The organism is Moraxella sp. CTOTU47915, from assembly GCF_031986685.1.
Taxonomy (GTDB): Bacteria; Pseudomonadota; Gammaproteobacteria; order Pseudomonadales; family Moraxellaceae; genus Faucicola; species Faucicola tetraodonis.
Genome location: NZ_DAMAAE010000003.1, coordinates 173,015 through 230,685, shown reverse-complemented (window position 1 = coordinate 230,685; position 57,671 = coordinate 173,015). Strand labels below are relative to the sequence as shown.

Here is a 57,671-nt window from a genome sequence, read left to right as displayed (position 1 = left end):
AACATTTGGCACATCCATCAGCGGATGCCTAACATCCCGATGAACGATTGACCACAAAAAAAGCCCAACTGTCTTGGGCTTTTCTATTTTTCTTTTTCTTTGCATCTATATATAGAAGTGCCTCTATCAATCTATCTATGAATCAACTTTTTGCTGCATGAGCGCTTCAATCGCGTCCGTTGTTTTTGGTACGTCACAGGTGAGAACTAGCGGCTCACCCTCGGTAATGACCACATCATCCTCAATCCGAATGCCAATACCCCGATATTTCTTGGGTACCAATGCATTGTCATGGGCAAAATACAAGCCTGGTTCTACAGTAATCACCATGCCTTTTTCAAGCTTTCTGGGTTTACCATCGTCGCCATTGTAGCGCCCTGCATCGTGAACATCTAAGCCAAGCCAATGCCCTGTGCCATGCATATAAAACGGCAAGTAGGCTTTATCAGCAATCAACTCATCGACATCACCTGTCAAAATCCCCAAATCAATCAAGCCTTGTGTCAGTACTTTGAGCGCAGTTTCATGATGGATTTTGCTATGCTCGCCTGCTTTTAGGCTGTTGATGGCGGCGATATTGGCATTTAGCACAATATCATACACCTGTTTTTGCACGTCGCTGAACTTGCCACTCACGGGAAAAGTACGGCTGATATCGCCTGCATAGTGTTGATATTCAGCGCCCGCATCTATCATCACCAAGTCGCCATCGTGCAGCGGTTGGTCGTTTTCGACATAATGCAAAATATTGGCATTGTCGCCGCCCGCCACGATACTATTGTAAGAGGGTACGCAGCCATATTGGGCAAAAGCATAGTTGACTTCAGCTTCCAGTCTGCTTTCATTGCCTTGATTTTTTTGCATCATGGATGCCACGCTTTGCATGGCGCGAATATGCCCGTAAGCACTGATTTGGGCGGCGACTTTCATGCGTGCAATTTCAGACTCATCTTTTATCAGCCGCATTTCATTGATAAGGCTGTCAATATTGGTGATGGTATCGATCACACCTTCGCCGCGCTGCAGCTGCTTGGCTTGATTAAGCCAGCCAATCAGCTCATTATTAAAGCGGGCAAACACGTGTTTTTTACCAAAAATCAGATTTGGCATCACCTCATCAATTCTGCCAATGGCAGTCGCTTTATCCGCGCCAAAATCTGCGGTTGCACCCTCAAGCCCTACGCGTTTGCCATCCCAAATCTCACGTAGTTTGTCTTTCTCACGTAAAAATAACGTGTAGTTGACGGTATGGTCAGTTTTTTCCAAAACCATGACGGATTCTGGCTCGGCAAAGCCAGTTAAGTAGAAAAAACTGCTGTCGGCGCGGTATTTATACTCAGCATCGTTGTTGCGGATATGCGCGGGAGCCGTCTGCAAAATCGCAATGCTATTGTTTGGCAAGGCTTCAGCAAGTTTGGCACGCCGTTTGGCAAATTGGCTTTGGGGAAGCTTTGGCAACAACTGTATGGTTAATTGATTTGACATGATATTTCCAAAAAAATTAATGGCTGTCACAGCATTGTTGAAGAATTTGCTGTAGGAAGCTTTCGCATTTTGCTAGTTGGTTTAGACTGACAAACTCATTGGCTTTATGGGCATTGCCAATATCGCCGGGTCCGCAAATCACCGTCGGAATGCCTGCATTGGTAAACTGCCCACCTTCGGTGGCATACGCCACTTTGTGACGTTGCTGTTCATCCACCAAATTTTCAATGAGCTGTTGCAAGGCCTGGCTATCTTTGTCGGTCATTGCAGGGACATTTTCGTTGCGAGTTAGCTCAATGCCCGTGTCGCTGTCAATGGCGTGCATCTTAGGCTCAAGGGTTTTGATAAAGGCGCGAATTGGCTCAATCACTTGGCTTTCATTCATATGCGGCAAATTGCGATAATCAAAGGTGAATTCGCACAGGTTGGGCACGATATTGGTTGCCGTGCCGCCGGTAATAGTGCCCACTGACAAGGTCGAAAATGGTACGTCAAACGCCATGTCTTGGTCGTTACGTTGTTGCAATTGCTCGGCAAGTGTATCAATAAAATTGATAATTTTACTAGCATAGCTGATGGCATTGACGCCTTGCGGGGTCAGCGATGAATGTACTGATTTGCCATGCACGCGGCAGCGATACACTTGGATGCCTTTATGCGCGGTGACCATTTTCATCATGGTCGGCTCACCGACGATACAGTAGTCTGGCTTAATCCCTTGCGCTTTTAAATCTGCAAGCAGTAATGGCGCACCCAAACAACCCACTTCTTCGTCATACGACAGTGCCAGATGAATCGGTTTGCCTAGCCTCTTATCGCGGCTTGCTTGCACCACAGTGGGCAACAGGGTTAAGGCGCAAGCAATAAAGCCTTTCATATCACAAGCCCCACGCCCGTATAGCTTATCTTCCACAATGGTCGCCACAAACGGATCGGTATCCCATGCCTGCCCATCAACGGGCACCACATCGGTATGCCCGGAAAACACAAAACCTCCTGTCGTTACGGTATCACCCTCACCCATCGCAGGTACGGTCACAAAGAGGTTGGCTTTGGTATTATCGGCATTAAAGGTCAAACGTGGCGACAACCCCAACTGCTCACAATAGCCCGCCACATACTCAATCAATTGCAAATTGGAGTAGCGACTGACAGTGTTAAAACCAATCAGCTTTGTTAACCAGTCTACTGCGTTGGATGGATAGCCCATAGTCGTTCCATTTTTCTCAAATTTTAAACCATTAAAACACCCTATCAGGGGTAAATCTAGTCGAAATAGGGTATTAACATCAACTCGGCTTTTTACCTGTCATGGCATCTATAACCATATGGGTAACAAAATCATCATTGGTATCTTTTTCTGCTTCCCAATCGAGTTCATCATCCCGTAGCTGCTCAATAAAATCCAAATGCTCCTCATCAATCTCTTGGGCTTTGCCCACAGGGCGATTCATGGCAAATCCTGCGATGAGCGGCAATTTGGCGACTGATTTACGCACTCGCCCTTGTGACACACTCACAGGAATCATGCGCACAAACTCAAGTAGCTCCATATATTCAACTTCGCCTTCAGCATTGTCTGTCCCTTGCAGCGCCTCATCATACGCATCAATCCGCAGCGCGCCGATTTTTGCCAAGTCATTAAATAGGCTATTTTCTTCAGGGCGCAGCGCACTATCGGTGACGCCAAAGCCTGTCAAAAAGCCATTTGACCAGTTCTTAAGTGCCATCAAACGCTCATACAGTGGATGGTCATCATCGGGCAACAACGGCATAAACTGATAGCTATCAGCATCATCGGTTAACACCGCCACCATATCCTCGCCCTCTTCGGTCACTATCTCTAACGCTTTTGGCTCAAGCTCGGTAAAGCTCAGCTCAGTCAGTAGCAGTTGCCACTCTTGCTCGGTTGGCGCATCACATACACTGAGCACCCCTGAAAGTAGCCCATGTAACTCACTAATGGTGACGTCATGCCAATCCTCAAATGCTTGTGTCCAATCCTGCCAACCCGAAATATAATCATCCATCGCTTTACCCTTTTTTCACAAAAAATTATATCAACATTGAGATAATACTAGCCTTAATGCGGTCAACTATGGCATTATTAAAGTGGTAAAATAATATAAGTATCACTCAAATTTTAAGCCTTCACACTATAGTTATACCAAAAAAAGCCTTTTGCTATTCATGTCAATGAGCGTCCATCATATCGCTCTTGATGATTTACTTGATTATTCACTCGATTACTGACTAGACATCATATCATGAGCACCCTAATTGACCAACTGACCCAGCTACAAACCGCATTGACTAAGCTTTGCGATAAATATCAATTCGCCAGTAGCGAGCTAACCCGTATTAAAGCACAGCCAACTATTACCGCAGATCAACTGCAGGCGGTACAAGCTGAGCTCGATAGCAGCAAAGAACTGCAGCAAAATTTAGAACAACAACTTGCCAGACAAGCCGAAGAGTATCAAGCACTCGAGCAGCGCTATCAGTCACTTGCCGAATCTCACAACATGCTAAGTACCGAATACGAACAAACCCAAAACCAATTACAGATTTTTACCGCACAAAATCAAAAACTGATTGAAAAAAATCGCGTTGCGGCAGAGCATACCAAGCTTGTGTTAGAGCGCTTGGCAAAAATTGACAGCGAAAACTAACCCGCCCCTATTTAAGCCAGCCTTAGTGATGTTTAAAACATTTGAATACGTTAGGAAAATCTTATGGCATCTGCCCAAAGCATTAAAAAAGTTGATATCCTGATCAATGGTCGTAGCTATACTATCAATTGCCCAGAATCTGAAGAGCCTGCGTTGCAGTGTGCGGCAAGCTATATTAACCAGTTTATGCAAGACGTACGCCGCCAAGCGCCTCAGCTACCCCAAGAAGAATTATTGGTACTGTGCGCGTTGACCTTGTTTGAAAAATCAGAAAACTTACAACGCTATCAAGAAAACGAAAACCAAGCGCAAGACCTGGTGGGTAAAATGTTAGAAGACGTTGCGCGTTTTGCCTAACGTATTTAGTGTAAAATAAAATTCGACTAATTTTGAGCGCGCTGATAGTGTTTGCCGGCATGAAAATCCGCTTGGTGTTCTTGATTACAAAAGAACTTATCCCCTTCTACAATCCCTCGCCACTCTGCTAACGTATGATGGCAAAAATCACACGCACGTGGCTCGGTACTCTCGCCCGGCTGCGGCTGTAAATAGCCTTGCGGTGGTCGTGGATACATCCATTTCATCCCAACCCAGCTAAGCCCCATAATCACCAGAACCACAAAAATTGCGGTAAACATCGCTTCACCTCATTGTCTAATGAACGAATCATCGTTGCCAATTAAGAATTATGACTGCCTGTTAATTAGCATTGTAAGGTTTGATTATACTGCAAAAAATCGCGCATTGATGGGTTATTCATGCTATGTTTAAGCTAATTTTACCAGTTGCAGCGTTTTTCGGTTGTAGCGTCTAAAGATTGCAATTGTAAACATATCATAAAGCGATATAATGTAGAATAATTTTATCTTGTAATGCCATCGCTGTTGCCACCCATAATTATAATAGCGGCATGATGCTTGCATACCGTTTTAGACGGATATGACTAAAGGGACGACCCCATAACAAATTTTTACTGAAGGACTTTTCATGTCACACCTCGATTTAACCCCCGATGATAGCGTACCAACGCAGCTACCGAGTGAGTCAATGACCGCCGAAGCTACGACGCCAAACCAACCCGCAAACCCACAGCCAGTTTCTCAAAAACCTGCTCAGCCAACTTCTCAATCAGTTTCTCAGCCAACCTCTCAGTCATCAAGCCAAGCAATTAGCCAAGCAGATTCTATGGTGGGGCTAAAAATTGCGGTGGCACAGCAGCAATTTATTGTCGGTGATGTCATCAACAATGCCAAAAAAATGGTAGAACTGGCTAAAGATGCCCGTGACAAGGGGGCTAATATCATTGTCTTTCCTGAGTTATCACTGCTGGGTTATCCGCCTGAAGATTTGTTATTACGTCCAAGTCTTGCCTCACGTGTGAAACTTGCTTTTGAATTGCTCTACACAGTCAAAGATATCGTGATGCTAGTGGGTTATCCGCACATTGACCCCAATGGCACGTTTAACTCAGTGGCTATCATTCACAATGGTCAGCAAAAAGGCTTTTATCACAAACAATGTTTGCCAAACTATGGCGTGTTTGATGAACGCCGCTATTTTAATACCGGTCACAACCAAGTGTTGTTTGACTATCAAGGGCTGACCATTGGACTACTTATCTGCGAAGATTTATGGCAAGACGCTCCCATTCGCGCACTCAAAGAAAAAGGTGCGGAAATCATCATCAGCCTCAATGCCTCACCCTTTGAGCAAAACAAGCAAGAACAACGTAAGGCTTTATTAAAAAGCCGTGCCACTGAGCACAATATCCCAATTGTGTATGCCAATAGCGTGGGCGGTCAAGATGACTTGGTGTTTGATGGCGGCTCGATGGTCGTCAACGCTCAAGGTAAAATCGTGCAAGAAGCACCAAGATTTTTGCAGCATACCCTGTATGTGGTTGCTCGTCACGATGCCCAAAGCGGTCAAGTGATATTATCAGAACAGCGCAAATCACCGCTTGCACTTAGCCAAATCGCTGAAACTTATCAAGCGCTGGTTGTCGGCTTGCGTGATTATGTCAATCATTCTGGCTTTAAAGGCGTATTGGTTGGGTTGTCAGGCGGGATAGACTCGGCGCTCACGCTATGTATCGCCGTTGATGCCTTAGGTGCGGACAAAGTTTATGCGGTTATGATGCCCTATGAGTACACCTCGCAAATCAGCCTGCAAGACGCGCAGGCGCAGGCACACCGGCTCAACGTGTCTTACACCGTGTGCCCGATTCATGCCGCCGTTGAAGGCATGCGTCATACACTAGAGCCGATGTTTAGCAACACCACCGCCGACACCACGGAAGAAAATATCCAAGCCCGTGCGCGCGGCATGATTCTGATGGCATTGTCCAACAAATTTGGTCATCTAGTCATCACCACAGGCAACAAGTCAGAGATGGCCGTGGGCTATGCGACATTGTATGGGGATATGGCAGGCGGATTTGATGTCTTAAAAGATGTGTATAAAACCCAAGTATATGCCCTCGCCAACTATCGCAACCGCCTAGAAGAAACGCCGGTGATTCCTGAGCGTGTGATTACGCGTCCGCCTTCTGCCGAGCTTCGCCCTGACCAAAAAGACCAAGACAGTCTGCCCGATTATGATACCCTCGATAAAATGCTGGAGCTGTATATCGATCGCGACTTTGGGTATGATGCGATTGTAGAAGCCGGTTATGATAAAGACGTGGTGAAAAAAGTACTCAGTATGGTAGACCGCAATGAATACAAACGTCGTCAAGCGGCGATTGGCACCAAGATTACCCACCGCGCCTTTGGGCGTGAGCGTCGCTACCCACTCGTCAACCACTGGTCGCTAGAGTTCCCAAAACTCTAATTTCCAAAGCTCTAAGGCGGGACAACATAAAAGGACTGCGATTTGGCAGTCTTTTTTTTCATCTGTTGCAAAGCATGTATCGTAAAGCTTGCACGACAGTTAGGTCATTGTCACATCCAAATGCAAGCTTTCTTTAATCTCTTCCATCACAATCAAACTGTGGGTTTCCACCGCCGCTGGCAATTGTTTTAAGATATTGCCCAGTAACTTGCGGTAAGAACTCATCTCTCTTAGCCGCGCTTTGACCAAAAAATCAAACTCACCCGAAATCAAATGACATTCCAGTATCTCTGGAATTTCTGACAGTTTTTTGCTCACTTGCTCAAAGACATCGCCCGACTTGGTAGATAGCTTTATCTCCAGAAACACCAACAAGCTTTTATTGACCAAATTTGGATTTAACCGCGCATGATAACCTAAGATGATACCCTCACGCTCCAGCCGTTTAACTCGGTCTGAGCAAGGCGTGGTTGATAGGTTAACTTTGGCGGCCAATTCGCTGATAGAAATTCGGGCTTGCTGTTGCAAGATTTCAAGGATTAAACGGTCGGTACGGTCTAAAGTACGCATAGCAAAATGAAAACCCTGTTTTTTGATGATTGACATGATAAAACCGATAATATCAGCAAAATTCTAGCATAAAAACAGCAAAATTCACTGCAAAACTTTGCTTATACTAGCAAAATTAACTGATAATTAAGCAGATATTTGGGGGTGAGTATGCGTGTATTGGTACTGGGTAGTGGCGTGATTGGGGTGACAAGTGCCTATTATTTAGCCAAGCAAGGCGTAGAAGTCACGGTGATTGACCGCCAAGCAGGTGCCGCACAAGAAACCAGTTTTGGCAATGCTGGGCAAATCTCCCCGGGCTACTCTACCCCTTGGGCAGCCCCTGGTATTCCATTGAAGGCGGTTAAATGGTTATTCCAACAACACGCCCCTTTAGCCATCAAATTAGATGGCAGTCTATGGCAGTTGCAATGGATGCTACAAATGCTCAAAAACTGCAATGCCAAGCGCTATGCCATCAACAAAGAGCGTATGGTACGAGTGGCAGAATACAGCCGCGACTGTCTGCAGCAGTTGCGTCAAGACACCGGCATTCACTACGAAAACCGCTCGCAAGGCACCTTACAAGTTTTTCGCAAACCCGCCCAACTAGATGCTGTACAGCAAGATATTAAGGTGTTGCAAGATTCAGGCGTGCCTTTTAAGCTGATTGACAACAGCAAGGCATTGGCTGAGATTGAGCCCGCGTTGGCAAATGCCACTGATAAGCTGGTTGGTGGATTGCATTTGCCGCATGATGAAACAGGCGATTGCTTTTTGTTTTGTCAAGCATTAGCGCAGCAAGCCAAAGCGCTTGGGGTGAAATTTTTATACAATCAAACCATCGAAAAGCTAGTAGTCGACGCTGGGGCGATTAAAGGGGTGATGGTAAATGGTGAGTTATTAACTGCAGACCAGTATGTATTGGCATTGGGCAGTTATTCGCGGGCGCTTTTGCAACCGCTACAGCTTAACCTGCCTGTATACCCTGTCAAAGGCTATTCGCTGACTGTGCCGATTATCAACGCTGATTTAGCGCCCCAATCAACGGTGCTTGATGAAACCTATAAAATCGCCATTACTCGCTTTGACAACCGCATTCGCGTAGGCGGTATGGCAGAATTAAGTGGTTTTGATGTAAGTCTAAACCCGCAGCGCCGTGCCACACTCGAAATGGTCACGCAGGACTTATTCGCAGGCGGTGATTTGCCAAACGCAAGTTTTTGGACAGGGCTACGTCCGATGACCCCAGATAGTACCCCTATCATTGGCGCGACTCGGTATCGCAATTTATTTTTGAACACAGGGCATGGCACATTGGGTTGGACAATGGCGTGTGGCTCTGGCAAATTAATCAGCGATTTGGTGCTCGGCAAAACGCCTGACATTCCCATTGACGGCTTATCGTTACAGCGTTATGCCTAGTATCTATTTTCTATCAGAAATAGTTGTAAAGACTATGCATAAATAACATTTATCCATTCACAAGGAAAACACCATGACCGCACAAATTCAACGATTTGATAGCAATGACTATCTAAGTGAAATTACCATTTTTAACCACGTGGTGTACCTCGCAGGACAAGTGCCAAATACCGACACTGCCGATATCCACACACAAACCAAAGAAGTGCTAGACAATATCGACGCCATGCTCGCCAAAGCCAATAGCGACAAATCACGTCTGCTAACCGCTCAGATTTTTATCAAGGATTTGGCGGATTTTGCGGTGGTGAATAGCATGTGGGGCGACTGGTTAGCCGATTGCCCAAAGCCTACCCGTGCGACAGTCAAAGCTGAGTTGGTTGATCCATTGTGGAAATTAGAAATTGTGGTAGTCGCAGCGCAAAATACCATAGACTAAACGAACCCATAACCGCTTAAAACGTTAAATAAAAAAGGTGCTTAAATCGCACCTTTTTTTATTTTGTCTAACCTCTACATTAATAGCTCACGTTTACCACTTTTTGTCATGCCACTTACCAAGCCCGCCTCTTCCATGGCATCAACGATACGTGCTGCGCGGTTATAGCCGATACTAAATTTGCGCTGGATACTTGATGCAGAGACCTTACGAGTTTCGAGCAAAAACGCCACTACATCATCATACAGTGGGTCTTCTTCGCCATTGCTAGACCCACTAGCATCGCCACCACTTGGCGCTGAGCTTAGCTCAAAGTTATCGAACATATTATCAATATAGTTAGGTGCGCCTCGCTCACGCCATGCATCACACACACGGTTGACTTCTGCATCGCTGATAAAAGCACCATGTACACGGTTAGGCTCGATTTGACCAGGTCCTAAAAACAGCATATCCCCATGCCCAAGCATATCCTCTGCGCCACCGGCATCCAAAATGGTACGCGAGTCGACTTTTGAGTTGACGCGAAGTGCGGCACGGACGGGAATATTGGCTTTAATCAAACCAGTAATCACATCCACTGAGGGGCGCTGGGTCGCCAAAATCAAATGAATCCCTGCGGCACGCGATTTTTGCGCCAAACGGGTAATCAATTCCTCCGCTTGTTTGCCCACCTGCATAATCATGTCGGCAAACTCATCCGCCACAATCACAATTTGTGGTAACGGTTTTAATTTTGGTGCTCTATCTTGGCTGACACTGTCATTGGGTCGCCAAAGCGGATCCAGTAACGGCTCACCACTTTGTTCGGCTGCCATGATTTTTTTGTTGAATTCATCAAGCTTACGCACTTTGAATAATGACATTAGCTGATAACGACGCTCCATCTCCGCTACACTCCATGCCAAAGCACTGGCTGCTTCGGTCATATCGGTGACTACGGGGGTGAGCAGATGCGGAATATCGCCATAGTTGGCAAGCTCGAGCTGTTTGGGGTCAATCAAAATCAATCGCAGCTGCGCTGGTGTGTATTTGAGCAGCATTGACAATAACAGCGAATTCACCAACACTGATTTACCCGAACCTGTGGTACCTGCGACTAGCATGTGTGGCGCTTTCGCCAAATCCGCAATAATCGGTCTACCTGCAATATCTTTGCCCATTGCCATGCTAATTAAGCCATCGGGGTCTTGATAAGCCTCTGTTTTCAGCAGTTCGATGAGTCGTACCATTTGGCGCTGCGGATTGGGCACTTCGATACCGATATAAGGTTTACCGGGAATGACTTCTACCACACGCACCGATGCCATGGATAGCGACCGAGCCAAGTCTTTAGCAATACCCGTCACCTTGCTTGCTTTAAGTCCTGGTGCCAGCGACACTTCAAAGCGTGTCACCACTGGACCCATTTGCGCATTGACCACTTCTGCTTTGATATTAAACTCTTGTAGCTTGATTTCTAACAGCGCTGATAGCTGCTGCAACTGTTCGCGGCTGTAGCTTGGCTTGCGGTCAGGGTCAGGCAAATCAAGCAGCGATAACTCAGGTAACGGGCTTAAATTAGCACGATAAGCTGCGGTTTGCATGGCACGCGATTTCTGACTAAATAGGCTATCATCATTGATATCAAGCGGCTGATTGACCTGCGTGGCTATAGGCTGTTCAATTTGGTCGAGTAGCTCAGACTCCACCGAACGGCTGTGGGTCGGTATTGAAGGGGTTATCTGATTACCATCAATCTTGGGGGCATCAATATCGGTGCCAGTAATCTGGGTGACGGCTTGCGCTGGGACTTGTCGCATACCCAATAACGATGCGACTGAGGTGGGTGGTGTTTCAATACCTTCTACTTCAATACTTTCTGCTTCAATGCTTTGTGTTTTAATGCCCTCTGTTTTAATTCCCTCGAATGATGACTCTAGCACAGGATTTTGTGACAAGTCATATCCAGCATCTACGCTATCCGCTAAATCATCCAAATCTGAAAACCCAATAGGCTCGTCCTGTGCAGCCATCTCTACACCCGTCATCGGCTCAGAAATTTGTTTATCGGCTAGCTCCCCTGTGCCTGCGGCAGACATCATAGATGCGTCATCGATAGTTGGCATAGCTGGCGATACGTCTACACTATCTACACTAGGCTGCTTTGTCTGAGTTGGCTCAGTGAGTTGCGAGTCTACCTGTATCGAATGAGGTCTGTTTAAGGTAGGCATTTTAAACGGTTTTTTAATGATTTCACTTTGCAGTTTTTCATCCAGTTTTTTGGTCAGCTTGGTGTTTGCTACATAGGTTGAGCTGACGGGTTTAAATGGATTGGTGGCATCGTTTTCTTCGAGCCATTCATAATCTTTGATTTCACTAAAACCCGTTTCATCCAAAAACGCATCGAGTGGACTACCGACAAAATCCTCATCATCCGCTAGATGACTACTGTCATAAGCCGCTTGTTCTGAGTCATGGGAGGCTAGTGGCAAAGGCAGTTGCGCAGTATCGTTTGGTTTTGCTTGGCTTGCCTCTTGAGCAGTCGCTTTGAATTCAGTATTGGTTTCTTCTTCATCTGCGGCTTCAGCGTGTAGGCGACTGCGAATGGCTTGACCTGATAAAATCTCATGCCAATGTAAATCAAAGGTAAACGTCACGGTGATGGCAATAAACACCAATAAAAACAACAAAGTCCCCCAGTAGGTTAATAAACTACTAAGCCCGTTGCCCACGATTTGCCCTATCATGCCTTGCGCCAACCAGCCAAACGACAACACGCCTGTCAGCCCTGCGGTGGCAATGATTAAAAAGATATAACCCAAAAAACGTAACAAGCCATTAGGCTCTACGTCATGGCGCCATACATTCCAAGCTTCATAACAGGCAATAACGATGAGCCACCAGCTTGCCGCGCCCAAAAACGCATACAAAATATCAGCTAGCCACGCACCACCCGTGCCTGCCAAATTACTGACTTCATTTGCCGCACTACTGATATGCGACCAACTAGGATCATTGGCAGAATAACTGATGAGGGACATGACTAACAACAATGCCACGATTAGCCAGATAATCGTAAGCACACTTTGACGAATATAATAAGACAACGCAATTTACCTTTGAATTTGAACCTGCTTTGGATAAGCCGTAAGCCAACGCTTTGCTGCGCCATGACTGACTGATAATGATGGTGAAAAAACAATGATTTTGGGAAAAACGTTGATTAAAATCACCCTTTTAATCGACTATCATATCAAATCTCAGTGGTGAGTTGCTGAGCTTTTTTTGCGAAAAATTGCTTTGTTAAATCAGCCAATTCAAGCCCTATGACAAATGCGGTTTGAGCCAACAAAGCCGGATAGTAGGGTATTTTTTGATAACAAGCTAACGCTATTTTTGAGCGTTGATTGAGCTTTGATTGCGCGATGAATCTGTTATAAAAATAACATTTACTTGCTATTTTCGATGTTAGCCCCTATCTTACTTATGAATCAAAAATTAGCCTATTTTATTATTTAGTTTATTATTCAGCGATTGTTAGGAAAGACGTATGTCAGAAATCATCCATCACCAGCTTATTATTTTGGGTTCAGGTCCAGCGGGTTATTCTGCCGCCGTGTATGCAGCGCGCGCCAATTTAAAACCGGTCATTATCACGGGTATGCAGACTGGCGGGCAGTTGACTACCACCACTGAAGTTGATAACTGGCCTGGCGATCCACAAGGCTTGACGGGACCTGACTTGATGGTACGCATGCAAGCCCATGCCGAGCGTTTTGGCACCCAATTGGTGTATGACCATATCAACCAAGTGAACCTAACTCAGCGACCCTTCACCTTAGTGGGCAATAGCGCCACTTACACGTGTGACGCACTCATTGTAGCGACAGGGGCATCAGCGCAATACTTGGGTCTCGCCTCTGAACAAAAATTTATGGGGCTTGGCGTTTCTGCCTGTGCGACCTGTGATGGGTTCTTCTATCGCGGTAAACCTGTGGTGGTGATTGGCGGTGGGAACACAGCGGTTGAAGAAGCCTTGTATCTATCAAACATCGCAAGCCACGTCACCCTAGTGCATCGACGTGATAAATTAAAATCAGAAAAAATTCTGCAAGACCAATTATTTGAAAAACAAAAAAATGGCAATGTGACCATCGAATGGAACAGCCAAGTCAAAGAAGTGGTGGGTGATGACGCAGGCGTGACGGGTGTGGTGATTGAAAACCTCCAAGACCAATCTACCAAAACCATCAACGCCCCTGGTATGTTCGTGGCGATTGGGCACAAACCCAACACCGATATTTTCCAAGATCAGCTTGAGATGAATAATGGCTATATCGTGGTCAAAAGCGGTCTAGATGGCAATGCGACAGCGACAAGTGTCGAGGGCGTGTTTGCTTGTGGGGATGTGGCAGATCATATCTATCGCCAAGCGATTACCTCGGCAGCTACGGGTTGTATGGCGGCGTTGGATGCAGAAAAATATTTAGATATCGTCAATCTAGCGAATGCCGATACCACGGTATCAGCCAACACCACTGCTGTTTAGCTAATGCCTTGAACAATGCCATTGCCAAATCACCACCCATTACAACGCCCTTTAGGTTGCCGTTATCAATTTCCCGACCCGATGGCGGCAGACCCTGACGGTGAAGGCTTGATTGCGCTAGGGGGTGATTTGGCAGCTGATACCTTAGTGTGTGCTTATCGCCAAGGCATGTTCCCGTGGTTTAATGAAGGCGAGCCCATCGCTTGGTGGTCGCCTGACCCGCGCTGTATTATTTATCCTAGCGATTTTTGCGCCAGTAAAACCCTAAAACGGCGTATCAAAAATGCAGGTTGGACGTTTTCCATTAATCTTGCCTTTGCTGAGGTCATTGCCGCCTGTGCTGATACCCGCACCTATGCCCAAGCTTCTGCATCAGCCACTTGGATCAGCCCCGCTATGATTGAAGCGTATACAGCGCTCCATGCCGAGCAAGTCGCTTACAGTGTCGAGATTTGGGATGATGATGAGCTGATTGGTGGTCTCTATGGGCTAAAGCTAGGACAAGCATTTTTTGGTGAAAGTATGTTTCATCGAGTCACAGATGCGTCTAAAGCGGCTTTTTTTGTGTTAATGCAGCTGTGTGCACATTCCCAATTTGCTTGGGTAGACTGTCAGTTACCTAACCCACATTTGATGCGTTTAGGTGCCTCCATCGTACCCAGAGCCGAATTTTTAGCTGGGCTCGCGCAACAATTAGCGCTACCTAGTATTGATTGGTCATCGATTTGCGGTCAAAAATTACCACTCAATCAACTGTTAAATGAGGATTTTATGACTTATTACCTACCTCCAACTACGCAAGCTTAGGTAAGTTCAAGGCATTTAAAAGCACCAATGACGTTAAAACCACCCCATCCTCCTACCAGTCTAGCATTGACCAGCCAATTGACGCCGCTGCATCAATGTAGTTATTTGCCCGACCGTGCAGCACGTTTAGAACTGATTGAATTAGCAAAGGATGAACGTTTAGATACGCCTATTTTTTCTCAGTTTTCACGGCTCGGGTATCGGCGTAGTGGACAACATTTATATCGCCCTGTATGCTTTCATTGTCAACGCTGTATCTCTACGCGTGTAGTAGTTAACGAGTTTGAACCCAATCGTACCCAGCGCAAACTGTGGCAAAAATCGCACGAGATGGATGTGGTAATTACGGCTTGTGATGATGCCGATGAATCGCATTTTATGCTATATGCTCGCTATATCTGCGCTCGCCATAGTGATGGCGATATGTACCCACCCAATTTACAAGGGTTTAAACAGTTTCTACAATATAGCTTTACCCAGTCATTTTTTATGGAGTTTTGGCTTCACGATGAATTAGTCATGGTGGCAGTTTGCGACCAATTAGATGACGGCATATCAGCGGTCTATACTTTCTATGATCCCGATGCAACCATAAATAGTTTGGGCACCCTTGCGATACTTACCCAAATTGACTATGTTAAACGTCTTGGATTACCTTATTTATATTTAGGTTTTTGGGTACCAGATTCGGATAAGATGGCGTATAAATCGCGTTTTTATCCCAGTGAGTTATTAATCAATCAACAGTGGCATCGCTTCGATGAGGCTGTCACAGCCGCGCAAGTTGAGCCACTGCTTCAACAGGCGATAAAAGCGCATTATCTAAACATGTGGAATACTACTTAGCGTTTAATGTAGCATTTAATTTGCGCTGCATAATTAACGCATGGGTTTTGGTCATGTCATGATTATCGTAGTAATTTTTGCGAATGGCAATCTGTTCAAACCCATATTTTTGATAAAATGCAAGGGCAGCATAATTATCTTCTCTTACCTCTAATAGCACCCGCTCGGCACCCGCTACTTTGCACATCTGCGCCATAGCCGTTAACAATTGGCTTGCAATACCTTGCTGTTGATAATCAAGACAAGTTGCGATTCTTAAAATTTCACTATCTTCAAATATGTGGCTATAAAAACAATAGCCGACCAATCGCTGATTTAGCTCGTCTGTCGCATAAATTATATGGTTAAATGGCTGCGCGAGCAGTGAATTGATTTGCGCAGCCGACCAAGCATCGTGGACAAATAGCTCGGATTCAATTTGTGCCAGCTGCGCCAATACCTGCTCCGAAGTATTATCTTGTGTACTCGTTTTATCTAAGTTATATATCGATATCACTGTCATAATTTATTTCCATAAAAAAAGAGCCACCGAAGTGACTCTTTTGTATGCTTACTAACGATTAGTCGTTAACTTTAGCAACAACACCCGCACCTACAGTACGGCCACCTTCACGGATTGCAAAGCGTAAGCCTTGGTCCATTGCGATTGGGTGGATTAGCTCTACGTTCATTTCAACGTTATCGCCAGGCATTACCATCTCTGTACCTTCTGGTAATTGGATTGCGCCAGTTACGTCAGTAGTACGGAAGTAGAATTGTGGACGGTAACCATTTAGGAATGGAGTGTGACGACCACCTTCTTCTTTTGATAGTACGTATACTTCTGCGTCAAATTTGGTGTGTGGTTTGATTGAACCTGGTTTAGCCAATACTTGACCACGTTGTACGTCTTCACGTTTGGTACCACGTAGTAGTACACCACAGTTCTCGCCTGCACGACCTTCGTCTAGCAGTTTACGGAACATTTCAACGCCAGTACAGGTGGTTTTTGCGGTTGGTTTGATACCAACGATTTCAATTTCTTCACCAACTTTGATGACGCCTGATTCTACACGACCAGTTACGACTGTACCACGGCCAGAGATTGAGAATACGTCTTCGATTGGCATCAAGAATGGTTTGTCAATCGCACGTTCTGGTTCTGGGATGTAGCTGTCTAGGGTGTCAAGTAGTTCTAGTACGGCTGGTTCACCGTATTTGCCTTCGCCGCCGTTTAGGGCTTCTAGGGCAGAACCTTTGATGATTGGGGTGTCATCACCAGGGAAGTCGTAGCTTGATAGTAGTTCACGTACTTCCATTTCTACGAGTTCTAGTAGTTCTTCGTCATCAACCATGTCACATTTGTTCATGAATACCATGATGTATGGTACACCTACTTGGCGTGATAGTAGGATGTGTTCACGTGTTTGTGGCATTGGGCCGTCAGTGGCTGATACGACTAGGATAGCGCCGTCCATCTGTGCAGCACCAGTGATCATGTTTTTAACATAGTCAGCATGGCCAGGACAGTCTACGTGTGCGTAGTGACGTGCTTGGGTGTCATATTCAATGTGTGAGGTGTTGATGGTGATACCACGGGCTTTTTCTTCAGGGGCTGAGTCAATTGACGCGTAGTCTTTAGCTTCACCACCGTTGTGTTTTGCTGCTACGGTCGCAATCGCCGCAGTTAGGGTTGTTTTACCATGGTCAACGTGTCCAATGGTGCCTACGTTAACGTGTGGTTTAGTACGTTCAAACTTGGCCTTTGCCATAATTTAATCCTCTGATCATTGTTAAACTGTTAGCAATACCCTAGCTCAAAGCTATAAACCAACTGGTGTATCTGTATTGCCAGTGCTGGTGTTGCCAATTTGAGTGTTGCTAGGTCACTAAAATAGCAAATTTAACATAAATTTCAAGTTTTTTCCATAGCCTTCATCTTTATGGTCAAACTTTTTTGTTATTGCTAAAACAAAAGGCAACACATCTGTGCTGCCTCAACTATTTTTTGGTTTATCTCAATGTATTTTCTATAAAACTGGAGCTCATACCGAGAGTTGAACTCGGGACCTCTCCCTTACCAAGGGAGTGCTCTACCTCTGAGCTATATGAGCAAAACTTTGGTTTAGAATAATGGAGCGGGTGGCGGGAATCGAACCCGCACCATCAGCTTGGAAGGCTGAGGTTCTACCACTAAACTACACCCGCAATGCGACCCGCCCAAGCATACTGGACTTACTGTTAACGTGATTAGGGAATATTCAGATAACAATAGCAGGCAAATGGTGGTGGGGGAAGGATTCGAACCTTCGAAGCTCTCGCAACGGATTTACAGTCCGTCCCCTTTGACCGCTCGGGAACCCCACCATAGTTGTCTTTCAAGGTACGCTTAACACGATGTGTTAAAGGATGGTGCCGGCTGCCGGAGTCGAACTGGCGACCTACTGATTACAAGTCAGTTGCTCTACCAACTGAGCTAAGCCGGCGTATCGCTTGAAAGTGGTGAGCATTTTAGCAAATATTTTTAATCTTGCAAGCGTTTTTTTATTTTTTTTTCATTTTTTTTGCTAAAACGTAAATTTACTGATTCAAATCCGCATTTTAAGCGCCTTGCGCCGCTTATTTGCTACCCAAACCCTAATACATTAACAACACTGATGCAATAATCAGCGCAATAATTACCACGATTATTATTGCGACTGTGGCGTTTTTCTTTGCCGCAGGTTTTGTTGGCTCACTTTTCATTGGCGTAGGCTTCATTGCATCAGTGTCTACTGTGCTAACTGGCGATGGTTGCGCTGGCTGAACGGATGGGACAACGGGCTGCAATGGTACTGCCTCAGTGACGACAGGCGGCTGAGACGGTGTATTAAGTATTGGCGATGGTGAGTTATCAACGCTTGCTACATCGACTGTTGTTGTCGGTGTAGAGGGTACGGATTGTTCGACGTGAGTGTTGCTCAGCTGCTCGCTGGGTAAAAAATCTTGCGTGGTAACGACATCTATCACAGGCGCGGCGTTGGCTGCAGCGTTCAGTGATGATGGCTCAACCGATGCAGTCGATTCAGTTTGGGTATGAATGTCAATGGTGGGTGTGAAGTTCTCAATATCTTGTAAACTATCGAGAAAACTAGCACCATTCAGTGCGTCAACTGGGGCATTTACCACCAAAAATACCAAGTCAGCAAAGGCAAGTTCATCGGTAGCTTGCAAAGCATGCGCGTCTGTACTGATGCGCTCACCATTGATAAAGGTACCATTGCTTGAGCCCAAGTCTTGCACATACAACTGCTCACCAATACGGTTAATCTTGGCGTGTTGGCGAGAGATTTGTGAGGTTGCTAACACCAAATCATTGCTATCGCTACGCCCGATGCTTAAGCTTTTATCAATATCTATGGTTAAATCCGCCAACGCTGGTGACAGTCCAATGAGTTGCCATGAAGTGCCTTGCGAGTTGTCGGTGAGGTTCATCGTATTTACTGCATTAGTTTGATGATTATCCATGCAAGTCTCCTACTCCTAAGGGGTATTTAATAGTATCATTATGCTTGGCATTATGGGACATTTTTAGGGATTTGTCACGGTGATGGTCTGCACCGCAGGCGGGGTCGCAATCACCACAGGCGTTTGAGCCATCTTTGCGCCCTGCCCTGTCTGCGCTTTAGATTGGGTAACGGTAGATTGGGTAACGGTAGATTGGGTGACGGTGTTGCTCGCTGGGCGACTCACGGTTGTGGTCGATGAACTACCTGTGCGAGACACGTTTGATGACACGGGCGTGACGATATCGACACCATTGGCATACACTCTTGGCGTGTTTGATAAACTTTGCGCGGCTGGGGTAACCAAGTCGTCTGTTGGCAATTTGATGCCATTTTGCACCGTATTGGTATTGGGGAACATGGCATTGATATTAAGTGGGATTTGTTTGAGCGTACCGTTTTTATCAATTACCAGTTGCATGGTACGAATACCGTCTAAGCTTTTTTCGGTCACGCTTGCCACCGCGCTACCATTACGCAAAATGGTCGGCTGTAAAAATACAATCAGATTGGTTTTGTCCGAGTTTTTGCTTTTTGAGCGAAATAAATTACCAAGAATCGGCGCATCACCCAATCCTGGGACTTTTTGCTGACCATAGGTGCTGTTATCACGCATCAAACCACCCAATGCCACGGTTTGTTGATTATCCGCTAAAATGGTGGTTTTGATTAAATTCTTGTTGGTGACGACACCGCTCACGTTATTGAGGGTGCCATCGACAATGGAGGACACTTCCTGCGAAATCTCAAGTCGCACTGAGCCATTATCGCCAATATGCGGAATGACATTAAGATTGATACCGACATCTTGACGGCTCACGGTTTGAAACGGCGTGGTTGATGAGTTACTTGCCGTGGTATAAGAGCCGGTCACAAATGGCACGTTCTGCCCTACCAAAATATTGGCTTTTTCGTTATCCAACGTCAAAATAGAGGGCATGGATAACAGATTGGCATTGTTGGTTTTATTGATGGCTTGCAAAATCGCACCATAAAACTCACGATTACCGTTACTATCGGTTTTACTCGTACCAATCCCCAACAGCGCGCCTGCCACGGAGGCTGCTGCCGTACCTGGGGTTTTCCTTAATATCTCAGATGCCAGTCCTACTGCGGATGCACCGATGTTATTGAAGTTAATTACCCCTACGCCGCTATTGGCATTGCCCATTGCCCATTGTACGCCAAGTTGCTGGGTATCATTGCCGGAGATTTCCATAATCGCTGCTTGAATCAACACTTGGTCACGGCGGGTATCTAGCTCATTAATAGCGTTTTCGATTTCTACCATTAACTCTGGGTTGGCATTGACGATGACGGAATTTTGGGTTTGGTCAGCGATAATACTAAAAGGTCTACCTTGATAGCCGCTGTTTTGCGTAGTCGTTGTGTTGCTAGTGGAGGACGTATTAAGCGGTGAGCCTGTGGGTGAGGCTGCGGTATTGGTGGTGGCTGCGCTGTTATTACTGGTATCGCTACTAGATTGAAACATTGAGCTTGCTTGCAAGGTGGTTTGGTCACCTGAGCTATTGATGGATTGATAGGCAAGCAGTCCGCGTAGCATTTCTGCAATATGGGTGGCACTGGCATATTTTAGACGAAACACGCGAAGCCCACTGAGACGTTGCGTCGGCACAGTGTCTAACTGCTCTACCATTCGCTGTACTTTGGCTGTCATCTCGGCACTACCTTTGACGAGCAGCCTATCAGAAATCGGGTCGGCAATGATATTGATCAGGCTGCCACCGGTTGATGCCACAGCAGGTTGCCCTGATTGACCCGCAGCAGCTGGCGCTGTACCACCGCCCGTACCTGTCAGTGAGCTTAATAAATCCATCATGCGCTTGGCATCGACATGACGCAGCGGAATAATGGTCAGCTTGTCATTCATATTGCTGTCAAGATCGCTAATCAATTTTGCGTATTGATTGAGGCTGTCGGCGCGGTCAGATAGGATAATCGCATTGACATTTGGCACCACAGCGGCATTGGCATACGGCGGCATCATCGGACGGATGACGTTTAAGATATCATTGGCATTGGTGTTGGTGAGATAATAGATGCGGGTCGCCATTTGGCTACCTGCGGTATTACCCCGCAAGTCCACATCCACCCCTGCTTGCTTGGCAACGGTATCAGGGACCAGCTCTGTGGTCAGCCCGCGATCAATCGCTACAATGCCATTGACTTTCATCACGGCTAAAAACAAGTCATACACTTCTTGACGGGATAAGGGTTTGTTTGAAATCACCGTCACATTGCCATTAATGCGTGGGTCTAGCACAAAGTTCTTTTGCGTGATGGTGGCAATTTGGTCGATAAACGCCTTGATATCAGCGTCTTGCAAATGCACTTTATAGCCAGTGGCTGCATGGGCAGCTGACAGACCACTGCTAAGCAAACTGATACTCATAGCCAGTGTCGTGCTCAAAAATAGTGGCTTTAGCATGGTTGGGTATTTCATAATTTACCTTATCAATTTTTAACGCATATCACCGACTTGTGTCTCACGTAGCGATGACGTCTGTAACTTTTTACTATCTTTTATCAAAATGACTGGCGTACTGTCACGACTTGGTCGCCGCGCTGAACTTGGATTTGCGCTTGTCCTGCTTGTTGTACTTGACGTAGTAGCTGGGCATCTTGTGTTGGGTTTTGACCCACGTTTTGTCCATTGACGGAGAGGACTTTATCCCCTGTTTGTAGCCCCAATCGGTTTTTTAGTCCTGCGGACATGGCGTCGGTCACCAAATAGCCCTGCCCTGTCGCTGCCACACCCATTTGGCTTAGATACCCTGATGCATTTTGCTGAAGCCCTTGAATCGCCCCACCAATGGCTGACGATGCACCGCTTGGCGAGGTATTGGCACCATTTGACGTCGCCATACTGGGCGCAGAATCCTCTCGATCATGGGGGTCGCCTGTAGCCACTGGCGCGCCGCCAATCGCTTGTGGCGCAGCGCCGCCTAAGCTCGGTGTGGGAGTTTGTCCCATATTTGAGCCACTACCAACGCCTGCAGCACCGTTGGCTTGCGCTTTGGCTCTGATAGCATCGCTTTGGTCAAGAAAAAACGGTTGCCCAAATGGCACCTTACTGGTTTGACCACTGGCATCTGCCACTATTACAAAATCGGCTGCGACTTTGACCAATTTATAACCACTGCCATCAATCATGTCGTTGATACGATAGCTTAAGGTTTTACCATTGGCGGTCAAAATTGCATACGATTGACTCTCCGGGGTGGCAATGGTCACGCCCACCACTTTAATATCTGGGGGTGTCGCTGCCGGTGCTTGCGGGGCAGTTGGCTGAGCAAAAAAATCCAACGCATTGCTATTGGCAGATTGTGCGACCAAGTTCGGCTGTAAGGGCACTGGGGTGAGTGCGGGTGCTTTGGGCGGTGCAACCACCAGCCAAATTGCTTGGCTTAATTGCCACACCAACCAAAAAATAGCTGCCAGTAGCAACCAAGGATACAGTTTTTCCACCACCGCCATCGGCACAAATTTACCAGTCGTTGTTTTACGGCTCAACGAGGGGCGCTGGGTGGCTTTTATCATATCTGCTATCATCGCTACGTCTCTAATTACCCATACTGGTCAAAGGTTGGCGAATGGACACCACCACACTGTCATCAGCCCCTTTGCCTTGGTACGCTGGCATATTTTTGAGCAGCCGCTGGGTCAATGACACATCTATCATATTATCTTGGTCAAGATAAAAATCTCCTAGACGCTCGGCTTGCGGTGTAGTAAGGGCTAGATGCAAGCTTTTAGCTTGCGCTGCCTTGTTGCTACTATTAATACCATTGGCGTTGGCTACTGGCTGGACACTGGCTTTATCCGCGCTTAAGTTGCCTTGCATGGTCGGGAGTTTGATGAGGTAGGTTTTGCCGCCTGTGGGATACCCCAAATCACCGCCTGCCCAGTTCATGTTGCCTTTGGCGGTTTGATAGCCTTGCTTATTTTTTTCAATCGACATTTCTTTGATGGTAATCGGTGTGTCGGGTAATTGCCAACTGACCAACTGCGCCAATGTGTCATGGCTGATTTTGCCGTTGAAATCATTGGCTTGCCAGCTGGTTTTATTGAATTTGACCACCCCTTGCAAGTCGGTTTTGCCAGAGCGGATATCGACCGCTAGACCCAGTTTGCCCATCAATAAATGCCACGGCTGCCAGCGCCAATCGACACTGCCCGCTAGCGGCGTATTGGGGCGCGCATTGATTTGCCAATTGGCTTGACCTTGCCAAAGATTGCCTGATATTTGCTGCAAGTAAGGGTTGTTTGGGGCAAATTTTTGCAGCAACCACGCTGCAGGTAGCTGAATCAACAAGCTTAAGCAAAGCAAAACTAGACCTACCAGCCACCATAGTTTTGTCGGACGTAATGAATTAACACTTGCCAAACTTGAATACCTTTTACAATGATTTTGACATCAATATTTTTGACATCAATAAAGTGACGCAATCCACAAGCAGATTAATCAACAATCAAATAATTCATGCAGGATAAAAATTGCCATTAGCGCAAAATTTTGAACCCACTCTGCGCCAACACTCGAATATTTTTCTAACTAAAATGAAACGCTTTATCATAACTGATTTTTATTGCGTTGTAATGTCAATCCATAAAAAATCAAAATTTTGTCAGGCTTGTTTTGGGCGGACTGTTTATTGCGGCTACCTGCCGCACTTACTACAATTTGCAACCGACTTTATCACCATGAGTTTGCTACAATCACCTCACTAAGCTGGTTAAAACTATAATGCAAAACACAAGGAAAATAGCATGCAATTTGATACATTGCCACAACTGGGCGATAGCGTCTCCAAAATTTGCTTAGGCACCATGACCTGGGGACAGCAAAACAGCGAGCAGGATGCCCATGAACAAATGGATTATGCCCTTGCCCAAGGTGTGAACTTTTGGGATACCGCTGAGATGTATCCGTCACCCCCTGATAAAGACAAACAGGGTGATACCGAGCGCTTTATGGGTAGCTGGTTTGCCAAGACAGGCAAACGAAACGATGTCGTATTGGCGAGTAAAATCTCTCGCAATGACTTTTTGCGCGATGGCAATACCAAGTTTGATAAAAAAACCATTCGTGCGGCATTAGATAGCAATCTACAGCGTTTGCAAACCGACCATATCGATATTTATCAGCTACACTGGCCAGAGCGTCAGACCAACTTTTTTGGTCAACGCGGCTATACAGAAAGTATGGCGCAGCAAGACACCAAAGAATTGACGCCATTTTTGGAAACCATCGAAGCCCTCAATGATGAAATCACCAAAGGTCGCATTCGTGCTTATGGGCTATCCAATGATACCCCTTGGGGCGTCATGCGCTACTTAGCAGAAGCCGATAAACATGGTCTTGCTAGACCTATCACCATACAAAATCCATATAGTCTACTCAATCGCTTGTATGAAGTGGGACTGGCAGAAATCAGTCACCGCGAGCAAATTGGGCTACTTGCCTATTCACCGCTAGCCTTTGGGGTGTTATCAGGCAAATATTTGGGAGGTAACAAGCCTGTCAATAGTCGCTTGAGCCTTTATAGCCATTTTACCCGTTATTTAAATGAGCAAGCGCAACAAGCCACCCAAGCCTATGCCGAGGTCGCCAAAAAACATCATCTAGATATGGCACAAATGGCACTGGCGTTTGTCAATAGCCGCTCGTTTGTGACTGCCAACATCATTGGGGCAACCACCATTGAGCAACTAGCCAGCAATATCGCGTCCGTAGACTTGATATTGTCCCAAGAGGTATTGGCTGATATAGAAGCCGTGCAGACCTTACACCCGAACCCTGCACCTTAAACCCTGTAACTTAAATCCTATACCTCACACCCTGCACCTTACTAGCAAACTACTATCAGAAAAAACGGCTTGACTTCCTCCCCTCCCTATCGTTCGGGGATTCCCGATATCGCTACCGAGAATTTCCTAATTCAACGAGATTTGCTTATGCAGACTAACTACACAAGACTGACATTCTCTCCAAAGGCTAACCCCGCAAGTCCTGCGGTTAAAATGTTTTTGGCGGCATTGACGTCACGGTCATGGGTAGTTTTGCATTCTGGGCAATCCCAATAGCGTGTATCAAGCGTCAAAAAATTTAAGATATATCCACAATTAGAACAGCGTTTAGAGCTTGGGAAAAATTGGTCTATCTTAGAGATAGTCCGACCCGCCCAGTCTGCTTTGTATTCCAACTGGTTAACAAAGTTACCCCAACTGGCATCGGCGATATGCTTGGCAAGTTTAGGATTTTTAATCATGTTTTTTACACGTAGCGATTCAACACAAATAACTTGGTTTTCGTTTATTAATTTGCGGGACAACTTGTGTAAGTTATCCAATCGACAATCGGAGATTTTAGCGTGAATACGAGCCACCTTAAGCTTAGCCTTAGCACGATTAGCCGAGCCGAGTTTTTTACGACTCAAGGCGCGTTGTGCTTTGGCAAGTTTAGTGACGTATTTAGCTGTCAGACGGGGATTGTCGATTTTGATACCGCTATCGGTAACAAACAGGTGCTTAATGCCAACGTCAATACCGATATTGCTATCAGACTTTGGCAAGATTTGATTTTCAAATTCACACAGGCACGACACGAAGTAACGCCCAGCGCAATCTTTGGAAATGGTAATAGTGCTTGGTTCGCTTGGCAGTTGTCTCGACCAACGCACATTAAGCGGTTCTTTGCTTTTTGCTATATAGATTTTACCGTCAGTGAATTTAAAGGCACTTTTGGTAAATTCTGCCGATTGTTTATGAGTTTTCTTTTTGAATGTTGGATATTTGGTACGACCCTCAAAGAAGTTCTTAAAAGCCGTTTGTTGATGTCTGATGCCCTGCTGCAAAGCAACACTAGAAACATCATTCAAAAAAGAAAATTCAGGCTGTTTTTTAAGCTCAGTCAATTTTGCATTGGCTTGAATGTAGCCTATTTTTGCCTTGCTTTGGTAATACTCATCAGTACGCCAGCGCAATATCGTGTTATAGACAAACCGCACACAGCCGAATGTTTGAGCAAGCAGTTTAGTTTGTTCGTCAGTCGGGTAGAAGCGGAATTTATAAGCACAATGTTTCATATCTTACATTTTATCATTGAAAATGTAAGAATACAACACTAAACAACTTCTGTGTGTAAGCATACCTACGGAGTTGCCTTATATCCACCGCCTGAAGTCGGTGGTTTTACGGCAACAGAGGATAAAAAATCCTTGCGACAGTGTGACTGTGCAAGGATTTTTTTTAAACCTAGTAAAAATTAAAGTCTAGAATGGGATATCATCATCAACTGCGCCTGGTTTTGGCATTGCCATGGCTGGATTTTGTTGGGGATTTTGGGCAGGCGGATTATTTCCTGTATTTGCCCCTTGTGGCGCTTGGTTGCCATTCATAAATGGGTTATTGCCAAATCCTGCATTTTGACCCGATTGTGGCGCAGCTTGGGTATTATTTTGGTTTGGATAGCCGCCAAAATGATTGGGCGCTTGGTTGCCACCTTGGTTGTAGCCAACTTGATTATAACCACCTTGGGGCTGGTTTTGGTAGGTTGTGCTTGCAGTATTGTTATTAGCAATACCGCCTTGAACGCCGCCTGCGGTACCAAGCATTTGCATTTGGTCGGCACGAATCTCTGTGGCATAACGCTCTACGCCATTTTGATCGGTGTATTTATTGGTGCGAAGGCTACCTTCGATATAGACTTGGCTACCTTTACGCAGGTATTGCGCTGCAATTTCACCAAGTTTATTAAACAATGAAATACGGTGCCATTCGGTTTGCTCACGGCGCTCACCTGTTTGTTTGTCGTTCCACTGCTCACTTGTTGCCACGGCGATACGCGTCACGCTACCGCCATTGGCAAATTGTTTGACTTCCGGATCTGAACCAAGGTTGCCTACAATAATTACTTTATTTACGCCGCGCATAGAATTTCCTTGATAACTTTTTTAATGGATTTTTTGATAACTTTCTTGATGCCTTTCTTAATAGTTTTCTAGTGTTTTTAGCCAAATCTTTGCAGATTTAGCGCAAGTACAATGCCATTACTTTACTAAACTTTGCATCAAATTGCTAGCGTCTGACCGGTAAGATGTGACAAATGCTGTCGCGTGTCATCGGTCAATTTTTCTTTATCCAGTTTGAGATAAGCAATGTTTTCTTTTGGCATCATCACTATCTCATCCACGCCGTCAATCGCCAAAATTTGCTGTGACCATGCAGTTGTGTCAATACCTGTTGGCAGGGTAATCGTTAGGCTGGTCAAATACGGTGGGGATGCAATCGGCAGAATAAACAATAGCGCAATAACGGTCACGATGGCGAGCACCGTCCACGACAACCACATCGGTTTGGTGAGCAAAATACCGCCCATGGCACCGCCTACAAAAGCACCCAAAAACTGTGCAGATGAGTTAATACCCATCGCCGTCGCTTTGTTGGCGACGGGCGCGCGTTTGGAAATCCAAGACGGAATAGTCGCCTCAAGGCTGTTAAAGCCAATGTAATAAACCGCAAGCCCAATAATTAAACCCACGATGGTCTGACTAGCCACCGCCAAAAATACCAATCCCGCCACCAAGGTCGCTAAAGACGCCAAAAACACGGCGCGCATTTGCCGTTTTTTTTCTGCGATGATAATCAGCGGAACCGCAATGATAAAACCCAATAATAGTAGCGGCAAATACACAAAACCTTGCTGCGCCACCGTCAAACCGAGCACATCATGAAACTGGTGCGGCAATAAGGTAAACATCGCTGTCATTGACAGATGCAGCGCAAAAATCGCCAAGTGCAACCGGTTAATATCGGCAATTTTTAATACTTCAGCAAACTGTGCTTTAACTGAGTGATTATTGAGATTGTGCTTTAGTACCCGATTTGGGGTGGGCACAATCCACAGTAAGCCAATGGCGAAAATAGCGGACGCCACTGTCACCCAAAACAAGCCTGAAATATCGAGCACATGCGTCAAAATCGGACCGAGCCCAAATGCGACCATTACCGACATGGCAATGGTCAGCCCCATGGTTGCCATCGCTTTGGTGCGATGCTCTTCACGGGTCACATCCGCGAGTAGTGCCATCACCACTGCTGAAACCGCGCCACTGCCGGCAATCAAACGCCCCAATATCACCATATAGATGTCTGTTGATAAGGCGCAAATCGCTCCCCCGAGCGCAAACACCAATAACCCTGCAATGATAATCGGTTTACGCGGATATTTGTCCGCCAAAAAACTCATGGGAATCTGAAAAATCGCCTGCCCTAAGCCATAGATACCAATCGCCAATCCAATCAAAAACGGCGTGGCGTGTGCATATTGTGTCCCATACACTGCAAACACAGGCACAATCATGAATAGTCCGAGCATGCGCAAGGCAAAGATACCGCCCAACCCGGCAATCGCTTTCTTTTCGGATGCATTCATGGAGGAGTTGTGACTCATATTTCTCGACGTTGATTTTACTGACGTTGATTTTACTGACATGGTGGCTCACAAAATTTTGCCAAAAACGGCTTATTATATGCCTAATTTTTATCACAGAGAATTTATTGGCAATAAAAATTATTTTAGCCCCATTATTTTGGCTTTATTGTTTTAGCCCCATTATTTTAGCATTGCGTAAGCGGTTACCATGATGGCTAAAATCACTGCGATAGCAATCATCAGCCACATCACATTTTTTTGATTGTCAAAAAATCCTCGCGGTGACTGCTTGATAGATGATGATTTTGGGGTAGCCACTAGCGCGCCCTCTAACGGGCTATGCTTCACTTGGGTGGCGATTTTTTGCTGTTTTTGCGCTTTTTTGGCGTCAAGTTGCTGTTGGCGTTGTTGTTTTTGTGCCAATTTTTGCTGTTTGGCTTGTTGTTGTAGTTGGCGTTGTTCTTCAAGCTTAGCCTGTTTTTGTCGCGCTTGTTCGGCAAGTTCTGCTTGTTTACGTGCTGCTTCTTCGATGGCTAACTGCTCAGCTTGCTGCTGCTCGCGGAGCTGTTTATCGCTATAGCGGGCGTGAAAATCATCCATCACGGCGTTATCAATTTCGCTTAAGGTGAAAGGCATTTCATTTATTACTTCAAGCGCATCATGCACATCAACGTCGTACACGCCCGAGGCTTTGGTAGTTTTGCCATCGGCAGTGAGTTTTCTGGGTACTTGGTAATCGGCAAGGCGCTGCTGCAAGTGGTTTTCCATTTGTCCGATGGAGTCGGTGCGACCTGTCATCGCTAATACCCAATCGTTGATTTCGGCATGATTTTCGCTATTTAATTGCGGGATGATATCGCTTGCGTTTTCAACGAGGCTGATTTTGGCAAGCAACTGACTGGGTGAGACGGCGATATACACCTCCCCTGGGGTAGCTTGGCGTTTGAGCGATGCGATGGCTTGGGGGTTGCATTGTAGGCAGTTTGCTTGTTTGTTTTTGAGGGTGTGACCTTTTGGGCAGGGCGGTACACCGTAAGCAACGAGCGCGCCATTTTCTTTCATTTTGGCTTTGTATTCTTTGCTCGATAGTCCGCTGGCGTCAAAGGTTTTGTCCATTGGGATATGGTGGCTTTTTAAGAAGTCGGTTTGTTCTTGGGTTAACGTTGCCATGTTATTGTCTCAAATTTTGCAGTCACAAATTTTCTTTTTTCTTGATTCAATCCAGTATAGCAAGGTTTAAGGGTTTTATAAAAAATAAAAAATCGCTCATGTGAGTGATGATTTTATTTAAGATATTTCCAACGCTTGTGTTAATAGTATCATCAGCTTCATTGTCCGCACGTTTGCAACCGCTTGCAATAAACGCTATGTTTTATCTAGTTATGTTAATTTTACGAGTATAAAACAAGGATGACAGTGAGCCAAAAGCAATTTATGATTAACAGAATTGATAACTTAATCAGTTGATAGTTTCTCGTAATATTTGGTCAAATTTGTTGAAATAGGTTTCAAAATTAAACTTGAAACCCCCATCCAATTCCCCCATTAAAACCCCATCTTTTTACCCAAATTTCCCACTCAAAAACACACAATAAGAAGCTCAATATGGCACAGCACGACGCAATCAAAATTCGTGGCGCACGCACCCACAATCTCAAAAACATCGACATCGACATCCCCCGCGACAAACTCGTCGTCATCACAGGATTATCAGGCTCGGGCAAGTCTAGCCTAGCCTTTGATACCTTATACGCCGAAGGACAACGCCGCTACGTCGAGAGCTTATCGGCTTACGCTCGCCAGTTTTTATCACAAATGGAAAAGCCCGAAGTCGATAGCATCGAAGGGCTGTCACCTGCCATCGCCATCGAGCAAAAATCCACCAACCATAATCCCCGCTCCACGGTAGGTACCATTACCGAGATTTATGACTATTTGCGTCTGCTGTACGCCCGTGTCGGTACGCCCATGTGCCCAGAACACCACCTGCCGATGGTCGCGCAAACCGTCACCGAAATGGTCGATACCGTCATGGCATTGCCCGAAGATACCAAGTTGATGATTCTCGCGCGCGTCGTCGATGACCGCAAAGGCGAGCATATCCAGTTGATGGAACAGCTAAAAGGGCAAGGCTTTGTGCGGCTGCGGGTCGATGGTGAGATTTATGACATTGACGATGTGCCACCGCTTGCCAAAACTTTTAAACACACCATTGATGTGGTGGTTGACCGCTTCAAAGTGCGGGATGACTTGGGTAATCGGGTTGCCGAAAGCTTGGAGACCGCCTTACGACTCGGTAGCGACATTGCCATCTTGCATGACATGGACGCTGAGTTTGAAGATAAAATTTTGTCCGCCAAACATAGCTGCCCTGTCTGTGATCGCTCGGTTGCTGAGCTTGAACCAAAATTGTTTAGTTTTAATAACCCCTATGGCGCGTGCCCCGTGTGTGATGGCTTGGGCAAACGCCAATATTTCGCTGCTGAAAAAATCATCGGGCATCCTGAAAAATCGCTCAACCAAGGGGCGATTCAAGGCTGGGATAAACGCCACGCCTATTATTTTGGCTTGCTGACTACCGTTGCCGAGCATTACGGTATTGATATGGAAGCGCCGTGGCAACAACTGGATAAAAAGCACAAAGATGTCATTTTACATGGCTCTGGTAAAGACAAAATGACTTTTAACTTTGTCGATGAACGCGGGCGCAAGTCCACCAAAACCGTGCCATTTGAAGGGGTGTTGCCGTATATGGAGCGTCGTTACCGCACCACGCAAAGCAACATCGTGCGAGACGAGCTTGCCAAATACCTTGCCGATGCCACCTGCGATGCCTGTCACGGCTCACGCTTGAACGAAATCGCTCGCCATGTCGAAGTCAGCGACCGTACCGTTGCCGAAATGGTCAAGCTATCGATTGGCGAAGCGATGGCGTATTACGAGCAATTAAAACTCGAGGGCGCAAAAGGCGAAATCGCCGCCAAAATCATCAAAGAAATCCGTGAGCGGTTGGAATTTTTGGTGAGTGTGGGCTTGGATTATCTCACCCTTGCCCGCTCTGCCGAAACCCTATCGGGCGGTGAAGCTCAGCGCATACGCCTTGCTAGCCAAATCGGGGCAGGTTTGATGGGCGTGATGTATGTACTCGATGAGCCATCAATCGGCTTGCACCAACGTGACAATGACCGACTGCTGCAAACGTTGACTCGCTTACGTGATTTGGGCAATACCGTGATTGTCGTCGAGCATGACGAAGATGCCATTCGCCTAGCCGACCATATCATCGATGTGGGCGTGGGCGCTGGGGTACATGGTGGCAGTATCATTGCAGAAGGAACGGCAAAAGACATTGCCAAAAATCCCGAATCATTGACGGGGCAATATTTATCGGGCAAAAAGAAAATCGCAGTGCCAACCGTGCGTCACCGAGCCAAAATCGCCAATGACGATAAATATGAAAAAATGCAAGACTCCGCCATTCCGTTAACCAAAAACCAAGCGAAAAAAGCGGAAAGCGAGAAAAAAGAAAAAGCCAAAAAAGGTAAAGTCGAAGCCAAACCCTTGATGCTGACCTTGACAGGGGCAAAAGGTAACAACCTTAAAAACGTGACCTTAAACTTGCCGATTGGTGTATTTACAGCCATCACAGGCGTGTCGGGTTCGGGTAAATCGACCTTAATCAACCGCACCTTATTGCCACTAGCGACCACACAGCTCAATAACGCTACCACGCATGTTGCCGAAGAGTTTGACAGTATCACTGGGCTAGAACATTTGGATAAAGTCGTCGATATCGACCAAAACCCGATTGGGCGTACCCCTCGCTCCAATCCTGCGACTTACACGGGGGTATTTAGTCCGATTCGTGACCTATTCGCCCAAGTACCCGAGTCCAAAGCTCGTGGCTATCAAGCAGGGCGCTTTAGCTTCAACGTGAAAGGCGGGCGCTGTGAAACCTGCCAAGGCGATGGTTTGATTAAGGTTGAGATGCACTTTTTGCCTGATATGTATGTGCCTTGCGATGCGTGTCAAGGCAAACGCTACAACCGTGAAACCCTGGAAATCACCTATAAGGGCAAAAATATCAATGACGTGCTCAATATGACGGTGGAAGATGCGGCAGAATTTTTTGAGGCGATTCCGGCAATTTATCGCCGTTTGCAAGCCTTACAAGAAGTCGGCTTGGGTTATATTCGCTTGGGTCAGTCTGCGCCAACCTTATCGGGTGGTGAGGCGCAACGGGTGAAACTTGCTAAAGAGCTGTCCAAACGTGATACCGGTCAGACCTTGTATGTGCTCGATGAGCCGACGACAGGTTTGCATTTCCACGATATCGCCAAGCTCTTAGACATCTTGCATACGCTGCGTGACCGAGGCAATACCGTGGTGGTGATTGAGCATAATCTCGATGTGATTAAGACAGCCGACTGGATTGTCGATTTGGGTCCTGAAGGCGGTTCGGGCGGTGGTGAGATTATTGCCGAGGGCACGCCAGAGGAGGTGGCGCAAAACGCGCGCTCACACACAGGGCGATTCTTAAAACCGATGTTGCAAGCCTAAGTTTGTTACTAGCGTAGGTTTGTTACAAGGATAAGTTTAGCGGTGAGGGTTAGTACGTGGTCGTCTAACCCTTTTTTTAACCGCTCATCACTCTGTGACTTGATATTCATTGATAATACTTTACATGTTGGCCTAATATTTACACAATGAAACGAGATAAGGATATTGCGACATTATCCAGGGACAAAAAAACGTCAAGGAACGATAAGGATGCTAGGATGATTTTATTTAAAGGAAAAACCAACGATCTTGAAACCCTATTTCCCCCTACCCTAAAACTAGATGGTCAAATCTGCGTGCGAAATGGTATGAGCATTCGCAGTAAATTTATGATTGGTATCTATGATATTGCCCTATACTTGGGTGAAATGACTGAAGATGCCGAAACAGCCATTACTGCACGCTATGCCAAGCAATTGCGCATGGTGTCTCGCCGCAATATCAAAGGCTCGTTACTGGAGAATGCCTTCAAAGACGGCATTAGAGCGAATAGTAGCGCAAAAGAATATCAGAAAATCGCCTCAGTGATTGATGACGTGTTCGGTGAGTTGTTCAAAACCAACACCATCAAAGAAGGGGCAATGTTTACGATTGAGTTTTCGCCAGAGCATGGCGTTCGTTTATATTATGATGAGGTTGGCGATCTTCCTTATATCAAAGAAGAAGGCTTTGACCAAGCTATTCTTCGTGCTTGGTTAGGCGATAATCCTATATCACTTGAGATGAAAAAGGATTTGCTAGGTCAGCACTAATGTTACACTGCTTATTTTTACACTTCCCATATTTTAGACTTCCCATCAAGCATCGGGAGTTAATCTAGCCAATTGATAGTGGCCGTAACTTTTTTACTGGCTTTAATAGGGTTGTGTTTATTGCAACCCTAATTCAACACTACTCAAGCGATGAATAGCGATGGCATGATTGATACGTTTGGCGTCACCTACTAGGATAACTGGGCATTCATCCCTTACCTGCCTAGTTTTCTTTGATTCGATAACAAGCAAGTTGGTGTTTTTCATTTTTATCCCAATTTTTTATCCCAATAGCGGCAATTTTTTTGCTTTGATTCTTTTACCCTATCGTCCATCAGGGGTTACTACAATACTATGTTTCTTTTTGGATGGCTATGCTAGTCTAAAGCAAAAAAAAATCAGGCAGCTTATGAAACCACTTGCGCAAAAGTCCCCTAAACCAACCATATCAACCCGTAACACGCCGCAAACCTTTACCCTCAATAAGCTTGCCAAACCTATCGTGGGCAATGATATTTTTTCGTTGCCGCCTGCTGTGTATGGCACTATCTATTTGACGCTGATTCCGCTATTTGGCTTTTTGTACAGTACCTTGCCAAATATGCAGTTTAACCATGAAAACGTGGGCTTTTTGGAAGCCATGTATTTTAGTACCATCACGGTGACCACCACCGGGTTTGGCGATATCACACCAACCAACACCTTTACGCGGGCGTTTGTGATGATTGAAGCGACCATTGGGGTGGTGTCTGCAGGTTTGTTTTTAAATGCGATTACTTATCAGCGTGAAGAAAACATGAGCAATCTGATGGACGCCTATGAAGCGAGAAAAGAAATCTCTTATGCCTTTGCGCGCCTGCACAGTCATGATAGTTTGATTACGCTTAACATGAATACTTATCTAAACCGGGTTAATCAACTGTTGGGCATAGAATCAGAGCAAACCCCGGTGGCGCAATCTGACTGTGAGGGTCGCGCTAATTTAACTAGCTCGCCTGATTTGCCCGCGGCGCCTGACGCCAAAGTCCCCCAGCAGCTTATTGGTATTCATGAGCCTATTCCCGAAGCGTTAGAATTTACTAATTTACAGCATTTATTTAATGCCTCAGCGCGCTTGACCGATGACCCGCGTAAGCCTTTGATTTGGTACTATTATCAAGCCTTGGATGAATTGGTCAATAGTATTGAAAATTTGGTACGTGAAACCGAAACTTATCGCTGGGCAGATTTGGAGTCGATTTGTATTCAATATTTAAGTGATATCAAATCCTATGATTCCAGTAGTTATGTACTGGCGGAGCCAAACTTTGAGCAACAACTTGCGGATATCCAAGCCCAACGCCAGCAAGACATGTTACTTATCAGCGAATATCCAAGTGATAAAGCGGTTGAGCTGTCGAACGAAAATAGTTTAAACCCGTATATTATTTTGTTTATGGGTATTCAGACCACCATTGATTTTATCAAAAAATTCCAACTTCGCTATCAAGAAATTATGCAGACTATCTAGCTTTCAAGAAATCATACAGACCATTTAATTTTATCTGCTCATAAAAAAACACCCCACATGCCGTGAGGTGTTTTTGCTAATTAATTAATCAATCAATCAGTCAATGAAGCATTAGTGACCAAATTGGTTGGCAGTGTTTTTGGCGCCGCCCGCTTTCAATGCGTTCTCACCCGAGAAGATTTCTTTGTGGTCATCACCGATGTCAGAACCAGCCATGGCTTGGTGCTTAACTGCCGCAACGCCTTCACGGAGTTCTTTACGTTGTACTTCTTCAACGTAAGCTAGCATACCTTTGTCACCGAAGTAACCTTTTGCCAACTGGTGCGTACTTAATGCCGCCGTGTGGAAAGTAGGTAGGGTGATCAAGTGGTGGAATACACAGGCTTCACGTGATGCATCAGCTTGGAAGGTACGCGCTAGCTCATCAGCAGCGGTATTCAACTCAGTGTTGTCGTAGTCAGCAGACATTAAGTTCGCTTTGTCGTAAGCTGAGATGTCTTTGCCTTCTTTTTCCCATTTTGCGATGACTTGTTTACGGAAGTTAAGCGTCCAGTTGAATGATGGACTGTTGTTATAAACAAGCTTAGCGTCTGGCACTTGCGCAACGATACGGTCAGTCATTGATTTGATATGCGCGACGTCTGGTGTTGGTGTTTCAATCCATAGTAGATCAGCACCGTTTTCAAGGGCAGTCACACAGTCAAGTACCACGCGGTCAATGTTGGTGCCTTCGCGGAATGAGTACAAGCCGTTTGGCATACGAGTTGGGCGAACCAATTTGCCATCACGTTTTAATAGAACATCGTACTCGCTTGCATTTTCTAAAGTCACTTCTTCAACTTCTAAGAAGTCTAAGTATTGTGAAGCAAGGTCGCCTGGCTCACGTGACACAGGAAGTTTTTGCGTTAATGATGCACCTTCAGAGTCAGTACGGGCAACGATGATACCGTTGTCAATGCCAAGCTCTAAGAACGCATAACGAATCGCGTTGAGTTTTGCGATGAAGTCTTCGTGTGGTACGGTGACTTTACCATCTTGGTGACCACATTGTTTAGCATCTGATACTTGGTTTTCAACTTGGATAGCACAAGCACCGGCTTGGATCATTTGTTTGGTGAGCAAGTAAGTCGCTTCTTCGTTACCAAAACCTGCATCGATGTCAGCGATGATTGGCACGATGTGTGATTCAAAGTTGTTAATTTTGTCTAAGATAGCTTTAGTGTCTTGACCTGCTTCTTGCGCCGCATTTAATTCACGGAAGTAATCGTTTAATACTTTTTCGTCCGCTTGACGTAAGAAAGTGTAGATTTCTTCGATTAATTTTGGCACAGCGGTTTTTTCGTGCATAGATTGGTCAGGTAGTGGACCAAATTCTGAGCGAAGCGCAGCAACCATCCAACCTGAAAGGTAGATATATTTACGTTCAGTAGTACCGAAGTATTTTTTAACCGCATACATGGTTTGTTGACCGATAAAGCCATGCCATGCACCAAGAGACTGGGTGTATTTTGATTTGTCAGCATCATAAGCTGCCATATCACGACGCATGATGTCGGCAGTGTATTGAGCGATTTCTAAACCTGTTTTGAAACGGTTTTGGATAACCAAACGCGCAGCATCATTTTCGCTGATGTTTTTCCAGTTACCATATTTGGCTTTTAGTTCGCGGATATGGTCAATCGCTGAAACGTAAGTTGACATAGCAGTCTCCTGTTGAGGACGGTGGGATAAAAAAACTTAGGATGATTGTTGTGTTGTAATAAAAGTAAAAGTCTTAAATAAGCCAATATTTAGTGAGCGTTAAACACCGAAAATATAAATAATGTTTAAGACACAAACTAAATATCCAAAATAGTCTAACAATTTTTTTAACAAAATACGTGATATTTCTTACAGTGATATTAAATAGTCTGTTAAAATTAAGAATTCTATTTTGGCACTAATAAAGCTTTAAGTTGGCTTAAATAATGGAATGAATGCACTATACCCTTTAATTCATAATTTAGCTATTTAATGATTCGTATCTTTAGTATTTATTTAAAATATAGTATAATACAATCAATAACTTAAGTTTTATTGCTAGGTTTTAGCCCTGTTAAAACTAGCGGTTTTAGCCTTTTTTTCTTAACTTTTAACTAGACAAACAGTAATTTATGGATTTACAACGTGTGGATTTGAACCTTTTGGTGCATCTTGATGTGTTACTTCGAGAAAAAAACGTCACCAGAGCCTCTGAGCAACTCGGCATTACCCAGCCCGCCATGAGTAATATTTTACGTCGTTTGCGTAAGTTGTTTAATGATCCCTTGTTGATTCGCTCATCTGAAGGCATGACGCCGACGGAGCGGGCGCTTGAATTACAGCCGCGCGTACGCGAATTGTTAGCGGATTTAACCCAGCTATTAGAGCCGCGTACTGAGTTTCGTCCTTATACCTCAAGTCGTGTGTTTCGGATTATGACGTCAGATTATGCCGAAGCAACGCTAGTGCCTAGGTTGGTCAAAGCGCTGCGCAGTGAAGCCCCAAACGTGATTTTGGACTTTTTGACGCCATCGGATGTATCGTATCGAGATATGGAGCAAGGGCGTGTTGATTTGGCGATTAATCGTTTTAACGAGGTACCGCAAAGCTTTCACCAAGTGCTGATTTGGCGTGATACTTTTAGTTGTTTGTTGTCGGCTGATAGTCCGTATGTCAATCGCTTTAACCTAAAAAATTATCTTAAAGCTCAGCACGTTTGGGTCTCTAAAACAGGGATGGGGGTGGGTTTTGGGGTGAATCCCGAAAAATCTGGTGGACTTGGCTCGATTGATGCGGCGTTGCAGCGCCTCGGTCAAAAACGTCAAATCAGTGTCTTTACCCGTCATTATCAGATGCCTGCCATGCTCACCGCCAATAAAGACTTAATTGCTACGCTGCCGACTCGGGTGGCGCGCATGCAAGCTAATAATGATGATATCGTAATTAAAGAGCCGCCATTTTTTATTCCAGAGTTTGAATTGACGATGGCATGGTCGCCACTATTACAGCATCACCCTGCGCATCGTTGGTTACGTCAGTTGATTCAACATGTGTCGCGACAAATCATCGCCGAAGAGCGCATCAAGTATCCGCTCCAAACCGCGATTCAAGATGGTTCGCTGCATACCCAGCCCATTGATTTGGTTGAAATTGATCCTGACCGTCAATGAGAGGGAGGGTCAGACAAGCTGCTTATCTAGGCCTGGTCTAGGACTGGCAAATTTTATCCACCCAAAGCTCATACGGATATTTTCCTAAATGTCCGTAACGTCCTTTTTCAGTCACTCGCCCTTCAATGCAGACAGGTAAACTAATCGACACGCCCGTTTGACCTTGCGCTTTGGCATACTCGGCTAACAGGTTGTTTGGGTCAAATACATGGTATTTGGTGGTACCGTCATTAAATTCAGATTGCTCTAAGCTTTGGGTAAATGTGCCTTTTAGGGTCACCGTTTTTTTGGGCACACTATCAATGCTTTCTTTGATATCGCTTAATTTACCATTTTGCAGCGATTGGTAAGCCACGCCGGCGCAACTTGCCAATAAGCCAATTATCGCCACACCACCGCCCAACCATGCGGCTTTTTTACCCTTTATCTTGTTAGTTAGCATGGTGTTTTCCTTATTATTGATCACAAAATTATTGGTATAAAAAAATGATAGCAATATTCGTTGCTATCATTTGTACATTTTATTTATCGTTACCATACCCTTGGGTAAATAGTTTAGCGAATATAGGTATGGTCCTCAGGATTAGTCACCGGCTGTGTCAGCGCTTGGGTTGGTAAGACTTTCTTGAGATAAAAATACCCTAGTATACCTGCCAATAATGACCCTAAAATAATGCCGAGCCGCTCGTCAAATGGCTTAAATTCAAGCCCTGCAAAGGCAAGCCCACCTATAAACAAACTCATGGTAAAGCCAATACCACATAAAATCCCCACGCCAAATACTTGTCGCCAGTCAACATTGGTAGGCAAGCTAGCTAACCCAAGCTTGACGCCAAGCCAACTAAATAGCATCACCCCAATCGGCTTGCCTAGCAGCAGTCCTAGTGCGATACCGAGCGGTACCGTATGCAATAGCGAGGATATCCCCGTACCTCCGAGATAAATGCCCGCATTAGCAAACGCAAAAATCGGTAAAATAATAAAACTGACTGTGTCCTGCAAGTCATGTTCAACCGATTCGAGGGGTGAATGCTCAGGGTGCTTGTTGTCTGTCATTGGGATGAATAGCGCAAGCAGCACACCGGCAAGCGTCGCATGTAGCCCCGACTTTAACATGGCCGCCCATAGCAAAACGCCAATCATTATATAAGCGGTGGTGCGTGTGATGTTAAAGCGATTCATCAGCCACAATATCACCAAACATACCCCAACCCAAGCCAGTGCCGCCATCGACAAACCCGATGAGTAAAATAACGCAATAATGATAATCGCACCGATATCATCAAAAATAGCAATCGATGCCAAGAATACTTTGAGCGCGGCGGGCACGCGATTGCCCAGTAACGTCAGCACACCTAAGGCAAACGCGATATCTGTCGCCGCCGGAATCGCCCAACCTTTCATCAACTCTGCGTGCTGATAATTGAATGCGGCATAAAAAATCGCAGGTACCATCATACCACCGACCGCAGCAATCGCAGGCAAGACGACTTTTTTGACCTCTGATAGCTCACCCACTAGCATTTCCCGCTTAAGCTCAAGTCCCACTAAAAAGAAAAACACCACCATCAAGCCATCGTTGATCCAGTGTAATAAATGATGATCGATACTAAAAGAGCCGATTTTTATCGAAATAGTCAGATGCAAAAAGTGCTCGTATATGTCACTCATCGGAGAGTTTGCTACCACCATCGCCAACACAGCGGCAAACGCCAACACGATACCCGCAGCCATATCGTGTGCCAAAAATTTTTTAAATTGGTTAAATACTATCATCTGTCTAAAACTCTTTTTAATACCATCTTTTATTTATGAAATATACCACACTTAAACCAAGCAAAATAGCCTACAATACCATCATACCATATATTTTATTATATCATATAATCTATTATTATGATAAATAATTTCATAATTTTAATTTAATAGAAAATTTTATTCATTTATTAGCTTTTTTAGATAAATTAATTTTTAGGTGTATGATTTGCTAGCGTTGATAGTTAACATTCTAAACCCGAATGATTGAGAAAGTTGTTAACACCCCATGCCTATTTTGTATTATTATTTTATCGCTACTTGCCTACCGATTTAGAATCAGCCTTTCAATAGTGTGGATATTTTGCCAACTTCTCTTACCGATCTTGATTTAACCCCGCTCAAACGTTTTTCTCATAACGTCATCGCCAATATCCGTGCCACGGGTCACATGCTAATAGGTTCGAAACGCGCGTTTTATTGGGTCAAGCCCACCGTATGGCAGTTTTTATTGTTTGGATTGACGGCACTGGCGAGTAATTTGCTGTTTTCGTGGTTGGTGGCTGAAGATGCCACCCATTTTAATCCACAAGGACTGATTAGTTATTTGGTATGGCCGATGGTGATGTTGGTGGCGGGATTGATTCTTGCCAAACGTCATTTTAATGCCATGCTGATTTTCGTGCCGGCGATTTTGTGGCTGTGTGCTGACACTTTTATGATGCTGGTGCAAAGCCTGATTCAGTTTATCTCAGACTTAGGCTGGCTACCGGAATGGACGTTTGATACGATTGGTATTGTGTTCGTATTGGCGTTTGTCTGGCAGTCATTATCGCTGCTATGGATTTTTGGCAATCAATTACGCTGGTCATGGATTGAGCGTGTGCTGATTATGCTAGGTGCGTTTGCCGTACTCAGTGTGTGGCAAAAAAACGTGCAATCTGAGCCGATTTTTCAATCCGACCCCGTCGAACCCGTGGTCACTGAAGCGGCATTTTATGCGCAGCCTGAGCTTCTGGCTGATATGCTAAATAACGTGCAGCCGCAACGCCCGACTATACATGATTGGTACTTTATGGGAGTCGCAGGTCATGGCGAGCAAGATGTTTTCCGGTCAGAAATTGAGCTAACCAAAGAATACTTTGACCATCAATTTGGCACAGCAGGACGCTCGGTGGCACTCATTAACAACGCCAATACCCTGTCTGCGCTACCGATTGCCAGTAAAACCAGTATTGAACGCACTTTGCAAAGTATCGCCAAAAAAATGGATGTCAATGAAGACGTGCTATTTTTGACCTTAACCTCGCATGGGGGTGACGAGGTGATTGAGATGTCCAACCCACCGATAGCGCTCGATAATGTCGATGCCAAATGGCTACGCCAATCATTGGATAAATCTAGCATTAAATGGCGCGTCATTGTGGTATCCGCCTGTTATTCTGGCTCATTTATCAATGAGTTAAAATCGCCAGATACCCTCGTGATTACCGCCTCAGCTGCGAACAAATCATCGTTTGGCTGTTCTAATGAAGCCGAATATACATACTTTGGACAAGCATTTTTTGCTGAAAGCTTACCCAAGCTTCGCCGTTTTCAACCTGCGTTTGAAGCCGCCAGTAAACGCATTGCTGAACGGGAAAAAATGATGGGGTTTGAACCGTCTGAGCCACAATTGGTGATGGGTGATGCTATTAAAGCGATATTGCCAGAATTTGAAAACAGTCTTAAACCCTTACCTGCGGTTGTGATAGCGCCATCGACTGCCGCCAGTGCTACTAGCGATGCCCATACCTTAAGTAGCCACCAACTGCACAAATAACGTAGACCGTTTCGGCTGTTTTAGCTGCCAAGATGCCTTGCCACTCGTCTTACCATCCATCGCGGTAGCGATTAGGAACAATTGATATTTTCTGCCAATTTTTTAGCGATTTTATAATTTTTGCACATAAAAAAAGTGGGTTAACCTGAGTTACCCACTTTTTTATCAAATAGCGCGTCAAATAGACTGTGTCAGTCAATTATTTGATTTTAGCTTCTTTGAATACAACATGTTGACGTACCACTGGATCAAATTTTTTGATTTCCATTTTGTTTGGCATGGTACGTTTATTTTTGGTCGTGGTGTAAAAATAACCCGTACCTGCAGTTGAAACTAATTTGATTTTATCACGCATCGCAATTGCTCCCTAAGAATATGAAAAGGCAAAAATTAGATTTTTTCGCCACGAGCACGCATATCAGTTAAAACTTGGTCAATACCAACTTTATCAATGATACGCATACCTTTGGTAGTCAAGCGAAGCTTAACAAAGCGGTTTTCGCTCTCTACCCAAAAACGATGGGTGTGTAGATTTGGTAGAAAACGACGGCGGGTTTTGTTGTTTGCGTGAGAAACATTGTTACCTACCGCTGGGCGTTTTCCAGTCACTTGGCATACTCGAGACATGGCTTACTCCTAATCGGTGTGCATGAGGGCTGCTCATGCCTGTCACAACTGATACTCGCACATCTCGCATATCATTGAAGCTAAAAAAGCTAGGGTTTCAACGATTCTAGTGTTGAGTATCTCAGTTTGAATCAATAATTAATCTTTTGGCGGCGCACTTAAAATTAGCTACTCACGGCTAGTCACTTGACTTGCGTCAATCAAAACCATTTTAAGCAAGCGTCAAAAAATCGCTAGTAAATTTAAAGCCGCTATTTATACCATAACTTATGCCAAAATGCAATGTGATTGGATAAAAATTTAATGGGTTAAAACGCCTTGTTTGACCATCAAGGGTGGCTTGTTTTGATGCCCAGCAGACTGGCGTAAAATTTGCTCACTTAACCAGTCAATTTGCGCATCGACAAAAGGCGTGTCGGTCTGTAATTGGTTAAAAATAACCAAAGCGACTTTTAGCCCTGCTTGCCAAATTGCTTGTAGGGTTAGCATGGCATGATTAAGGCTGCCAAGCTTGATACCGATAACCAGGATGACAGGGTATTTGAGCGCGGCTGCCACATCAGCAAGCGTTTCTTGCTCGTTAATAGGGGTAAACCAGCCGCCTGCTCCTTCAACCAAAATCACATCGGCAGGATAGGCTGCGATGGCGTTATTGATGGTATCGACCAATTGGGTTTTGGTGAGTGTCACGTCATCAATTTGGGCAGCGATATGGGGTGAGCAAGGAGTCGCCAGCTGGATAGGCGCAATGGCAGACAGCGGTGGTTTGACATTGGCAAATTGATTGATGCGCCTTGCATCATCGCTATATGTTTGCCCGTTGTCATCGGTTTCTAGACCTGCGGTGACTGGCTTGATGGCATAGACACTTTTGCCTTGCTGGGCTATATTCTTGACCAATTGCGCGGTGGTGGTGGTTTTACCGATTTCGGTGTCGGTACCTGTGACAAAATACGCGCCGTTTAGTGAAGATGCAGCATCGTTAACATTGGATAGATTCATTATTTCTTACTTGCTTTATGGTTAATGGTTTGGGTGGTTTTTTGAGCTGATTGGGTGATTTTTTCAATTCTTTGCTCAAACGCTGGCATGAGTTCTTGCAAAGTTTGTTGCTGATTTTTCATAAGCAGCCTATAAACAACCCATGAACACAGCCATTTTTAATAATTTCATTGTGATTCCTTTTTTATCATGCCTTATATTTTCTGCTAAACTTTATCACAACTTTAATCAATGTCGCAAAATAACAGGAAAAAAAATGAACGATTCACCGATTATTGCCATTGTTGGATTTGGCTCATTAGGGGCGTTATTTACAAGTCTATTAGCCCCAAACATGCCTTTTGAGAACTTGCGTATCGTCGCCGATACTGACCGTGTCAACCGCTACCAACAGCAAGGTTTATTGGTAAATGGCGAGCCATTAACACTCAACTATGTCACACCAAATGAAAGCCCTCATTCAAACCTAAGTCCTGCCGATTTGGTGATGGTGTGTACCAAATTTTATCAGTTACATGAGGTGTTACCGCTCATCAAAAGTCAACTTGGCGCCAATACGCTGATTGTTTCTGCCCTCAACGGTATCGCCAGCGAAAAAGTATTGGCAAACGCCTTTGGTGACGAGCGCATTGTGTATTGTGTGGCGCAGCAAATGGACGCCATGAAAAATGAGCCGCATGAAAAAAATGGGGAAAATGCTAGCCAACTGATTTATCGCGATCATGGACAATTGGTCATTGGCGCGATGACAACTGATAACGCTGAACGCGCACGCGTGCAACAAGTCGATGCCCTCTTTAATCAAGTCAATTTCCCGCACTCAGTAAGCGATGACATGCCGCGCCAGCTGTGGGGCAAATTGATGTTAAATACCGGCGTCAATCAAACCGTGGCATTGTATCAAGGCACCTTTGATACCGTGCAACAAGCGGGTGAAGCGCGCGACATGTTCAAAGCCGCGATGCGTGAAGTGATGGCAGTGGCACACGCTGAAGGCGTAACCTTAACTGAGGAAGATTTCAAAAAATGGTTGGCGATTATGGATGCGCTGGATCCCAAAGGCATGCCCTCGATGCGACAGGATTTAAAAGCAGGGCGACGCTGTGAGCTTGATTTGTTTGCAGGGACGATTCGCGAATTGGGGGATAAGCATGGCATTGACACCCCGGTCAACGACACCCTATATGATGGCATCAGTGCATTAATGGCTAACAATCAGTCATGATGACAACCCTAGCGCTATTGAAAAAAACTAGGCATAAAAGCAGTAAATAGAAACGGTGGATAAAAGCAATGAATAACCACTACAAATAAAAAAGGGCATCTAGCTTGCCCTTTTTTATATCAACAACCGTTATTTTTTACCAAAACGCTCACTCATTTGCGCATAAAAACGTGCCACATGTTCACCCACTACACTGGCATCTTTGGGATTAAACTTCATTACTCGCCCAAAATCCAAGCCAACATACAACACGATATCAGCGAAGGTGAGTCGATCACCGAGCAAGTATTTGTGACTCGATAATAGCTCGTCAAAGTACGGCAATGCTTTTTTGACGCGGTTGATACTCTCTTCTGCCATACCAGGCACTTGGTTTCCCATCAATGCGCGAGATGGATGCCCATGCTGGAAAGCCAGCATCATGTTATACAGCACGTGAAACTCCGCATTGCGTGACATTGCGGTGATTTTGGCGCGTTGTATAGGGTCTGAGCCCATCACTTGCTTACCATTGCCTGCAAGTCGAATATCCAGATATTCACAAATGGCATGTGAATCATTGAGCACAGTGCCATCATCAAGCACTAATACAGGCAACAGCCCGAGTGGATTGACCGCCAAAAACTCCGGTGAGTTTTGCTCATTTTTGCCAATATCCACGTTGATGACTTGTAAATTATGAATATCATTGATATCAAGTTCTTTGACTTTTAACAATAAGTCGACCTTGCGCGGGTTTGGCGGGGCATTCATGGTGTATAGTTTCATCACTTGTTCCTTATGATGTGTGATTTTACCTTTAATATACTTGAAACCACCGTTTTACGAAATAGGGTTTTTAGGCGCAAAGGAAATTTTGCTGATAAAAAATCCCCCTGACAGCAGGAGGATTTTCAGTTTGAGAACAAATGTTTATCAAAGCTTATTTTTTATCCTGCGCTTTTTGCTCATCTTTATGGCCTTCTTTATGCCAAAAGGCTTTGACTACTTCAAATTGCTCGGCAAGCGTCTGCATCAAGGAGCTGTCTTTGTGCGCTTTTTTGGCGAGGGGTGGCAAGATGTGCTCATAATAGGTATTGGCGAGCACTCGGCGCAATAAGCCTTCACCGATAAAGCCTTGGTCATCGTTGAGTGTATTGGCAGAGCGGAGTATGTTGCGAATATCATATTGGGTTGGCACGATATCAGGCACTTGCTTATTACAATCTGTTAGCGTGTACACCGCGACCCGCGCCGAGCGTACTGAAGTTTCAACGGTGAACACCACATCGTTGTTGGTCTCAACAAATTGACCGATGAGACCTAAATTGGTGCAACCTTCGGGTACAATTTGTGGACGATCACCTTTGGCACGTGGCATAAACATCGAAGTGATATACGGCATATAGGCGGTGTTGGCGATGGTGTTGGCTAAAATATCATCTTTTTGCTCGAGCAAATCTAGGTGGTATAGTAGCTCCGTCACAATTTCATGCCCCGTACATTCTGGCATAGTTTTTGGCACATAGTTGCCTTTTTTATCCATCAATAGCCCATACACCCATATCACCACCACGTCTTTGGGTTGGTCAGGAAATTGCGGTTGGCGGTTAATAGTAAAACTCATAAGCCAGTTGGAATCGGTGATGGTAACAATACCGCCTGTGACTGTTTTGCCTGATAGCGGCGGATTAACACAGTATTTTTCGCTGATTGTGCGTAAAAGCGCCGAGTCTTTGCAGGTTAATGTTGCTGACATCCAGGCAGATTTGGGTACATGGCGGTTAAACTTTTCTGGACGACCAAACACTGGCGATTGTTTGGCAAGGTCATTCCACAGTACCCAGCCTTTCGTTTTTCCCATTTTATCATCAGCCAGATGGATATCAGGTGCAGTGTCACTGGTGCCATAGCGCGTATCTTCCGTCATTGACCCCGTGGTAATAATCACAAAATCATTGTCCCGTACAGGGATATGGACTTGTTGACCTTGTTGGATAGTTGTCAGCCCTTTAACGATTTTTTTGTCGCCTTGCTGCTCAAAATCAACCGCTGTGACTAACGTGTCAGTTTGTAGTTTAACGCCTTTATTGATTAAAAATTTTTGCGCAGGTACCACAAAGCTGTCGTATTGGTTGTATTTGGCAAATAACAGGGTCGACATATCTTTGATGCCATCTAAGGCTTCCAAAAACCGGTGCATGTAAAGTTTGCACTCAAGTAAGCTGTGCCAGTTTTCAAAAGCAAACATACTACGCCATAGCGTCCAAAAATTACTGTCCAAAAAACTTTGGCTAAAGTAATCTTCAATGGTGAGATTATCGAGTTCGTCTTGATTTTTTAGTAATAAACGGACGATGGCAAGTTGGTCGGCTTTGTTGAGATTAAACTTATGAAAATCTTTGATTTGGCCTTTGTTATGAATCAACCGTGCTTTAGAATAGTTGGGGTCATTGTCATTGATCAGGCGGTATTCATCAAGCACTGAATAAGGCTCTGGTAACTCTAGCGCCGGTATATCTTGGAACATATCCCAAAAATTCTCGTAGGTGGTAATCATCTCGCGACCGCCCCGCATGATATAACCGTCTTTGGCATTACCAGCGCCATCAAGTGAGCCGCCTTGCACCGCTAATTCTTCTAAAAAGGTAATGTTCTCGCCTGGGATATGGGCATCTCGGATAAAATAATACGCCGCTGCCAAACCGCCAATACCGCCACCGACGATATAGACTTTACTGTCTTTAAAACGTCCGGTATTAAAGCCGATATTACGCTGATAGTTACCACGGGCATCGCTAAACGGCATCGAATTGCCAGGTTGATTAGATTGATAATCCGCCCGCTGTGGCTGATGATCGACCTTTTTAAAAACCAGATTGTTCAAAAATTCACTGTTGTTCTTAGCGTTGGTTGTCATAATGAAGTGCCCTATTTTGAATAAGATTAGTATTGAATAACATTAGCGTTAGCTAACTCATTAAACCGCGCTGCTACCTTTTGACATTGACCTTAACTGCCCATTCTTAATTGCCCATTAAGACTGCTACACAATAACCAAAGACAACGGCGCGGTTATAATAATTATGATTGATAATCATTATTTATAATTAATAAACTCACTTAGATTTTTAACTAAGCAATTTTATTATAACCACATTATAGAACCTCGCTAAAGCGACTTTGTGTCGAATAACCTTTGATTAAATATTCAGTTATTTGCGCTTTTGTAATCAAACGTAACCAGTTATCGCACCTATTGAGTTTTCTAAAGGGATAAAAATAGATTGAGTTCATTTGCTAAACGCCGTAAAATGTATCACTATACTAGAACACTGAAATGCTTTACTTGTTATCTTTTACTCAAAAAAACTACTATGCCACACACTTCGCCATCATCCCTGCCCGCCTATGATTATTTGGTTGAGCTACTGAGCCAAACCGATGATAGTGACTTTATCCGCGAAATTTTGGCAGCGCTACTGACTGAAAAAGAACAAAAAGAAATCGCCAATCGCATTCAGATTTTTGCCTTGTTTCAGCAAGCGCTACCACAACGCGAAATCGCTGAGCGCTTGGGGGTGGGCATTGCGACGGTATCACGGGGCGCCAAAGCGTATGGTCAGCACGATATCAACCAATTACTGCCAAATCTGAGTCATTTGAACCTATAAATTTTTGATAATGGGTTCAAGCGTGAATAAGCCCATCACAGTAGCATACTTTGGGGTGACATACTTTGGGGTGAGTAGAAGGGCGATGAAAATCCGTGAGAAAATAACTGGCATGCCATAAAAGAGTTGCAAGCAGGGGTTAATCTAATTACAATGTATCATCATACTAGAACACTGAAACATTGATTAAAATTTAAGATAGGGTAAATTTAAGCCGCTATAAATTTAAGATAATGTAAATTTAGGACACTATAAATTTAAGACACCATGATGACTACACACGCCAAACCGCCCAAAATCGCCCTTGCCAGCAAACCAAGCCTGATTAAACTTGCACAAGACATTGATTTTTTTGAACTCTTTAAACGCATCGAAGCCAAATACGCTACTTGTTTTTTACTGGAATCGTTGGGCGAAGAAAGCTATATTTCACGTCATCATGCCATCGGCTTTGACCCTGCGATGACAGTGTTGGCAAAAGACCGCCATACTTTGACTATCACCAACAATCGCACGGGGGAAAGCACGGATTATACCTGTGACAATCCTTACCAACTACTGCGCGAAATCACCCCACAGCATGTGATTTCACGTAGCCATACCGGCGGATTGGTCGGTTTTTTGGGATTTGATAGTGTCAATTTTTTTGAGCCGACCCTGAATATTCAAACCAGTGATGATTTCGAGCCGTTCAAATTCGGTATGTACTTAGATGGGTTAAGCCTTGATAAGATGACCGGTGAAATTTTTTATTATTATTACGATACCGATCACCAAAGCAATCGTATTGATGAAATCAAGTCATTATTGAACGCTATTTCACCTGACTATACGCAGCCGACTGCTGAGCACTTGGGCGATGGCATGAACCGCGAGCAACATGCGGCAGCGGTGATGAAAGTCAAAGAAGACATTAAAGCTGGGCTGATTTTCCAGTGTGAAGTGGGTTTCAAGTCGCATTATCGCATTCAAGGCGATAGCATGCCAATTTATAGTAAACTGCGCGAAGTCAACCCGTCACCGCATATGTACTATGTCAAATTTGGCGCCCAAAAAATCATCGGCGCATCGCCTGAGTTGTTGTTCCGATTGCGCAATGGTGAGATGGAGACCTTCCCACTGGCAGGCACCACCAAACGCGGCAAGGATGAAACCGAAGATCGCCAATTAGCGCGCGCCTTGCTCAATGACCCCAAAGAAATCGCCGAACATAATATGTTGGTGGACTTACATCGTAATGATATCGGACGGGTGGCACGCTTTGGGACGGTGAAAGTGCGTAACTTAATGGATATCAAGCGCTTTTCACATGTCCAGCATATCTCCAGTGAAATCGTCGGTATTCTTGACCCTAATCATGATATGTTCACCGCACTTGCCAGTAATTTTCCCGCAGGCACGCTATCGGGCGCACCCAAAATTGAAGCGATGAAAATTATAAATACGCTCGAACCCGATGGTCGCGGCGCTTACGGTGGCGCACTCGGTCAGTTTTGTTTTAATGGGGACTGTATTTTTGCTATTCCGATTCGCTCGCTGTTTATCAATGGCGAAAAAGCGTATGCGCAAACTTGCGGCGGCAATGTGTATGACTCCAATCCTGAAGATGAGTATGAAGAAATTGTGCGAAAACTGTCTGCGATGAAAGTTGTGCTGTCCAATTTTGCGCCAGTGCAGTAAAGTCTGCTCCATCATACGTATGATAGCGATGTATATCAGCAGTATTTTAAACATTTAGAACAACCGCCATAACCTATTTTTAGAGTTGACTATGCAAGTGTTAATTATTGATAACTACGATTCTTTTACCTTTAACCTATACCAATATATTGGTGAGATTTTAGCCGCAGACAATCAGCCTTTTAACGTGGTTGTCAAACGCAATAATGAGATTAGCTTAGCGGATATCCAAGCCATGAATCCTGACCGCATTATCATTTCGCCCGGTCCAGGTTCGCCCGATGACCCTGCGTATTTTGGCGTGTGTGGTGAGGTCATTACTGAGCTTGGCAAAACCATACCGCTGCTAGGCGTGTGTCTTGGCATGCAAGGGATTGCACATTTTTTTGGTGGTCAAGTGGTGCGAGCCAATGTGCCCATGCATGGCAAGACGTCACCGATTCGCCACGATGGTCAAGGCGTATATCAAGGTTTGCCACAGCAGCTTGACATCATGCGTTATCATTCACTGATGGTCGATGCCGCCTCACTCCCCGATTGTTTGATGGTAACCAGCGTGGTATCTAGTGAGCAACATAGTGATAAAAACCTCAAAGACGCTAGTCTAGCAGGCGATGAAATCATGGGCATTCGCCATCGTGACTATCCAATTCAAGGGGTGCAATATCACCCAGAATCCTTCGCCACCGAAGGCGCCAAAACGCTGCTAAAAAACTTTTTGTTAGAGTAATTTACAACAGCAGCAAAATCACCGACAACACCGCCCCAACGGCAACAAACGCCAAGCCACGCTTAAAAATTTTGGAACTTGGGGCAAATAAAAAGAAACTCGATACCACAAAAAACAATAAACTCAAGCCAAACAATACATTGAGCCCACCCATGCTACCTTTAGAGGGCGCTTTATGAAAATTCACCATTTTATCTAATACCACAGGCAGTTTTTTGCTGGTATAAGTCACCTCACCGGTTTTAGTATTGTACTGTCCGTCTTTAAAAAGCTGTATATCACCCTGCTGCTCCCTAAAATCGATGTTTTTCATTTTTAGGGTTTTGGCTAAATTTTTTTCATCAAGATTGGTTGCCACGACTTGCTTGACAGTTTCTGAAGATTTTAAAAAATCAGTGTCGCGAAATACCAGCAACATGCCACTTAGCGAATAGACCAGCATAATGCCAACCATAAAGAATCCAACATAGCGGTGCCCAAGCCTCATGTAGATACGAAAATCTTTCATTGTCATTGTTTGACTGCCTCTTAAAAAATTGAGCCGTCATTATCCAATAATAGATTGAGAATGTAAATAATAATGATTATCATTTAATTAGATAACATCGCACCCACCTATACAGACCAATTTTTGCGCCATTGGTTACTGCTGCAAACGCGCCAAATATAGACTTCACCGAGAAAGCCTATGAATCAAAAACCGTCAATCAAATTTGGTGAGACTGTTTTAACACATAGGCGTAGGCAATCTTTTTACCTTGGTCGTCATACTCCCAGTACACGCCCTGCACTTCTGGTTCAAAGCCTGGCAAGCGATTAACCCCTTCTTGCAATGCCAAGAAGTAGTCCAGCACAGCCCCATCCCACACTTCCCCAGGTACAATACAGTACACCCCTGGTGGATACGGTAGTGCACCTTCCATGGCGATTCTGCCTTTGATGTCATGCAGCGATACCAGCTCGACATCATTACGGATAAAGGCGTTATGGGCATCAAACGCGCTTATAGCAACCTTGGGGCGATGTTCGCGCTCAAACATTTGTTTTTGTCGTTTGTTGAGCTGATGTTTGGCATAGAAGTTATGCATGAGTTGGCATAGTTCATTGATGGTCAGTTTGCGGTACTGCGGATATGCCTTAGCCAGTGTCGGTAACACCTGGGTGACGGGGCTGTTTTCGCGAATGTGCTTTTCAAAACTGACAATACGGGCGACCAAGTGCTGGAATTTTGCCAAGGTTTCGGCAGGCGTCAGTAAAAATAAAATCGAGTTTAAATCGGCTTTTTCTGGAATGACCGAGCTTTCACGCAGATAATGCGCCAAAATCGCGGCAGGAATCCCTGTCGCTTCATACTCACCGGTTTGCATATCAATGCCTGGCGTGGTCAGTAGTAGTTTACAGGGATCGATAAAGTATTGGTCATCGGCATAATGCTGAAAATCATGCCAACGCGCCCCTGCCTCAAAGCGGAAAAAACGAATATCATGGGCAATGGTTTCAGTATCGTAGTCTTGCCAAGCTTGCCCATCTACTGTAGGCGGAACAAACGGCAAAATCATGGTACAAGTGTCTAGCAGCATTTTACGAGCTTCGATACCGCCGATGACACACTCATGCCACATGCGCTGACCGGCTTTACCTTCATGCATTTTGGCATTGACATCAAGTGAGGCAAACAACGGGTAAAACGGCGAGGTCGACACGTGCATCATAAACGAGTTGTTAAAGCGTTTATGATTGACATAACGGGCTTGCCCGCTGATATGGTTATCTTTTTTATGGATTTGTGAGGCTTGAGAAAAGCCAGCTTGTTGCTTGTGTACCGATTGGGTGACCAAAATCCCAGGATCATTTTCACCCAGCTCAAGCAGCAGTGGCGAGCAATCACGCATCATCGGGATAAACTGCTCATAACCCACCCAAGCACTGTCAAACAAAATATAGTCACACAGATGCCCGATGCGATCCACCACTTGGCGAGCGTTATAGATAGTGCCATCATACGTGCCCAGCTGAATTACCGCCAAGCGAAATGGGCGGGCATCATCGGCTTTATCGGGCGCAACTTCACGAATACGCTCACGGATTTCGGCTTCATCAAAACAATGGGCAGGAATGCCGCCAATCAAACCATAAGCATTACGGTCAGTCTCTAAATACACAGGCGTACCACCTGCCATGGTTAAGGCGCCTTGGTACACAGATTTGTGATTGTTACGGTCAAACAGCACCAAATCACCATGCGCCACTAAGGCACCAATCGCAATTTTATTGGAAGAGGAAGTACCGTTGAGCACAAAGTAGGTTTTATCCGCATTAAACACTTTCGCCGCATGCGCTTGTGCCTCAAAAGCTGGGCCTTCATGAATTAGCAAATCGCCTAGACGGACATCGGCATTACAGGAGTCGGCGCGAAACAGCGTTTCCCCAAAGTATAAATAAAAACGTCTGCCCGAAGGATGCTTACGAAAAAACTGTCCGCCTTGGTGCCCAGGACAGTCAAACGCCGCATTGCCATAGTCGGTATAGTCCATCAAGGCTTGGAAGAAAGGCGGATCGAGCGTGGCGATATAATCCGCCGCTGCCGCATTGACCAATTGTCCGTTATAAAACTTTTGATCATCTGCCAGCTCTAGCACACCATACACATTGGGTAGCCATTCATCAGGCACTACATCACCATATTCAATCGCCACAAATATCGGAATGGCAAAACCTAAATCTTCAATATCTTGATACACACGCGGCAAGTCTGTCATCGTGACTACAATTGCTGCAATATTGGTATAGTCGGTCGATTCAATATCGATGGTACGATAATTAAGATTTAGGGCGTATTCGATGCCATCACTGATGACTACTTTCATAATTATTTTCCTTGCTGCAACCCTATCAGTTGCCAAAGCGTTTTTTAGACAATTATCTTAACGTAAAAATATGAAAAAGTGAAAAAAAGTGCTTTTGTAGACGCTTATTACAGTGTTTGAAAATAGCCAGTAACATCGCTACCACACATCATTACGTGAATGACGTAAAATAGCTGTTAAGACCTGTTACACTAATGCTAACAATAATAAAAAGGACTCTTTCATGGGCGTAGATAACAGTATTTGGACTACTATTATTATGTATATGATTGCTGCCGTAATCTTAGGCATATTAACATATTTATGGCTAACGTTCCGACTCAAGAAAAAACAGCGCGATGATGCGATTCGTAATCAAACAATGGGAGCTAATCAAAGTATTGATAGCCAGCGCATCGATAATCAGCGTTAACTTAGATTGTCTCACAAGGATCAAGTATGCAAGTAGATAGTCAAATTTGGATGACCATTTTAGGTTTTATCAGTTTATCGATTGTGATTAGCATCGTAACCCATTTTTGGATTCGCTATCACTTAAAAAATAAAGCCGCTAAGCTGCCGCCGCAATCTCATACAAAGCATGCTAATACAACGCCTGAGTCGCCAAATAATCACTCATAAGAAAGGCGTCAAATGTTTAGCAACATGCTAAGCGCATTAGTTGGCTAATGCGCTTAGCATGCCGCTCTATCAAGTATTATGCGTCACTGTATCATGGGCTAATTTTTAAAAATATAAAAAAATACATAAAAAACAGTTGACGGCAAAAATAAAAATATATATTATACGCTCCACTTCGACATTAACGGTGAAAGCGGTCGAGGTCACGCTATCAACTAAGCGTGCTAGTGTCCCCATCGTCTAGAGGCCTAGGACATCGCCCTTTCACGGCGGTAACCGGGGTTCGAATCCCCGTGGGGACGCCAATTTTTTTAGTGTTAACGCTAAAAAATACAGTTAAAAAGCCATGCTAATTTAGTATGGCTTTTTTGTTTTTGTGGCCTTAGAAATTTTCTTTGCCTTTTTTGCTTATGCAGTTCTTTTCTTATGCGGTTTTTAGCGGCAACCTCAATAACCTCAATTTGTTGCCAAGCCATTTTTGCTAAGATTTTGCCAGATACACCTGCGCAAACTGCAAATCCTCTGGAAACGTCAGTTTGATATTGCTATGACTGCCTTCCACCAATAACGGCTGTTTGCCAAAATGCTCAAATAAACTGGCTTCATCGGTAAACGCAATCGTTTGCTCAATGGCTTGGGTTAGATAATCATACAGTGTTGCCAATGGAAAAATCTGCGGGGTTTGTGCTAGCCACAACTGACTGCGATCAAGCGTTTTTTGTGCCAATACTTTGTCTTGTGCATGGATGATTTGTTTGACCGTATCGCGCACCGGTACTGCTAATAAGCCACCCGCCGACTCCTGCCCTTGCTTTTGCTGTGACTGTCGATGCGACTGTTGCGAAAATTGCTGCATAGTCTGCGTGATCAATTTTTCTATATCGCTCGGATTGACACAAGGACGCGCAGCATCATGAATCAGCACCCAATGATTATCATACGCATGATGACTGTCCTTATCACTGAAGGCCTTGTCACTGAGGGGATTTTGATATTGTTGCCAAATCGTTTGCACGGCGTTAAACACCGAATTCATCCGCTCCTTGCCACCTATCACCCACTCGATTGGCATGCTAAAGCCCAGTGTTTTGGCAATCGTATCTTCTTCAGAAATCACCAAATAGCAACTGCTTAGCTGGTGAACTTTGCTTAGCGCCGCTATGCTGTGTTGTAGCACCGTCTGACTGCCAATATGGGTGTACTGTTTTGGCATCTGACTACCAAAGCGTTTGCCAACGCCTGCAGCGACGACCACGACGTCAATCGTAAGGTTGTTAGATAAATTGGCGGCTATCGCGTTAAATTCTGACATGGCGTCTTTTCAACAATAAAGTAAACAGTTGACAGTAAAAATTGAGACAAATATAACTTTGGCAGTTTTTATGCGTTTTTATGGTTGAGGCGTGGCGGTATTGTGGGCGGTCGGTGTGACCACATCGGTACTGTACACACTGCTAGCGGTCGACATTTGCACAAAAGTTTCACCTTGTTTGATTAAACCTAAATCGGAGCGAGCATGTTCTTCCACCGCTTCAAGTCCGTTTTTTAAGTCTTTGACATCGGCAAGCAATACCTCATTGGCTTTTTGCTGATCGGTATTGATGGATTGCTGTTCGCTGATTTGTTTATTTAACGCTGCCAAATCGCCACGACCATTGGTGCCAAACCAATACTGGTATTGTAGACATAACAACACAATCACCGCAAAAATAATCATAAACAGTTGACGCAAATAAGTCATGACAGCACTCAATAATAAAAACTTTTGGCATAAAAAAACCTTAACCCACGCATTGTAGCAAATTCAATGTCATGGGTTAAGGTTTTTATCACTTCAATGCTTTATCAAGCTGCAAAATTTAAGCTTTTGGATTTAAGCTTTTGGCGCTAAGCTTTTAAAGTTAGGCTTTTAAAGTTAGGCTTTTGGGTTACGTAAACCGATAAACTCGTCAGCACCGTGGTAGCTTGCAGTGACCATCTGCTCGATACGAAGCAGTTGGTTGTATTTGGCAACACGGTCAGAACGGCACAGTGAGCCTGTTTTGATTTGACCTGCAGCTGTCCCCACGGCTAAGTCAGCGATGGTGCTGTCTTCAGTCTCACCTGAGCGGTGTGAGATGACGGTGGCATAGCCATTTTTCTTCGCTAGATAAATGGCATCTAAAGTTTCTGATAAAGTACCAATTTGGTTGAATTTAATCAAAATCGCATTGGCAATGTGTTTATCGATACCTTCTTGTAGGATTTTTGGATTGGTCACAAACAAATCGTCACCCACGAGCTGTACTTTGTCGCCCAATTTTTGCGTTAAGTACGCCCATCCATCCCAATCGCTTTCATCTAGACCATCTTCAATCGAGATAATTGGGTATTGGCTCACAAGACCTGCTAAATAATCCGCAAAACCTTCTGAACTAAAGGCTTTATTACCTTCGCCTTCAAGTACGTATTGACCGTTTTTGTAAAACTCTGATGAGGCACAATCAAGCGCTAAGTAAATGTCTTTACCTGCGGTATATCCTGCTTGCTCAATCGCTTGCATGATGACAGTAATCGCTTCTTCGTTTGAGCGTAAGTTTGGTGCAAAGCCACCTTCATCACCGACGGCGGTGTTCAAGCCTTGTTTTTTTAGCACAGATTTTAGGCTATGAAACACTTCTGTACCCGCACGCAACGCTTCACCGAAGCTGGTGAAATTAACAGGCTCAATCATAAACTCTTGGATATCAACAGTGTTGTCCGCGTGGGCACCGCCATTTAGGATGTTCATCATCGGCACCGGCATCGATAGTGATGTTTGCCCACGTAGGTTAGCAATGTACTGGTGAAGTGGCAGTTTTTGTGATTGTGCGGCGGCACGGGCTGCTGCTAAAGATACTGCTAAGGTCGCATTGGCGCCCAATTTTTCTTTGTTTTCTGTGCCATCAAGCGCTAATAATTTGTTGTCAATGTCTTGTTGTTTTGATACATCCATATCAACCAGTGATGAACGAATTTCACTATTGACGTTGGCAACGGCTTTTTTGACCCCTTTACCTAGATAGCGTGATGCGTCACCATCACGCAGCTCAAGCGCTTCACGTGAGCCTGTCGATGCACCCGATGGCGC

At 44.9% G+C, this 57,671-nt stretch carries 52 protein-coding genes and 5 tRNA genes (2 of these 57 running past the window's edge); 22 read left to right on the top strand and 35 right to left on the bottom strand.

The genetic code is table 11. The features are described 5' to 3' along the window. Positions 1-32, top strand: the final stretch of a protein-coding gene (locus RTL34_RS04375; RefSeq protein WP_175405697.1) for an arsenate reductase ArsC. Its footprint begins 442 nt before the window's first position; only the last 32 of its 474 coding nucleotides appear in the window; the start codon falls outside the window, past its left edge; the stop codon is at positions 30-32. A 103-nt stretch (positions 33-135) separates the two neighbouring features. Here the strand turns inward: RTL34_RS04375 and RTL34_RS04370 are convergent, their stop codons facing one another. From RTL34_RS04370 to RTL34_RS04360, 3 genes are all read right to left on the bottom strand, one after another. Further along, the gene (locus RTL34_RS04370) at positions 136-1,485 is read right to left on the bottom strand and encodes an aminopeptidase P N-terminal domain-containing protein (protein WP_312114849.1); all 1,350 of its coding nucleotides are present in this window, start codon (positions 1,483-1,485) and stop codon (positions 136-138) included. A gap of 16 nt (positions 1,486-1,501) precedes the next feature. Continuing rightward, a complete protein-coding gene (gene argE, locus RTL34_RS04365; protein ID WP_312114847.1) occupies positions 1,502-2,695 on the bottom strand; it encodes an acetylornithine deacetylase in 1,194 nt (397 codons plus the stop codon). A gap of 79 nt (positions 2,696-2,774) precedes the next feature. Next, positions 2,775-3,515, bottom strand: a complete 741-nt coding sequence (locus RTL34_RS04360; RefSeq protein WP_312114845.1) for a UPF0149 family protein — start codon at positions 3,513-3,515, stop codon at positions 2,775-2,777. Between the two features lie 237 nt (positions 3,516-3,752). Between RTL34_RS04360 and RTL34_RS04355 the strand changes: the two genes are divergently transcribed. Further along, positions 3,753-4,157, top strand: a complete 405-nt coding sequence (locus RTL34_RS04355) for a hypothetical protein (protein WP_312114843.1) — start codon at positions 3,753-3,755, stop codon at positions 4,155-4,157. Between the two features lie 63 nt (positions 4,158-4,220). Then, positions 4,221-4,514, top strand: a complete 294-nt coding sequence (locus RTL34_RS04350) for a cell division protein ZapA (protein WP_312114841.1) — start codon at positions 4,221-4,223, stop codon at positions 4,512-4,514. Positions 4,515-4,540: 26 nt separating this feature from the next. Here RTL34_RS04350 and RTL34_RS04345 read toward each other — a convergent pair whose 3' ends face one another. Then, entirely contained in the window at positions 4,541-4,795 is a 255-nt protein-coding gene (locus RTL34_RS04345; protein WP_096488525.1) for a hypothetical protein, read from the bottom strand. Between the two features lie 547 nt (positions 4,796-5,342). On the opposite strand from RTL34_RS04345, the gene RTL34_RS04340 reads away from it, so the two are divergent. Further along, the gene (locus RTL34_RS04340) at positions 5,343-6,989 is read left to right on the top strand and encodes an NAD+ synthase (RefSeq protein ID WP_175405743.1); all 1,647 of its coding nucleotides are present in this window, start codon (positions 5,343-5,345) and stop codon (positions 6,987-6,989) included. Positions 6,990-7,088: 99 nt separating this feature from the next. Here RTL34_RS04340 and RTL34_RS04335 read toward each other — a convergent pair whose 3' ends face one another. Then, positions 7,089-7,559 carry a winged helix-turn-helix transcriptional regulator gene (locus RTL34_RS04335; protein WP_312114874.1) on the bottom strand — a complete coding sequence of 157 codons (471 nt, stop codon included), beginning with the start codon at positions 7,557-7,559 and terminating at the stop codon, positions 7,089-7,091. A gap of 150 nt (positions 7,560-7,709) precedes the next feature. Between RTL34_RS04335 and RTL34_RS04330 the strand changes: the two genes are divergently transcribed. After that, positions 7,710-8,963 carry a D-amino acid dehydrogenase gene (locus tag RTL34_RS04330; protein ID WP_312114839.1) on the top strand — a complete coding sequence of 418 codons (1,254 nt, stop codon included), beginning with the start codon at positions 7,710-7,712 and terminating at the stop codon, positions 8,961-8,963. Positions 8,964-9,036: 73 nt separating this feature from the next. Beyond that, positions 9,037-9,402 (top strand): RidA family protein, encoded by a 366-nt coding sequence (locus RTL34_RS04325; RefSeq protein ID WP_219330829.1) that lies wholly within the window; start codon positions 9,037-9,039, stop codon positions 9,400-9,402. 74 nt (positions 9,403-9,476) lie between these two features. Here RTL34_RS04325 and RTL34_RS04320 read toward each other — a convergent pair whose 3' ends face one another. Then, complete coding sequence (locus RTL34_RS04320) at positions 9,477-12,491, bottom strand: DNA translocase FtsK (RefSeq protein ID WP_312114836.1); 3,015 nt, start codon at positions 12,489-12,491, stop codon at positions 9,477-9,479. Between the two features lie 443 nt (positions 12,492-12,934). Between RTL34_RS04320 and trxB the strand changes: the two genes are divergently transcribed. Genes trxB through RTL34_RS04305 form a run of 3 tightly spaced genes read left to right on the top strand, consistent with a single transcriptional unit; the run spans position 12,935 to position 15,586 of the window. After that, positions 12,935-13,933 carry a thioredoxin-disulfide reductase gene (gene trxB / locus RTL34_RS04315; protein WP_095356915.1) on the top strand — a complete coding sequence of 333 codons (999 nt, stop codon included), beginning with the start codon at positions 12,935-12,937 and terminating at the stop codon, positions 13,931-13,933. 15 nt (positions 13,934-13,948) lie between these two features. Next, positions 13,949-14,740, top strand: coding sequence for a leucyl/phenylalanyl-tRNA--protein transferase (aat, locus tag RTL34_RS04310; protein ID WP_312114834.1), 792 nt, complete (start codon positions 13,949-13,951; stop codon positions 14,738-14,740). Between the two features lie 27 nt (positions 14,741-14,767). Beyond that, complete coding sequence (locus RTL34_RS04305) at positions 14,768-15,586, top strand: arginyltransferase (RefSeq protein ID WP_312114832.1); 819 nt, start codon at positions 14,768-14,770, stop codon at positions 15,584-15,586. On the opposite strand, the gene rimI is transcribed toward RTL34_RS04305, so the two are convergent. The 10 genes from rimI to gspN form a co-directional block, all read right to left on the bottom strand. Beyond that, positions 15,579-16,088, bottom strand: a complete 510-nt coding sequence (gene rimI / locus RTL34_RS04300) for a ribosomal protein S18-alanine N-acetyltransferase (RefSeq protein WP_312114830.1) — start codon at positions 16,086-16,088, stop codon at positions 15,579-15,581. The two genes, RTL34_RS04305 and rimI, sit on opposite strands and share 8 nt — an antisense overlap. A 58-nt stretch (positions 16,089-16,146) precedes the next feature. Further along, positions 16,147-17,337 carry an elongation factor Tu gene (gene tuf / locus RTL34_RS04295; RefSeq protein ID WP_007117403.1) on the bottom strand — a complete coding sequence of 397 codons (1,191 nt, stop codon included), beginning with the start codon at positions 17,335-17,337 and terminating at the stop codon, positions 16,147-16,149. Between the two features lie 267 nt (positions 17,338-17,604). Further along, positions 17,605-17,679: transfer RNA gene (locus RTL34_RS04290), tRNA-Thr, on the bottom strand. A gap of 20 nt (positions 17,680-17,699) precedes the next feature. Next, positions 17,700-17,773, bottom strand: a tRNA-Gly gene (locus tag RTL34_RS04285). 75 nt (positions 17,774-17,848) lie between these two features. Continuing rightward, positions 17,849-17,932: transfer RNA gene (locus RTL34_RS04280), tRNA-Tyr, on the bottom strand. Positions 17,933-17,975: 43 nt separating this feature from the next. Next, a tRNA-Thr gene (locus tag RTL34_RS04275) sits at positions 17,976-18,051 on the bottom strand. Between the two features lie 151 nt (positions 18,052-18,202). Further along, positions 18,203-19,072 (bottom strand): FHA domain-containing protein, encoded by an 870-nt coding sequence (locus RTL34_RS04270; RefSeq protein WP_312114825.1) that lies wholly within the window; start codon positions 19,070-19,072, stop codon positions 18,203-18,205. A 63-nt stretch (positions 19,073-19,135) separates the two neighbouring features. Further along, positions 19,136-21,574: a type II secretion system secretin GspD gene (gene gspD / locus RTL34_RS04265; RefSeq protein WP_312114823.1), complete on the bottom strand. Its 2,439-nt coding sequence runs from the start codon at positions 21,572-21,574 to the stop codon at positions 19,136-19,138. Between the two features lie 83 nt (positions 21,575-21,657). Next, the gene (locus RTL34_RS04260) at positions 21,658-22,671 is read right to left on the bottom strand and encodes a type II secretion system protein N (RefSeq protein WP_312114821.1); all 1,014 of its coding nucleotides are present in this window, start codon (positions 22,669-22,671) and stop codon (positions 21,658-21,660) included. A gap of 22 nt (positions 22,672-22,693) precedes the next feature. Continuing rightward, positions 22,694-23,518: a type II secretion system protein N gene (gene gspN, locus RTL34_RS04255; protein ID WP_312114819.1), complete on the bottom strand. Its 825-nt coding sequence runs from the start codon at positions 23,516-23,518 to the stop codon at positions 22,694-22,696. Positions 23,519-23,901: 383 nt separating this feature from the next. Here gspN and RTL34_RS04250 point away from each other — a divergent pair, with 383 nt between their 5' ends. Next, complete coding sequence (locus RTL34_RS04250) at positions 23,902-24,942, top strand: NADP(H)-dependent aldo-keto reductase (RefSeq protein ID WP_312114818.1); 1,041 nt, start codon at positions 23,902-23,904, stop codon at positions 24,940-24,942. Between the two features lie 158 nt (positions 24,943-25,100). On the opposite strand, the gene RTL34_RS04245 is transcribed toward RTL34_RS04250, so the two are convergent. From RTL34_RS04245 to RTL34_RS04230, 4 genes are all read right to left on the bottom strand, one after another. Next, positions 25,101-26,219, bottom strand: coding sequence for an RNA-guided endonuclease InsQ/TnpB family protein (locus RTL34_RS04245; protein ID WP_312114816.1), 1,119 nt, complete (start codon positions 26,217-26,219; stop codon positions 25,101-25,103). Between the two features lie 186 nt (positions 26,220-26,405). Then, positions 26,406-27,065 carry a single-stranded DNA-binding protein gene (gene ssb, locus RTL34_RS04240; RefSeq protein WP_312114814.1) on the bottom strand — a complete coding sequence of 220 codons (660 nt, stop codon included), beginning with the start codon at positions 27,063-27,065 and terminating at the stop codon, positions 26,406-26,408. 137 nt (positions 27,066-27,202) lie between these two features. Continuing rightward, entirely contained in the window at positions 27,203-28,567 is a 1,365-nt protein-coding gene (locus RTL34_RS04235) for an MFS transporter (protein ID WP_159675911.1), read from the bottom strand. Between the two features lie 180 nt (positions 28,568-28,747). Continuing rightward, entirely contained in the window at positions 28,748-29,737 is a 990-nt protein-coding gene (locus tag RTL34_RS04230; protein WP_312114812.1) for a hypothetical protein, read from the bottom strand. Between the two features lie 435 nt (positions 29,738-30,172). Here RTL34_RS04230 and uvrA point away from each other — a divergent pair, with 435 nt between their 5' ends. Both uvrA and RTL34_RS04220 read left to right on the top strand, forming a co-directional pair. After that, positions 30,173-33,127: an excinuclease ABC subunit UvrA gene (gene uvrA / locus RTL34_RS04225; protein WP_312114810.1), complete on the top strand. Its 2,955-nt coding sequence runs from the start codon at positions 30,173-30,175 to the stop codon at positions 33,125-33,127. Positions 33,128-33,345: 218 nt separating this feature from the next. Further along, entirely contained in the window at positions 33,346-33,879 is a 534-nt protein-coding gene (locus RTL34_RS04220; RefSeq protein ID WP_309596639.1) for a chalcone isomerase family protein, read from the top strand. A 117-nt stretch (positions 33,880-33,996) separates the two neighbouring features. Here RTL34_RS04220 and RTL34_RS04215 read toward each other — a convergent pair whose 3' ends face one another. Continuing rightward, a complete protein-coding gene (locus RTL34_RS04215; protein ID WP_175405694.1) occupies positions 33,997-34,146 on the bottom strand; it encodes a hypothetical protein in 150 nt (49 codons plus the stop codon). Between the two features lie 142 nt (positions 34,147-34,288). Between RTL34_RS04215 and RTL34_RS04210 the strand changes: the two genes are divergently transcribed. Continuing rightward, complete coding sequence (locus RTL34_RS04210) at positions 34,289-35,389, top strand: potassium channel family protein (protein WP_282850309.1); 1,101 nt, start codon at positions 34,289-34,291, stop codon at positions 35,387-35,389. Between the two features lie 111 nt (positions 35,390-35,500). Here the strand turns inward: RTL34_RS04210 and RTL34_RS04205 are convergent, their stop codons facing one another. Beyond that, positions 35,501-37,090 carry an isocitrate lyase gene (locus tag RTL34_RS04205; protein ID WP_312114806.1) on the bottom strand — a complete coding sequence of 530 codons (1,590 nt, stop codon included), beginning with the start codon at positions 37,088-37,090 and terminating at the stop codon, positions 35,501-35,503. A 452-nt stretch (positions 37,091-37,542) separates the two neighbouring features. Here RTL34_RS04205 and RTL34_RS04200 point away from each other — a divergent pair, with 452 nt between their 5' ends. After that, complete coding sequence (locus RTL34_RS04200; RefSeq protein ID WP_007116083.1) at positions 37,543-38,580, top strand: LysR family transcriptional regulator; 1,038 nt, start codon at positions 37,543-37,545, stop codon at positions 38,578-38,580. A gap of 37 nt (positions 38,581-38,617) precedes the next feature. Here RTL34_RS04200 and RTL34_RS04195 read toward each other — a convergent pair whose 3' ends face one another. Continuing rightward, positions 38,618-39,022: a tellurite resistance TerB family protein gene (locus RTL34_RS04195; RefSeq protein ID WP_238954282.1), complete on the bottom strand. Its 405-nt coding sequence runs from the start codon at positions 39,020-39,022 to the stop codon at positions 38,618-38,620. Positions 39,023-39,135: 113 nt separating this feature from the next. Beyond that, complete coding sequence (gene nhaA / locus RTL34_RS04190) at positions 39,136-40,353, bottom strand: Na+/H+ antiporter NhaA (protein ID WP_409455439.1); 1,218 nt, start codon at positions 40,351-40,353, stop codon at positions 39,136-39,138. A gap of 346 nt (positions 40,354-40,699) precedes the next feature. Here nhaA and RTL34_RS04185 point away from each other — a divergent pair, with 346 nt between their 5' ends. Continuing rightward, entirely contained in the window at positions 40,700-42,157 is a 1,458-nt protein-coding gene (locus RTL34_RS04185) for a C13 family peptidase (RefSeq protein ID WP_312114801.1), read from the top strand. A gap of 199 nt (positions 42,158-42,356) precedes the next feature. Here the strand turns inward: RTL34_RS04185 and rpmG are convergent, their stop codons facing one another. From rpmG to RTL34_RS04165, 4 genes are all read right to left on the bottom strand, one after another. Then, on the bottom strand, positions 42,357-42,512 hold the full coding sequence (rpmG, locus tag RTL34_RS04180) for a 50S ribosomal protein L33 (protein WP_007116087.1): 156 nt from the start codon (positions 42,510-42,512) through the stop codon (positions 42,357-42,359). 35 nt (positions 42,513-42,547) lie between these two features. Then, complete coding sequence (rpmB, locus tag RTL34_RS04175) at positions 42,548-42,784, bottom strand: 50S ribosomal protein L28 (RefSeq protein WP_007116088.1); 237 nt, start codon at positions 42,782-42,784, stop codon at positions 42,548-42,550. Between the two features lie 300 nt (positions 42,785-43,084). Further along, complete coding sequence (gene bioD / locus RTL34_RS04170; protein ID WP_219330810.1) at positions 43,085-43,786, bottom strand: dethiobiotin synthase; 702 nt, start codon at positions 43,784-43,786, stop codon at positions 43,085-43,087. Then, the gene (locus tag RTL34_RS04165) at positions 43,786-43,908 is read right to left on the bottom strand and encodes a hypothetical protein (protein WP_257619540.1); all 123 of its coding nucleotides are present in this window, start codon (positions 43,906-43,908) and stop codon (positions 43,786-43,788) included. The genes bioD and RTL34_RS04165 overlap by 1 nt, the downstream gene beginning before the upstream one ends. Before the next feature lie 134 nt (positions 43,909-44,042). Between RTL34_RS04165 and RTL34_RS04160 the strand changes: the two genes are divergently transcribed. Then, a complete protein-coding gene (locus RTL34_RS04160; RefSeq protein ID WP_312114797.1) occupies positions 44,043-45,011 on the top strand; it encodes a ketopantoate reductase family protein in 969 nt (322 codons plus the stop codon). Between the two features lie 129 nt (positions 45,012-45,140). On the opposite strand, the gene RTL34_RS04155 is transcribed toward RTL34_RS04160, so the two are convergent. Together RTL34_RS04155 and RTL34_RS04150 are read right to left on the bottom strand one after the other, a co-directional pair. Continuing rightward, a complete protein-coding gene (locus tag RTL34_RS04155) occupies positions 45,141-45,779 on the bottom strand; it encodes a glutathione S-transferase family protein (RefSeq protein ID WP_201664729.1) in 639 nt (212 codons plus the stop codon). A gap of 154 nt (positions 45,780-45,933) precedes the next feature. Then, the gene (locus RTL34_RS04150; protein WP_312114795.1) at positions 45,934-47,910 is read right to left on the bottom strand and encodes an oleate hydratase; all 1,977 of its coding nucleotides are present in this window, start codon (positions 47,908-47,910) and stop codon (positions 45,934-45,936) included. Positions 47,911-48,367: 457 nt separating this feature from the next. Here RTL34_RS04150 and RTL34_RS04145 point away from each other — a divergent pair, with 457 nt between their 5' ends. From RTL34_RS04145 to RTL34_RS04135, 3 genes are all read left to right on the top strand, one after another. Continuing rightward, positions 48,368-48,664 carry a Trp family transcriptional regulator gene (locus RTL34_RS04145; protein WP_060996241.1) on the top strand — a complete coding sequence of 99 codons (297 nt, stop codon included), beginning with the start codon at positions 48,368-48,370 and terminating at the stop codon, positions 48,662-48,664. Between the two features lie 267 nt (positions 48,665-48,931). Next, the gene (locus RTL34_RS04140; protein ID WP_409455437.1) at positions 48,932-50,344 is read left to right on the top strand and encodes an anthranilate synthase component I family protein; all 1,413 of its coding nucleotides are present in this window, start codon (positions 48,932-48,934) and stop codon (positions 50,342-50,344) included. Between the two features lie 91 nt (positions 50,345-50,435). Then, positions 50,436-51,074: an anthranilate synthase component II gene (locus tag RTL34_RS04135; protein ID WP_312114792.1), complete on the top strand. Its 639-nt coding sequence runs from the start codon at positions 50,436-50,438 to the stop codon at positions 51,072-51,074. 1 nt (position 51,075) lies between these two features. Here the strand turns inward: RTL34_RS04135 and RTL34_RS04130 are convergent, their stop codons facing one another. After that, positions 51,076-51,588 (bottom strand): hypothetical protein, encoded by a 513-nt coding sequence (locus RTL34_RS04130; protein ID WP_312114790.1) that lies wholly within the window; start codon positions 51,586-51,588, stop codon positions 51,076-51,078. A 193-nt stretch (positions 51,589-51,781) separates the two neighbouring features. Next, the gene (speC, locus tag RTL34_RS04125) at positions 51,782-53,941 is read right to left on the bottom strand and encodes an ornithine decarboxylase (protein ID WP_219330804.1); all 2,160 of its coding nucleotides are present in this window, start codon (positions 53,939-53,941) and stop codon (positions 51,782-51,784) included. Between the two features lie 223 nt (positions 53,942-54,164). Between speC and RTL34_RS04120 the strand changes: the two genes are divergently transcribed. The 3 genes from RTL34_RS04120 to RTL34_RS04110 all read left to right on the top strand — a co-directional run bounded on the left by RTL34_RS04120 (position 54,165) and on the right by RTL34_RS04110 (position 54,867). Next, complete coding sequence (locus RTL34_RS04120; protein WP_007116099.1) at positions 54,165-54,353, top strand: hypothetical protein; 189 nt, start codon at positions 54,165-54,167, stop codon at positions 54,351-54,353. A gap of 26 nt (positions 54,354-54,379) precedes the next feature. Continuing rightward, positions 54,380-54,562 carry a hypothetical protein gene (locus tag RTL34_RS04115; RefSeq protein WP_312114787.1) on the top strand — a complete coding sequence of 61 codons (183 nt, stop codon included), beginning with the start codon at positions 54,380-54,382 and terminating at the stop codon, positions 54,560-54,562. A gap of 229 nt (positions 54,563-54,791) precedes the next feature. Continuing rightward, positions 54,792-54,867: transfer RNA gene (locus RTL34_RS04110), tRNA-Glu, on the top strand. Positions 54,868-55,043: 176 nt separating this feature from the next. On the opposite strand, the gene ispD is transcribed toward RTL34_RS04110, so the two are convergent. The 3 genes from ispD to eno all read right to left on the bottom strand — a co-directional run. Then, positions 55,044-55,874, bottom strand: coding sequence for a 2-C-methyl-D-erythritol 4-phosphate cytidylyltransferase (ispD, locus tag RTL34_RS04105; protein ID WP_312114785.1), 831 nt, complete (start codon positions 55,872-55,874; stop codon positions 55,044-55,046). A 78-nt stretch (positions 55,875-55,952) separates the two neighbouring features. Further along, entirely contained in the window at positions 55,953-56,303 is a 351-nt protein-coding gene (locus tag RTL34_RS04100) for a septum formation initiator family protein (protein ID WP_282842299.1), read from the bottom strand. 174 nt (positions 56,304-56,477) lie between these two features. Continuing rightward, on the bottom strand, positions 56,478-57,671 hold the 3' portion of the coding sequence (gene eno, locus RTL34_RS04095) for a phosphopyruvate hydratase (protein ID WP_050325797.1). 132 nt of this gene lie beyond the right edge of the window; only the last 1,194 of its 1,326 coding nucleotides appear in the window; its start codon lies off the right edge, out of view; the stop codon is at positions 56,478-56,480.

Bases quoted from the DNA above. Each gene is read 5' to 3' on its own strand.
- RTL34_RS04135 (WP_312114792.1), top strand. From the start codon at position 50,436: ATGCAAGTGTTAATTATTGATAACTACGATTCTTTTACCTTTAACCTA.
- RTL34_RS04100 (WP_282842299.1), bottom strand. From the start codon at position 56,303: ATGACTTATTTGCGTCAACTGTTTATGATTATTTTTGCGGTGATTGTG.
- RTL34_RS04200 (WP_007116083.1), top strand. From the start codon at position 37,543: ATGGATTTACAACGTGTGGATTTGAACCTTTTGGTGCATCTTGATGTG.
- trxB (WP_095356915.1), top strand. From the start codon at position 12,935: ATGTCAGAAATCATCCATCACCAGCTTATTATTTTGGGTTCAGGTCCA.
- RTL34_RS04205 (WP_312114806.1), bottom strand. From the start codon at position 37,090: ATGTCAACTTACGTTTCAGCGATTGACCATATCCGCGAACTAAAAGCC.
- RTL34_RS04195 (WP_238954282.1), bottom strand. From the start codon at position 39,022: ATGCTAACTAACAAGATAAAGGGTAAAAAAGCCGCATGGTTGGGCGGT.
- RTL34_RS04270 (WP_312114825.1), bottom strand. From the start codon at position 19,072: ATGGATAATCATCAAACTAATGCAGTAAATACGATGAACCTCACCGAC.
- gspD (WP_312114823.1), bottom strand. From the start codon at position 21,574: ATGAAATACCCAACCATGCTAAAGCCACTATTTTTGAGCACGACACTG.
- RTL34_RS04235 (WP_159675911.1), bottom strand. From the start codon at position 28,567: ATGAATGCATCCGAAAAGAAAGCGATTGCCGGGTTGGGCGGTATCTTT.
- RTL34_RS04335 (WP_312114874.1), bottom strand. From the start codon at position 7,559: ATGCGTACTTTAGACCGTACCGACCGTTTAATCCTTGAAATCTTGCAA.
- rpmB (WP_007116088.1), bottom strand. From the start codon at position 42,784: ATGTCTCGAGTATGCCAAGTGACTGGAAAACGCCCAGCGGTAGGTAAC.
- RTL34_RS04210 (WP_282850309.1), top strand. From the start codon at position 34,289: ATGAAACCACTTGCGCAAAAGTCCCCTAAACCAACCATATCAACCCGT.
- tuf (WP_007117403.1), bottom strand. From the start codon at position 17,337: ATGGCAAAGGCCAAGTTTGAACGTACTAAACCACACGTTAACGTAGGC.
- RTL34_RS04130 (WP_312114790.1), bottom strand. From the start codon at position 51,588: ATGACAATGAAAGATTTTCGTATCTACATGAGGCTTGGGCACCGCTAT.
- bioD (WP_219330810.1), bottom strand. From the start codon at position 43,786: ATGAATCTATCCAATGTTAACGATGCTGCATCTTCACTAAACGGCGCG.
- RTL34_RS04340 (WP_175405743.1), top strand. From the start codon at position 5,343: ATGGTGGGGCTAAAAATTGCGGTGGCACAGCAGCAATTTATTGTCGGT.
- RTL34_RS04155 (WP_201664729.1), bottom strand. From the start codon at position 45,779: ATGAAACTATACACCATGAATGCCCCGCCAAACCCGCGCAAGGTCGAC.
- RTL34_RS04150 (WP_312114795.1), bottom strand. From the start codon at position 47,910: ATGACAACCAACGCTAAGAACAACAGTGAATTTTTGAACAATCTGGTT.
- RTL34_RS04370 (WP_312114849.1), bottom strand. From the start codon at position 1,485: ATGTCAAATCAATTAACCATACAGTTGTTGCCAAAGCTTCCCCAAAGC.
- uvrA (WP_312114810.1), top strand. From the start codon at position 30,173: ATGGCACAGCACGACGCAATCAAAATTCGTGGCGCACGCACCCACAAT.
- RTL34_RS04145 (WP_060996241.1), top strand. From the start codon at position 48,368: ATGCCACACACTTCGCCATCATCCCTGCCCGCCTATGATTATTTGGTT.
- RTL34_RS04245 (WP_312114816.1), bottom strand. From the start codon at position 26,219: ATGAAACATTGTGCTTATAAATTCCGCTTCTACCCGACTGACGAACAA.
- RTL34_RS04355 (WP_312114843.1), top strand. From the start codon at position 3,753: ATGAGCACCCTAATTGACCAACTGACCCAGCTACAAACCGCATTGACT.
- RTL34_RS04345 (WP_096488525.1), bottom strand. From the start codon at position 4,795: ATGTTTACCGCAATTTTTGTGGTTCTGGTGATTATGGGGCTTAGCTGG.
- RTL34_RS04115 (WP_312114787.1), top strand. From the start codon at position 54,380: ATGCAAGTAGATAGTCAAATTTGGATGACCATTTTAGGTTTTATCAGT.
- argE (WP_312114847.1), bottom strand. From the start codon at position 2,695: ATGGGCTATCCATCCAACGCAGTAGACTGGTTAACAAAGCTGATTGGT.
- RTL34_RS04305 (WP_312114832.1), top strand. From the start codon at position 14,768: ATGACGTTAAAACCACCCCATCCTCCTACCAGTCTAGCATTGACCAGC.
- ssb (WP_312114814.1), bottom strand. From the start codon at position 27,065: ATGCGCGGCGTAAATAAAGTAATTATTGTAGGCAACCTTGGTTCAGAT.
- RTL34_RS04230 (WP_312114812.1), bottom strand. From the start codon at position 29,737: ATGGCAACGTTAACCCAAGAACAAACCGACTTCTTAAAAAGCCACCAT.
- rimI (WP_312114830.1), bottom strand. From the start codon at position 16,088: ATGACAGTGATATCGATATATAACTTAGATAAAACGAGTACACAAGAT.
- RTL34_RS04160 (WP_312114797.1), top strand. From the start codon at position 44,043: ATGAACGATTCACCGATTATTGCCATTGTTGGATTTGGCTCATTAGGG.
- RTL34_RS04120 (WP_007116099.1), top strand. From the start codon at position 54,165: ATGGGCGTAGATAACAGTATTTGGACTACTATTATTATGTATATGATT.
- RTL34_RS04220 (WP_309596639.1), top strand. From the start codon at position 33,346: ATGATTTTATTTAAAGGAAAAACCAACGATCTTGAAACCCTATTTCCC.
- RTL34_RS04165 (WP_257619540.1), bottom strand. From the start codon at position 43,908: ATGAAAAATCAGCAACAAACTTTGCAAGAACTCATGCCAGCGTTTGAG.
- RTL34_RS04250 (WP_312114818.1), top strand. From the start codon at position 23,902: ATGCAATTTGATACATTGCCACAACTGGGCGATAGCGTCTCCAAAATT.
- rpmG (WP_007116087.1), bottom strand. From the start codon at position 42,512: ATGCGTGATAAAATCAAATTAGTTTCAACTGCAGGTACGGGTTATTTT.
- speC (WP_219330804.1), bottom strand. From the start codon at position 53,941: ATGAAAGTAGTCATCAGTGATGGCATCGAATACGCCCTAAATCTTAAT.
- RTL34_RS04360 (WP_312114845.1), bottom strand. From the start codon at position 3,515: ATGGATGATTATATTTCGGGTTGGCAGGATTGGACACAAGCATTTGAG.
- ispD (WP_312114785.1), bottom strand. From the start codon at position 55,874: ATGTCAGAATTTAACGCGATAGCCGCCAATTTATCTAACAACCTTACG.
- RTL34_RS04330 (WP_312114839.1), top strand. From the start codon at position 7,710: ATGCGTGTATTGGTACTGGGTAGTGGCGTGATTGGGGTGACAAGTGCC.
- RTL34_RS04260 (WP_312114821.1), bottom strand. From the start codon at position 22,671: ATGATAAAAGCCACCCAGCGCCCCTCGTTGAGCCGTAAAACAACGACT.
- aat (WP_312114834.1), top strand. From the start codon at position 13,949: ATGCCATTGCCAAATCACCACCCATTACAACGCCCTTTAGGTTGCCGT.
- RTL34_RS04325 (WP_219330829.1), top strand. From the start codon at position 9,037: ATGACCGCACAAATTCAACGATTTGATAGCAATGACTATCTAAGTGAA.
- RTL34_RS04215 (WP_175405694.1), bottom strand. From the start codon at position 34,146: ATGAAAAACACCAACTTGCTTGTTATCGAATCAAAGAAAACTAGGCAG.
- RTL34_RS04140 (WP_409455437.1), top strand. From the start codon at position 48,932: ATGATGACTACACACGCCAAACCGCCCAAAATCGCCCTTGCCAGCAAA.
- RTL34_RS04350 (WP_312114841.1), top strand. From the start codon at position 4,221: ATGGCATCTGCCCAAAGCATTAAAAAAGTTGATATCCTGATCAATGGT.